Below are 44,490 nucleotides of genomic sequence, written 5' to 3' on the forward strand. Positions count from 1 at the left end.
AATTTTCTTCGTGTGGTCATCACAGTAAATTTAAGGGGTTAATCATAACTTAATTTACTGTCCCGTTTTTGGGGGAATGCTCAACAATCAATCCAGCAACATTTTCAATCTTAAATTATAATAATAAAATTTATAAGATATCCGTCAAATCTATTCAAAATTTAAAGCTCAAGTTTTCAAAAATCTAAAATCTATAAGTCTTTCAACCACAAAAACCCTACGCTTAAAGAATATCAATTTTGGGTAAAAATGTCATTTTAGCTTTTCTATCCAATATATTTAGCTTGAAAATCTTTGCCAACAACCGGTAATATGGAGGAAAAAAACCAACCAACCCTTTCGAATATTAGAGTTAGTAAAAGATCTTCTTTGCTTCTGGGATTTTTTTTTCTGATACATCTTTTCATTTATAACCAAGGATTTGGCCAAGAAGCTGACTCATTACCTATTCCTACGACCACTATGGATTCACTTGCAAAAGTGAATGCCCCTCCTCCGGTCAAGGTTGATTCAGTCAGTGTTTTTATAAAGCAAATCCAATCTATCGGGACGGATGAATATGCCAAAAGTGTCTCCAAGTTTGAAAGCAGAAAAATCTACTTGCGACAGCACGACTTAATCACGGCGTTTAAAGATGAAAATTTCAAAGTAAAAGCCTTTCTCAACAACGGATTAAACTATTCAGAGATTCGGAAAAAGATCAGCGATTTTGAAGAGTTGATACCGATGATCCTATTGGGTACCGACGAGCATACCTTAGAACTTCATACGGAAAGAAATCTCACGGTCTCCACCTCCATCTTCCGAGAAATCCTTGGAGAATTGAACCGAGAGAAATCAAAAGTAGATCAGTTTGCCAGCCAAATCCGAAGGTCTCAATACTTCCTGGATTCAATTTCGGCAGAAGAAGACCTATATCTCTTTCCCACCGATTCTCTCGAAACCAGAAAATATGTGTTTCTTTTGTCAGAAATCGCCAAAGAGTCCCAGCCTGTTCAAGACTCGTTGAAGTTTTACAACGGGAAATTTGACACCCTTCAGACTTCCTTGAATGAGATAATCTTTGACCTGAACACCCACATAGAAAACCTCGAATTCAAGAGAAAGAATCTCAATTCTACCATTTTCAAGTATGAAATTCCGAGCGATTCCAGCAGGCTGTTCTATACCAGAAATTTCAAAGAGACGATCATTAACTCGTTTGCCAAAGAAAGGTTAAATCTACTTTTTTATCTGAATCTGTATTCAACACGGATAGTAGTATTCAATGTGTTGATTCTGGTTTCGTGGTACTTTCTATTTAGGCTTAAAAGACGTGCCAACAAAACGCAAGAACTGAACACCACCGATGATGCTAAAATTGTCCTCAAATTCCCATTCCTTTCGGCCATCGTCATTATCACCGGATTTTTTCAGTTCTTTTTCCCAAATCCCCCTTTCATCTTCCACTGGATTACCTGGTTTGCAGCATCCATTTCTTTGACCCTGATTTTCATCGGCTTCCTCAATCGATTTTGGATGTACTTTTGGGTCTTTACCGTTCTCGTATTCCTCGCTTCTGGTCTAGAAAACATGCTTCTCTTTCCATCAGTGATCGAGCGATATATTATTGCATCCATGGCAGCCATCGGAATTCTGTTTTGGCTTTTTATCTCTTGGAAAGGCAAAACCGACGAATTGAAAGAAAATAGGATTGTCTATTTCATCTGGTTTATGGGGGTGTTTGAGCTCATCTCACTCCTGCTCAATATCCTCGGCCGGTTTAACCTTTCAAAATCCTTTTTGGTAGCCGGCTACATCGGTATAGTCGTGGGAATCTTGCTCCTCTGGACAGTACGCCTGATCAATCAGGGGCTGACCATCGCCACCAAAGTCTATCACAGCCAAGAAAAGGAACTGTTCTTCATCAACTTTGACAAGCTGGGAAATAAGGCTCCAGGCATTTTTTACACTTTTCTGACCTTTGGCTGGACGATCTTGGTCGGAAAAAACTTCTATTCATTCTCCCAAATCTCCCTTTCTGTAAGCGAGTTCTTAAGCAGTGAGAGGATGATCGGTTCCTACCAATTCTCGATCAACGGACTGTTTATTTTCTTTGTTATTCTGTTTGTTTCTGTCTTGATTTCCAAACTGCTGTCCATATTTTCAGCCGATCCTGATGCGGTCACTTCGAGCGACCAACGAAAACGCGTCAGCTTCGGAAGCTGGCTTCTCTTGGTCCAGATTTTTGTGATTTCAATGGGACTTTTCCTTGCCTTTGCTGCTTCAGGAATTCCTTTGGACAGGATCACCATCATCCTTGGTGCACTGGGTGTTGGTATTGGCTTAGGTCTTCAGAGTCTGGTCAACAATCTGGTCAGCGGTTTGATCCTTGCCTTTGAAAATACCGTGAAAGTAGGCGATCTGATCGAAGTGGAAGGCAAGTCTGGAATCATGAAGTCCATCGGATTTCGCAGCAGTGTGGTCAATATGTTTGAAGGATCCACCGCAATCATCCCCAACGGAGAACTGATCAGCAAGCAATTGATCAACTGGACTACAGGAAAGGGAAGAAAGTTGAGCGTAGTTATCGGTGTGGCCTACGGCTCTGATCTGGAAAAGGTCAATCATTTGCTCCACAAAATCCTCGCAGAAGATTCCAGAATCCGACTGTACCCAGCGCCACGAGTTGTGCCTGTCGAATTTTCCGATAGTTCTATAGATATAGAAGTGACCCTATGGGTAAATAATTACGGGGATTTTGCTTTTGTAAAAGGAGATTTACTGACAAGGACTAATGAATTATTCAACCAAAATGATATTGTCATTCCGTTTCCTCAGCGAGATCTTTACCTAAAAACGATTCCTGATGGAACGAATATAGCCACTACAGAAAAAGGAACTGATCCTCAGAATACAAACCAGGGATAATTGTCTTTCAAGAAATCCATCGCCCTCGGCAAACTCTCATCGGGATCATTGCCCAGTTTTGGCAAGGTGGAAGGATTGGAAGGATAAGATTTTCCATCGAATTTCACCACTCGATAGGCACCGCCACTATAGATAAAAAGGTCATTCCAGCCGTTTGATTTTTCATTGGCGATATAAACGGGATAATTCGAAACGGTAAAAGTGGTAACCACTTCGCCTTTTGAATCTAAAATCAGCTGGCTGCAACCCCCAGATCCACAAAAATAAGGCCCGGTAAGTCCTAAAAAAATCTCATTGCTGCCATCCCCATTGAGATCCTTTTCGAAGAAGATGAACTTTCTGCTCAAAGAATCTACAAACCCCGATTTCAGATCATCCGCATGAAGTGCTCTCAACCTTTCTCGAATCAAGGAAGCGGTTTCTTCTGAAACGGTATTTTTCAAATATTGATCCCCGGGAATTTGGTCGGTCAAATCAGGATCTGGGATTTCGGGAGTTACGGCTGGAGATTCAACCTTGATTTCTTCTGTGCCTACTTCTCTCTTCTCTTTACAGGCCCAAGTTAAAGCAAGAGAAAGAATCGAGATAAATGCAGTTTTTCGCATGGTCTCTTTGATTTAAAAATTGAAACACAAAATAAAACAATCCTATAGACGGATCAGGGAATCCAGTCAGGAATCTCTTGAGTTAGCTTAGTTCAGATTTTCTCCTTGCAAATCTTCCAGCAAGAACACTTCCCAAAATCAGCTGCTGGATGTGGTACAGCATCACCGGGAGAAGTACCAAACCTAAAACTGCCGCGTCGGGAAAGATAACCTTCCCGATAACCACCCCGTGGACCAGAGATTTTTTAGAACCACAGAAAAGCGCCGTAATCCTATCCTGAATCGAAAATCCCAAAAACCTGCTGATCAACTCAAGTAAAATCCATATCAAAACGAAAATTCCAAGCATGGTCACAGTTACCGACAATAGTGTCGATAGCTGATACCCGGAGAATATCTGCTGCGAAAAAGACTCCGCAAACGAGGTAAACACGATCATCATGATCACTGTCTGATCGACGTATTTCAGCTTGGGAAGACTGGACTTCAGTTTAGGGAAAAGCCAACCGTGAGCTAGGATCCCAAGGGTTACGGGAAGGATCACCTTGAGCGTGAGTTCACCGAGTGTTCCCAAAAAATCAATCTCGCCAGCCGCTCCGCCACCGAGGAATCCCATCCATGCCGGAGTCAGGATGACGCCCAACAAGCTCGAAATGCTGGCATTGAAAATCGCACCGGGGAGATTGCCACCCGCGATAGACACCATCACCACCGACGCACTCACAGTCGAAGGCAGTGCCGACAAATAGCTGATACCCAACTTAAAATCAGGATCTATCCAAGGGGTAATCTTGAGGAGAAAGAAAACCAAAATCGGGAAAACCAGAAAGGTCGAGAGCTGAATGAGCAGGTGGAGCCTCCAGTTGGATAGCCCCGACTTGAGTTGAACGGGATCTAACTTTACACCATAAAAGAAGAAAACAAAGGCAATCCCCAAGTTGATCATCGGCTTCCAGGGAATCCCCGACTCCGTCGCTCCGACCTCCGGGAAAATCGCCGCAAGACCGATTGCCAAAAAAAGCCCGAGCAAAAACCCATTGATCCCCACCCGCTGCAGTGTCTGAGCCAATCTCGTAATCATGAGCTCATCAGCCGGTTGAAGTTGTCACAGAGGATCGCCGTGGCAATGGCGACGTTCAGAGACTCCGCTTGTCCGAAGCCCGGAATCGTCACTTTTTGGGTTACCCTGGTTTCTAGGAGCGGAGAGATTCCTTTGGATTCATTACCCATCAGGAGAATTCCCCGATTAGGTTTTTGCAGGGTATGGATATTTTCTCCTCCCAAGAAAGCACCGTACACTGGAAGCTTCCATTGCTCAAATACTTGGGCCAAATCTTCGTAGAAAAACTGCACTCTGGTGAACGAACCCATCGTGGCCTGGATCACCTTGGGGTTATAGAACTCTGCGGTCTGGGGAGAAAACACCAACTTGGTGATCCCGTACCAATCTGCCACCCGGATGATCGTCCCAAGATTACCGGGATCTCTGACATCGTCGAGCGCGAGGATCAGCGGATCACTCTCCGGACTAAATCTCACATTAGATTTCATCTGCACAACGGCAAGCGCGGAGTCGTTGGACTGGAATTGCCCGAGGTCCTCCAACTGCTTCTGAGTGGCTCGGATCACCTCTCCCCCGAAGGATTTTATCATGCCGAAATTCCTGTCCTCAAAAGACTCGGTGACGACCAATTGATCAACCAAAAAATCTGATTGAAGCACCTCCAAAACACTTTTTTCGCCCTCTACAAAGAACTTTCCGCTCTCGCTTCGGTATTTTTTTTGATGTAAGGATTTAATAAACTTAACTGTATTTTTGCTCAGCATCCCTTCAGCTTATTCCGATTTGAACTCATCCAAATATATACTTTTTATCAGTCTCCTCGGGATATGCTTCAGCTGTTCACTCACCAAAGACCTACCGGAGGGACAGTACGCCGTGTACGACAATCAAATTACAGGGATCGAAAAATCTGAAAAAGAGGACCTTTATGGACTGATCGAGCAAGTACCTAATACCCGGTTTTTGGGTAGCTCGCTGGGAGTGACGATCTATCGGATTGGGTTAAATTTCTACGACAGCACCAAAGTAGCGACCAAGCTCAAGCTCTCTGAGGAAAAACTTGCCGTGATCAACGCCGCCCGCGACACCCTGCCGGAAGAAAAAAAGCTCCTGAAAAAAGCGGACAAGCTGAACTCCAAGATCGAGGGCCTGGAGAAAAAACTGGAATTCGGCAATGCGGTGATGCGCACCGGAAATCCGCTGGTCATATTGGACAGCGCTGAGGCCATCACTACCGTAAACAACCTCAAAGGCTACCTGGTAAATCACAGTTTCTTTGACGCCACGGTGACTTATGAAGTCAAGACGAAGAAGAAAAAAGCCTTTGTCACCTACCCGATCACGGAGGGAAAACCCTATGTTCTGGACTCGGTGTACACCCGATCAGAAAACCCGGAAATATTGAAGCTGCTTCAGCTGAACTCAGAAAAATCCCACCTCGACGAGGGCAGCCGCTACAATCAGGAGGACATCATTCAGGAGCGAGATCGCCTCGAAGAGCTATTGAAAAACAGTGGCTTTTACATGTTTTCGAAGTCCTACATCAATTACATCGCCTATCAGGATACCGCGGCCAAGACCATAAGTCTGGAGCAAGTTATCCAGAAGCCAACCTTCACGGACATCCACGAGGTCTATACAATCGACTCGATTACCTTCCGAATCAATCCACCGAGTAATGAATTTGCCGACCGTAGGATACAAGAAAAATTTCGAAACATTGACTTTTCCTTCTACCGTGACCACTATTCCGCAAAAGTACTGGCCTCCAGAATCTTCCTACAAACCGGACAACCCTACAGCCGTACCGCCGCAATAGAGACCCAGCGTCAGCTCAGTAACCTGGATCTGTTCCGCTTTGTCAACATCACCTTTGATACACTCGGCACTTCACTGACCGCCAATATTTTCACCCAACCCAATCAGAAGTACCAGCTGACTAACCAGCTAGGCCTGACTGTCACCGAGCAGCTGCCAGGGCCGTTTTTCAGCACCTCCCTTCGAAACAGAAACTTTTTTCGCGCCGGCGAAATCCTGGAGTTCAACTTTCGGGCAGGACTTGAAGGGGTCGCTTCCGCTACCGGCCAAGGCGTCTACCAAAGCTCGGAAGTCAGCACCGGCGTCACGGTCATCTTTCCCAGATTCCTCATTCCGTTTGCTCCCGCGACACTTCAGAAATTTGGGCGCTACAACCCAAACACCCGGACACGGCTGAGCTATATCTATACGAATCGGCCAGAATACACCAGAAACTCGGTCAACGGGTTGTTTTCCTATTCCTGGGCAACCGCCAAAAACAGGGTGCTGTACACGCTGAATGCGGCAGACATGAGCTACATCCGCACCCCAAAACTTCAGGATGAATTCAGGGATATTCTGGAGGATCTGCAGGATGACGGTAACAACCTGATCTGGTCCTTTCTCCCCTCCTTCATCAGCAGCATCTCCGGGCAGTCCATCATCAACTTCAACAAATACGGCGACTTCAACTCCAGCAAAGCCTCGCTCCTCCGACTCTTTGCCGAAAGTGGAGGTACAACGCTCAACTTATTTGACGTCAGAAGCAACGCTGAACCCGGCATTGAATACGCAAACTTCCAATGGGTGAAAGCGCAGGTCGACTTCAGGAGGTATTATCCTCTGGACAAAGACCAGAAGTTTGCCTACCGCCTCAACTTCGGCTGGGCAGCGCCCTATGGCGTCAGTGCGGGTATCCTTCCGTATGAAAAGTATTTCTTTGCCGGAGGCGGTACGAGTATTCGGGCATGGCAAGCCCGACGACTGGGCCCGGGTAGCTCCGTTCCCGAGACCGGCGAGGGAGGAGAATACGACTACACCAACGAGCAACCTGCCGAGATGATCCTGGAGAGTATGCTCGAATATCGCCGCAAAATCTTCGGGTATTTTGACATGGCGCTGTTTGTGGACATTGGAAACTCCTGGGTGATTGGCTACGATGCGGCGAGACCGGGAGCAGACTTTCGATACGACCGCTTCTACAAGGAGCTGGCTGTCGGCACCGGCATCGGTGTGCGGATGGATTTCGATTTTCTGGTGCTAAGGCTTGACTTGGCTACCAAAGCAGTGGATCCGGCCAAACCTGAAGGAGACCGTTGGGTGCTGGACAACATCAATTTCAAACAGCCTTTTGGTGTCAGAGGTCAAACAGTACTTAATTTTGGGATCGGGTACCCTTTTTAATAAGCACATGAGCAGAAAAACCAAATCAGAAATCGCCGAGATCTACCGACAAATGCAAGATCATATCTGCTCCGGATTGGAACAGGGAGACGGTCAGGGCAAATTTCTAGAGGACCAATGGACACGGGCTGATGGCGGAGGTGGACGTACCCGGATTTTTCAGCAAGGGAAAATAATAGAAAAAGGCGGGGTGGCTTTTTCCGAAGTACACGGGCCAACTCCCGATAAAATCCTCAAAAAACTGGGACTGGAAAAGGCGGACTTCTTCGCTACCGGAGTGTCGATTGTGCTGCACCCCTTCAGCCCCATGGTGCCAATTATCCATATGAATATCAGGTATTTTGAAATGGACAATGGAACCCACTGGTTTGGCGGAGGGATAGACCTTACGCCTCATTATGTCGATCCTGCGGATGCGAAGCACTTTCACAGTGAGTTGAAGCAGGTCTGCGATCAATTTGATTTGGACTATTATCCCAAGTTTAAAGCCTGGGCCGACGACTACTTTTTTATAAAGCATCGAAAGGAAACCCGAGGAATCGGCGGAATATTCTACGATCGCCTGAGCGCCAACACCGACGAACAGTTCCAGCAGATCCTCGACTTCAGCCTGGCCGTCGGACGGTTTTTTCCAAAAATCTACACGCATTTCATGCAGAAAAACTCCAAGATTGCCTTTGGAGCAAATGAGAAAGCCTGGCAAAATCTCCGAAGAGGACGCTATGTCGAATTCAACCTGGTGTGGGATGCCGGGACTAAGTTTGGACTGGATACCAATGGCCGGACTGAAAGCATCCTGATGAGTATGCCTCCGCAAGCGGAATGGACCTATATGCACGAGCCGGAGATGGGCAGTGCGGAGGAATTCACACTGAGCCATCTGAAGAAAGACATGGATTGGTTAACTTATCCCGAATGATCGATACACTGAAACAATGGGACGAAGAGCTCTTTATCTGGCTCAATTCTTTTCACGCCGACTGGCTGGATCCTATCATGTACCAGATCTCTGACACCGTCACGTGGTTACCGCTCTTTGCTTACTTGATCTACCTGATCTTCAAGCGAGACCGTGCCAATGCCTGGTGGGTGTTGGCGGGAGTTGCCCTGACGGTGTTGGCTGCAGATCAGTTCACTTCCGGTTTTTTGAAACCTTTTGTTGAGCGACTGAGACCCTGTCACGATCCGCGCTGGGAGGGGATCATGTATAATTACGAGCGGTGCGGAGGCCTGTATGGCTTTGTATCCTCCCACGCAGCAAACACCTTTGGTGTGACCGTATTTCTCAATCTCAAACTGAAGGGCAAAATCAAACACCTCCATTGGCTCTTTGTCTACGCGGTAATCGTGAGTTATTCCAGGATCTATCTCGGGGTCCACTATCCGTTCGACATTCTGATCGGTGCATTGATCGGCAGCGCTATCGCGTGGATAGTCTGGTTTTTCGTCGTCTTTGTCAGGAGAGCGTTGATCAAAAAAGCGTTGGAATAGACTTTTGAAGTCTATCTAGGGCTTCTATTCGTTGGAATTTGAAATTCCTTAATCGACAAAGTTCGATCCTACTGCCCCCGCTACCCCAGCTCCTTCTCCAGCTGCTCCAAAGTTTTCCCTTTGGTCTCCGGCAAAATCCACCAGATGAACACAAACCCAATTGCGCATATCAGCCCATACAGCCAAAAATTATTGGCCCAGCCTAGGTTCTCTTTGATCGCAGGAAACGAGTAGGTGAGCGTGAAGTTACCCACCCAATGAGCTAGGGCACCGATTGAAATCGCCGCGCCTCGGATCCGGGTCGGGAAAATCTCCGACAGCACAACCCAAAGCAGCGGTGCCAGGGAGATAGAGTAGAACATCACGTTCAGCAGGACAAGTACAACAACCGAAGTTCCGCCCAAGTCCGCGTAAAACGAATAGCCCAAGGCTGCATAGATCAGCGTCATCGCCGCCAGACAAACCAGCAGGATTGACTTTCGCCCATGTTTGTCTACCAAAGCAAATGTGACAAATATTGAAAGCACCATCACACCACCTATCACGACAATATTGAGCATCATCTGCTTCAGCGTAAATCCTGCCGCCTGAAAAATATCCGCCGCATAATAAATAACCACGTTGATGCCACTCCACTGCTGGAGAAAGGCCAAGAATATCCCGATACACAGAAGCTTGAGCACATTTTTGCGAAGCAGCTCCCTGAGGTCAACCTTGCCGAGGTCACCTTCCTTCAGCATAGATAGCGTTTCTTTCAGCGAATCATATGCATAGTTATCCCCGCCGATTTTCTTGAGCACGCCGATAGCTTTTTCCCGCTGATTGTTTTTGATCAGCCACCGCGTACTCTCCGGGACAAAAAACATCAGCACGAAAAACAGGGCCGCTGGGATAACTTCCGCCCCAAACATCCATCGCCATCCCTCCTGTCCGCTCCAACTTGTAGCAATTGCGGCAAAATCGGCATTGTCCGCTAAGCCATCATCCAGGAGGGAAATCTGCCAGTTGACGATCTGAGCTAGCAAGACTCCAAGCATCACCAAAAATTGATTGATGGTCACCAAGCGGCCGCGTTTTTCCGGGGGAGCGAGCTCAGAAATGTAGAGCGGAGAAAGGTTGAGCGCGATCCCCATTCCGATCCCGCCCAGTATTCTGTAAAAATTGAAACCCCAAAACGTTACCGCCAGCGCGGTGCCAATGGCAGATAGTGAAAATAAAAATCCCGAAAAGATCAGCAGTTTTTTCCTCCCTAACCGATCACTCAAAAAGATACACAGGGTTGCCCCCACCATGCAGCCTATCAGCGCCGAACTAGTTCCCCAGCCCTGATCTGCTACAGAAGTGATGTTGAAAAAGGGTTCGTAAAAAGGCTTAGCTCCACCGATCACCACCCAGTCATAACCGAAGAGAAATCCACCCAGCGCAGCAGTCGTGCTGATCAGCCAAATGTAGGTTTGATTGTAGGTGTAGGTCGAGGTCATGGAAGGTTGGAGGTAAAAGTCAAATGAGCTTCAAAAAATACCGGATTTTCTCAGAGTTCCAATCCTGTACAGCCGAAATTGGAATCAATCGTCCCAACCTAACCCGCGTCAATACACGCTTGCCACCTGTAGCATCCTAATAGAATCACGTCTTTAAATGAGGAGAAATTAGGGCATACTTCGATCTAAACTGACTTTTATCATGAATTGGGGAAAAAGTCTGTTTCATATTTGTTTGAAAACAAGCGTAATTTTCAAAATCAACTCATTTTTTATCAAAAATCTTACAAACAAATAACCCCACTATGAAAAAAATTACCATGCTTTTTGTTTTGGCCTTAATTGCCGGAACAGCTTTCTCCCAAGAACTCCGCCTAAACACCTACGCAGGCTATGTGTTTGACGACAAGGTGGACAGCTATTATTCGAGTTCCTCTTACTATGAAGGCAAAATCAAGGGTGGTCTGAGATGGGGCGCCGGTTTGGAATATCTGCTTCCGGGAACTACCAAAGCCTTTGAGCTCCAGTACTTAAGACAAGATACCAACGCACCTGTCACCTACGTTGATTCAGGAATATTGGGAGGAAATCTTCAGAGTACAGATTTCGACCTTTCATCCAATTGGATAATGCTGAATGGCACAAACTACTTTCCTGTAAGTGAAGTCGCAGAACCATTCTTCGGTTTCGGTATAGGAATGGCCATTTTTGATACGTTCAACCCTGACAACGGTAACTCCAATGGCGCAACCAAGTTTGCTTGGGCTCTTAGGGGAGGATCCAATTTCTGGTTTTCTGAAAAAGTCGGACTACGAGTGCAAGCTTCCCTTATGTCAGCTGTACAGGGCGCAGGGGGCGGTCTGTACTTCGGAACCGGCGGAGCTGGAGCCGGCGTATCTACCTACTCTACGATGTATCAGTTTGGATTTGACGGAGGAATTGTCTTCAGATTTCCTCAATAAAAATTATGCGGGAGAAAGCTGACTTTCTCCCGCGCTTTTTACAAAATCCAAAAAATTTTTTACGGACTGGGGAAAATTCCGTCACAGAATCACACCTAAAGGTTAGATTGGCTTGAAATTCACCGCTTCCCCTTTCATGAAATCCTGCTATTTCCTCGGACTCTTTTTCTTGGTTACGCTAAAGCTTTCGGCCCAAGATACGGTCGTCTACCAACCAAATAAAATCAATCAGTTTAAGCTGGTTCCCCTGCCTGCCATCGGATCCAACCCCGCTAACGGCTGGTTATTTGGTTTGGCACCCTCTGCCACTTGGTACATGGGCCATCCGCAGACGACCAAGATGTCCAACTTTGTCGGGAACTTCCTTTATACGACCAAAAAGCAATGGATATTCAGCTCGCGAAGTAACATATTTCTCAATGAGAATAAAACGATCCTGATCGGTGACTGGAGGTACTTCATCACTTCCCAGCCTACCTATGGACTGGGCAGCAGTACTCCAAATGATCCGGCAGAAAATCCCAATCAGCCTGGTGTATGGTGGGGGGAGCAGCAGATGGATTTCCGTTTGGTTCGCTTCTACGAAGCTGTCTTGAAGCGGATCGGAGACTCCAAGTTTTACTTGGGCGCGGGATACCATCTGGACATCCACTCCAAGGTCAGTAGTTTCCAGGAGGAAGAAATCACTGAAGTACTGGAGTTCGCCCACGATCGATACAATACCGAGATGGGCTTCAATACCGATAAATACACGCTGTCAGGCATCAGCTTAAATATGGTCATGGAAAACCGGGACAACTCGGTGTCTCCGTACGAGAAAAACTTCGCCTGGGTGCAATATAAAGTCAACCCGCCCTTTCTGGGATCAGATCAGAGTTCCAGCCTCCTGCTGCTGGACTACCGACACTACATCAATCTCAGCGAAAGACGCAAGCGAAACCTGATCGCCCTGTGGGGATTTGGTAACTTTCTGGTATCCGGCAAGCTTCCCTACATGAATCTACCAGGTATGGGATGGGACATGTTTGGCCGATCAGGGCGAGCTTACGCCCAGGGAAGGTTTCGAGGAGAAAGCATGGTGTATTCCGAAGCGGAATGGCGTTTTCCCTTACAGCAAAACAAAGAAACATTCGGTGGAACGGTGTTTGTCAACGCAGCAAGCTTCAGCAGTAAAACTACTGACGAAAAGCTATTTGAGCAATTTAATCCCGGCTACGGTGTGGGGCTGAGAGTGATGATCAACAAGCAAAACCGGACGACGATTTCGGCGGATTATGGCTTTGGGCAAAAGGGAAACTCAGGCTTTTACCTGAACGTAAATGAGAGCTTTTAACAGGTTTTAGATATAAAATAAAGCCCAAAGCTGATTTTAATCATGAATTAATTTTTAACAATACACCAGCTTTACCTTCGAAATTTTAACCTTAATTCTTTTCAAACCTCCAATTTAAAGAAAATGAAAAAATTATTATTATCCACGCTAATTCTGTTTGCAGTGGGAATCGGCCACTCTTTTGCGCAGACTGTTGATGAAGAAATCAAATTGGTCCAAGAGGCCTTTGGTCAGGACAAAAAAACTCTGATAGAGTCGTACATGGAGCTTTCACCAGAAAAAGCCCCAGCATTCTGGGCAGTATATGACGAGTTTGAAGTTGCTCGCAAAGAGATTAGCAAAGAAAGAATCCTGATCATCAATGATTACATCGAGAAGTTCACCCACATCGGAGATGCTGAAGCCGATGCGCTGGCCACTCGTTCATTGAAGAACGACGCGGCACTTAATAAGCTGTATTCCTCTTACTATTCCAAGTTCAAAAAAGCAACTTCCGCTATTGATGCAGCGAAGTTTTTACAAGTGGAATTCTACATTACCAACACCATCCGAAACGTAATCCAGCAGGAATTGCCGTTTGTCGGAGACATCTAAAATACCTCATTACCCATTATGATTAAATTTGTTAAGCGAATTAGCTTCGGGCTCCTTTTGGTTTCAGGTTTGATAGCCTGCTCTCCGGAAGGAGCCACTTTCGTTGAAGAACAGGATGTGGTTTACACAAACTACAATCCAGCTTTTGACTTCAAATCCCAGAGCACCTACTCGCTACCCGACGAGGTCATCAGCATATCCAACGGAGGTATCGCAGGTGATTCCGAAGTGCCAGAGTTTCTGCCTCCACAATTTGCCAACCCTATCCTGGCAACCCTTCGAAGCAACATGAATGCGCTGGGATATCGGGAAGTGGATGAATCAGCCAGTCCGGATATAGTGCTTTTGCCATCGGCACTCCAGACTACGGAAGTATACTATTACTATGACTGGTGGTATTGGAACTGGTACTATCCGGGAGGCGGCGGAGGCTGGTACTATCCAGGCTACTACCCTCCTACCGTGACTGCCGTACGATCAGGAAGTGTATTTGTGCAGATGACCAATCCCAAGGATGTCAGTGGGTCAAATGAAGTAGCTGTCAACTGGATAGCTATCGTCAACGGACTTCTTGAGGGTGAAGGCAACGGCGCAGATCGTATAGACAGGACACTCGATCAGGCATTTACACAATCCCCCTACCTTCAGAAATAATCATGAAAAAATATCTGATTTTATTTTGCTTGCTAGTAGGACTCGGACTTACTGCCAATGCGCAGCGCTCACTCTACAGCTTTAACTATGTAGTGACGGCTCCAACTGGCAACACCGCTGATTTTATTGACGTTGTTTCGGGTAGAGGATTTGCCTTTGAGTATCAAAAATTCATCAGCGATCATATTGCCATCGGTGGAGAAGTAGGACACTCCACGATCTTCAAGCGAACCGAAAATGAACTGTATACCCGTGAGACAGCAACACTCTCTGGGATCCAGTATCGGTACCAGTATTCTTATCCGATCATGGCTACAGGTGCGTACTACCATTCCTTCACCGACCTGATTCGTCCCTACGTCTCTTTGGGAATAGGCACCATTGCCAACAAACGAACGATAGAAATGGGCATGTATCGCTCTGAAGATACACACTGGCAGTTTGGATTCAGACCCGAGATTGGGACGCTGATTCAGCCAAGCGACAATGTTGCCTTCCGGATCGGAGCGAAATACTATGGCACACTCGAAGGAGGCGGACTTGAAGGACAGTCGAACCTTAGTTTCAATATCGGACTCGTTATTTTGAATAATTAAGGTGCGGTCCCTTTCTTACTTGCCTGACAGCACAAACAACTTGTAAAAAACCCAAATACCTGTGAAAAAGAAACTGCTTATTCTGATTCTGGCCTTGGGGACCTTCTACTCTTGCGCACCTACCCGGGTGGTAGTAGAAAAGAACAAATACGAGGACTTTAAATTGAGCAACTATTCGAGTTTTGATTTCGCACAGATTGACCTCCCTTCTGACAGTCTCGTGCCCTATCAGGAAATTGTCGATCAGCTCAAAGCTTCCATTACCACAGCAATGGAAGCCAGGGGCCTGAGGCACAATGTAAGTGACCCTGCTATTAAGATTAATATAGGAGTAGTAGTGGAAGACAAAGTGCAGACGCGGGAGACGAATGTCACTTCTGATCCGTTTACGTATGCCGGACAGCGAAGCTACTATTGGGAAGTCCGGGAAATACCCGTAAACACCTATCGTGAAGGAAGCCTAACCATACATTTCGTCAACAACGCCGGAAACGTATTGGTTTGGGCCGGAACTATTTCGGAAGTTGTCCCCAAAAAACCGGTACAAACACCTACCGCAATTCAAGATGCGGTTGATCAAATTTTTGAATACCTTGATATCAACAACAAATAAACTATCCTTATGAAAAAACTATCTTTTCTCGCCAGCTTGGCTCTCGTGTTTGCTCTGGCGTCTTGTTCTCCAAGCACCAAAATCATTGGCTCTTGGGCGAGCCCGGAAAAACCTGCCAAGCCCTACGAAAACCTGCTAGTCACTGCACTCAGCAGCAACTTGGTCAACCGACAAGCATTCGAAGAAGAAATGACTGCTACGCTCAATGAAGATGGAATAAAAGCTGCCAGCAGCCTAACCATCATTCCACTTGGCACCGCTGCGGACAAAGAAGGGGGAATGGCCAAAGCCGTTAAAATGGTTCAGGATGCAGGCTACGACGGAATTCTTACTGTCGCACTTTTGGATCAAACTTCCGAAACTCGCTACGTACAGGGCACGTCCAACTATGCTCCGATGGGATATGGTGGATACTACGGTAGATTTGGCGGATACTATGGTTACTACGGTGCTATGACCTATGATCCGGGCTACTACACGACGGATAAGCTCTACTACATCGAGGTCAACATGTACGACGCAAAAACCGAAGGCCTGGTCTGGTCTTCACAGTCAGAGACCACCAACCCAAGTAATCTTGAGGCTTTTTCGCACACCTTTGCCGGGGTAGTCGTAGATCAGATGATCAAAGACGGTGTCATCGCATTGCCTGTGAAACCATCCAAGAAGTAAGCAGATTCGACGATTCAAAAAAGGCTAGCGGGGAAACCTGCTAGCCTTTTTGTTTTTTAGTAGAATAGCTCGAATAATGCAATTTCGTATACTCTTATAGCCAAACTTAACGTGAATAAACAGCATGTCGACAAAAATTCAATTTGCATCCGATCTACACTTAGAGTTTCCACAAAACAAGGAATTTTTAAAAAAGCATCCTTTGATACCAGTGGCTGAAGTATTGGTTTTGTCCGGGGATGTTGTCCCTTTTGCCGAAATGGAAAAATACGTGGATTTCTTTAGCTATTTGTCAGAACATTTTGAAACTACCTATTGGCTACCAGGCAACCATGAGTATTACCATTTTGATATTGCTGAAAAAAGCGGCAGGCTTAATGAGAGGATCCGAAGCAATATTTTTCTGATTAATAATGCTTCGGTAGTTCATAGTAACGCCAAACTGATTTTTTCTACCCTATGGAGCAAAATCAGTGCTGGATGTCAGTGGCAGATTGAAAGACAGCTGAACGATTTTCATCTAATCAAACACAAAGGCGTTCGATTTTCAGGTGAGCAATACAATTTGTTGCATGAGCAAAGTTTAGCCTTTATTCAAGACGAATTAAAAACGGTGAATGAGCAAAAAGTAGCCGTTTTCACCCACCACTGCCCTACTTTTTTGAACTACCCTTCCCAATACAAAGGCAATATACTAAGTGAAGCCTTTGCAGTCGAGTTGTTCGACTTTATTGAATCTTCAAATATAGACTACTGGGTGTATGGACATCATCACAACAATACAGATGAGTTTTCCATCGGCCACACAAAACTGATTACCAATCAGTTGGGCTATGTGCAACTGAATGAGCATCAACTATTTCAAACCGATAGATGTATCCTGATATAAACCTCAGGAGGAAAGAAAGCTAAAGTACTTCGATCAATAAATACTAAGTCTTCCTTATTCTGATTATAGTATGCATAAAATCTCCAAGGTATCCCCTGAAGATTTTAAATTTTAGGACGCTTTTGAGCAACTCGCAAATTTAAAGAAACCTAGGCCGCATTTCGCGTCGCATTGATAATTCCAAACATGGTTCTTAGAATCAACCGGTCTAGAATCTCTGTAGCGGCTCCATTTTCTAGACCAATCTGAATCGCATATTGCTGAATGGTGATCAGCGGCAACACGATACGCTCCCGAATTTCAATGGATGATTTGGAAACGGGATTGTCTTCCAGCAACTCCTCCATTTCGGCAACTTCTTTTAGCTTCTCTACCGAACACTCGAATTCTTTGAAGAGCATTTGCCAAAACTCGCTATACTCCGGATTGTCCTTTAGATAGGCCGTCGCAGGATAGTAGCACTTGTTTAACGACTGCATCGAGTTGCTCAGCAGGGTTCTGAAAAAGAGGCTATCCTGATAAAGCTTTTTCAAGTCGCCCATTTTTCCTTCTTTTTCCAAAGCAGAAATCGCCGAGCCGACTCCATAAAATCCCGGAATATTCTGCTTCATCTGCGCCCATGAACCCACGAAAGGAATGGCCCGCAAGTCTTCAAATTTCAATCCAGCTCCACCTCCACGTTTCATAGGGCGAGAACCTATGTTGGTCATTCCAAAAAACTTCAACGGAGCCACATGCTCCAAATAAGGAACAAATTTCGGATGGCTCTTCAAGTTCTTGTAAGCATCGTATCCTGAATCTGCAAGTTGCTCTATCAATTCTCTTTGAGCCTCATTGAGATTTTTCTCGGCGTCAGGATAAAGATGATTTTCGAGACCAGCGCTTAGCAGCTGCTCAAAGTTGTAAGTACAAGACACCTGCTTTCCATAATTAGAGGAGATCGTCTGGCCTTGGATCGTCACCTGAATCTCAGAGTTCTCCACCTTTTCGCCCAAAGAGGCATAGAAATTATGCAGGTTCCCTCCCCCTCTTGCGACAGGCCCACCTCGCCCGTCAAAGAAAACGACCTCTACGCCATTCTCTCTGGAGACGCGGGTGAGTTCCTCTTTGGCCACCAAGATCGACCAGTTTGCCTTTAGGTAACCGCCGTCTTTAGTGCCGTCTGAAAAGCCCAGCATGATGCTTTGCTTCTTGCCACGACTTTTTAGGTGCGTACCGTATTCTGGCATTTGATATAGGCGAGTCATGATCTCGGGCGCCATCTTGAGGTCGTCGATTGTTTCGAAAAGCGGAACAATATCCAAAGGAAGGTTTCCTGCTTTCACACCCAAGGTCAACTTAGCCATCTGATATACCTCCAATATGTGGAGGACTGATTGGCAGTTGGAGATGATGTATCGGTGGAGACCATCTTCCCCATTATTTTTCTGCACGTATTTCACCGTCCCCATGGAGCGGAGCATTTCTTGATGAAAAGGCTCCTCGAAGTGCTCCACTGAAGGAAGTGCTTTGGTTTTCATTACCTTATCAATCAACTCCTCCTCTGTCCCTACATACTCTTTGCCCTGAATGCTAAAGACCTCTTCCCACAAACCGTCATGCTTTCGGCTGTCTTGACGCAAATCCATGTGGGCAAAATGGAACCCAAATATCCTAACCTTGAGTATAAATCGGTCCAACAAATCGAGAAACAGCCCATCATGGTACTTGACCAAGGCTTCCCGGGCTTCCAGTAAAATGGCCAACAGGTCTTCTTTAGAGGCGTATACCTCTTTCTTTTCAAATAGAGAATAGTAAATTCCCCGCTCGGCCTTCACTATATGCTCCTCTACATGCTTGAAAGTCAGTCGTTTTTTTAGCGCACGAAGATCTCGGTAATAGCATCGCATGAGCCATGTTTTCAAGCGACTGGCTACCTGAATGGTGGTCTCGTGGGTGACAAAAGGATTACCGTCACGGTCTCCGCCCGGCCAAAATCCGACTTTGAGAATCGCTGGATTTTCCCAGGTATGAAGTGGTTGACCGAGACCATTGAGGAGACGGATAATGATATCGGGAATGCTATGGTAAAACACATTTTCCAGATACCAGATCAAGCTAACTGCTTCGTTAAAAGGAGTTGGTTGTTCTCGGTTAATAAACCCGGTCTTGCCGAGCTGCTGGAGTAGCAAGTTGATGTTTTCGAGATCGTCGGTCCGTATGGCATTTTCCAAATCTGTGATGATCCCTAGTACATTGCCCGGATAGAATTGTGTTGGGTGAGCGGTCAGCGTGAGGCGGACGGAAAATGTCTTCAACTTCTCGATAAGCGCCTCCTTTTTACGGTCTGTTTCCACACGGTTGATCAGCGCTTTGACGGAGCCTTTCCCCGAGATGTCGTTGATTTTCTCATACGCAGCATCCTCGATCGAGTCAAACAGTACTACCTGCCGCTCGACATACTGGATCATTTCGAAGAGAAAGTCAAATCGCTTCTTTTCGTCTTCTCCTGGCATCATTTCCTCAAAAAAACCGTCGATTATCTCACGCGGAGATTTTCCAGAGGCGTATCCCCGCTCACAGGCTTTGCCCAAAAAGGGCAATAACGTCCCTGTGACGTAGATATCATCAAACGGCAGGTCTAAGAAAAGGCTGTTGTAAATGGTAAATCGCTTGGCGACTTGAGTGTCATAAACTTGAAACATTCAGGGTCAGATTTAGTAGGATAGGCAAATTAGTAAATTTTCTATTTTATGGAATAAAAATTAAATATTCTATAAACAATTGTCTTTCTTTTTTTGATTTTGACAGATTTCATTCCGGTTTTTGATGAAAAAGGAAAAGAAAATCCGATTCCGCTAACTGTTGGCAATGGTGAGGCCTTCGTGAAAAATCTCTACATACTCCACAGCAACTTCATTGCTATTAGACACGAGATCAGCAACAATGATTTTGGTCGGACTGGCGTTAGCAAGCGTCCAAGTCATGGTCGATGCGCCTGATTCGTCGAGCAGCTTGACAACTACAGTTTGCCGATCAATGGTGTTCATCTTGATTCTATTGTACCAATCCCGGAATACATCGTCATTCACAAAAACCCCCTTCTTCATCGTCACATGGTTACTTTTGACTATTCCCGGCATTTTCACCGCCGAAAAAACTGGACTGTTACCATGTCGGTATTCAGGCGTTTGTCCCTCGATCTCCAATCCACTTATCTCTTGAAAAGGAATATTTTTCATGGTACCCCAGTCCACCGAGAAATAAAACTTAGGTAATGGCCAATTGCCGTCTTGTGCTTCACCTGCCATAATTTCCAGATTTTTTAATAGTTGTCGCTATGCTATTCAAAATACACCTTTTTAAGGTTTTTGCATTTGTTGCTCGAAGGTGATCACGATAAATTCAGCAGGTCTTGAGATCGCGAGTTTCACTGACATCAACATCTTGCCCTCAAGGATATCCACCGAAGTCATCGTGGTGCCGAGTCCGACCTGCACGTCAAATGCATCGGCTGGAGACGATCCTGCAAGCGCTCCCTGCTTCCATTTGTTCATCAAAAAATTTGAAACCAAGCTCTTCACAGTCGACCAGGTGTTTGCATCATTGGGTTCGAAAACATAGGCTTTGAGTGCCAAGTTGATGGATTGCTCCAGCATGATCATGGTTCGGCGTACGTTGATATATCTCCAGTCCAGACTGTTACCATCCAGGGTACTTGCTCCCCAAACCAGTGTTCCTACACCAGGGAAAGTTCGAATGGAGTTGATTGATTTACCCGAACGTGTATCCACGTTAAAATCTTCCTGCTGATTATGAGTGATGTTGATCGCTGGCTTTATGACCGAGCTCAACCCGACGTTGGACGGAGCTTTCCAGACACCGCGGCTGTTGTCCACCATTGAATAGATACCAGCCATCGCAGCTGATGCCGGAAGCAAGTTCATTACCGATCGGATTTCGTCCATCAAAACAACATAGGTTGGACTTATTGCCGAGAGTCTCAAGTGGAAGTCGCTTTCAGATTTTTCGATATAATCGGCCGACAGCACATCTGCGGCTTTGTCAGAAAGTTCCGGTCGATCAGACTTCAGCTTGGTCTTAAATTCTTCCAGAGACTTTGGGAATTCCTGTACCAAAACAACTGCCTGTGTCTCGGGAAGGATTGCTTCCAAGGAAACCGACTCGTCTAGATTCTTGAAAGTGACTTCCTCTTTTTTAACTAAATTGGTTTCCAGCCAAGGATAATAGGCGGCCGCATAGCTCAAATATTCCGTCCCGATTTTCTCCCGAAAGACATTGATACTATCCCCGGTGCCACTATCCGTACTGTCAAACCCATCACAGATATCTATAATCGCCACCCGATTTTTCATCTTGGCGCATTGCTCGATAACTTTGCGGTACACGTCATAGCCATCTACTCCTAAAGCGACGGCATCTGGAACCACAATCATCGTAGGTTCTTTCTCTAGAAGTAGACTTTGCAAGCCCCCCACATTCCCGCTTCCGAGAAGGTCCTTTTTGTTGATGTCAAGAAAGTCTTTGTCGGCGTAAGTTCCCACCGAAACAATGTAACAGAGCCCTCCACCATTTGCATAAAACAGCCGAATGCTGTGATACAAAAATGCTCTGCTGTTGTTCTTGCGTCGGATCGTCATTTTCCTCCCACCCAGTGCAACCAGGTTGATGTCTCCTTTGCCGGCATCTTTCAGGATAAATTTGGGAGAAAAAGCCCCCCCAAAAAGCTTTTCATAATCAGCTAAGGACGTGATCCGTGTTGGTCTATTGACCAAGGACTCCCCATTCATTGAAGCCTGCTCGGTATAGCCTACAAAGGCTGGAATTGCGGTGGCTACTTCAGCTATGGAATTCGGCAAAGTATTTTTTTCTTCGATGTAAACTCCAGGCGTCTTGAGGTTTTTTGCCATATCTGTAAGTTAGTCAGCGGATGAAAAAGATCAAATAGAAATCCAACTGGATATCTCCAACATGTAGTCCTGCCAATAGGCCGGAACTTCCGCCGAACGAAAAAAAAGCGGGCATGATTCTTTGACTTGTAAAGTTCCCCGATGGAAAACTCTCATTTCAGTTGATCTAGGTCATTTATACTGAATCAGCTTCGCGCTTAAGCATATTTGTTTGGTGTGGATAGCTATTTTCTGCTAGAAATTTCATTCCTCTAGAATCAAAATTCAAAAACTTCATTTACTTTGCATCTCAAAGTACTTTTAGATATGAGAAAACCGGAACAAGAATTAGCCGAAATCAAATCCATGATGGAACGGAGTACGCGCTTCCTATCGCTCAGCGGACTTGCCGGAGTTTTGGCGGGAATATTTGCAATGCTCGCCGCTGCATTTGCCTATTATTGGATTTACTTTCCCGGAGTACCTTATGGCCTACATTCCGCTGCGATTGAGGATTTAAACGCCCTTTACAACCTGCTGATACTCGCGTTTCTCACCTTGATCATGTCGGTGGGAACTACCCTGATTTTAAGTCAGAGGAAAAGCAAACGAAAGGCTCAAACCCTCTGGACTCCTGCAAGCAGACGATTTGTAGAGGCGCTTTTTCTACCGGTGCTGGTCGGAGGTATTTTCTGTCTGGCGATCATGATCAAAGGCCATGTGCTGTATATTGCCCCGGTCACCTTGATTTTCTACGGATTGGGATTGATCAATGCAGCACATTTCACACTCGGTGACATCAAATACCTGGGATTTTGCCAGCTCGGCTTGGGGATTATTGCAGCCTTTTTTCCGGAATTCGGACTGCTTATCTGGACCTTGGGATTTGGCGTAATGCATATCGTCTACGGTACTTTGATGCACCTCAAATACGATCGATAAGGTGAAAGGTACTTACGACAAAGCTTTTGAAAATGTAGTCCGGCTGCGAGTCATGTCCATCCTGATGGTCAATGAGCAGTTTGATTTCAATTCGTTCAAAGAGCTTCTGGAGGTGACCGACGGCAACTTAGCCTCTCACCTTCGGAATCTTGAAAACGCAGGGTACCTCTTGGTCTCCAAGTCTTTTGTAGGGAGGAAACCGATGACTAATTATTCGGCAACCATCGAGGGCAAAAAGGCCTTTGAAGCGCACTTGGCTTTCCTTGAAATTCTGATCAACGAAAACAAAACCTAAAAAAATTTAAAAACTCACTTTGAAAAACAAAGTACTTTAACTCAATCCTAAGGCATATGAAAACTCAAATCAGCACTCTCCTCGGAGCCGAACCCGCCAGACTTCTTAAAGCAGCATTTCTTGGATCTCTCTTGCCCCTAGGCTGGTTGTTGTTCCTTATCCTTTCTGATTTAAAATCTTTCGAATCTTGGATGTTTATTCCCCTTGTGATCATCCCAAGCGGTGGTGCAGCTGGAGGAGTTTTGTTTTGTGTGGTGGGATTTGAATGGCTTTCCAAAGGAAATAAAAAAATTGGTCCAATCATTTTAAGCACGATAGCCTATTTCATTGTCCTCTGGATGAGTGCGGTGATTGCTTTCAATTTTACTGGACACTGGGATTAAAGTAAGAATCAGAGTCAAATAAGTCTAAGAATCAGAATTCCTCTTTCTATGGAGCAGTCCGAGTCACTATCTGAACAAACCAACCCATTGGAATCCTACTATTTCCAAATCAAGGAAAACAAATGGTACTGGATTTTCTCGATCTTTTGTCGGGTCACTTTGGCCTATGCCTTTATCGTGGCAGGCATGGTGAAAATCGTCGGTGAACGCTTTGCCAGTGGCCTATCCCCACTTCACCCGATGGGTGCCTATCTGGAAGCGCTGCATCACACCGGATACTATTACACCTTCATCGGAGTAGCACAAGTCTTGGCTGCTATACTCCTGCTCTTCCCCCGGACTGTTCTCCTGGGAGCCTTGCTTTACCTTCCGATTATTGTCAATATCTGGATCCTTTCTTATGCGGTTCGTTTTGACGGGTCTTATTTCACAAGTCCACTGATGGTTTTGGCCAATCTGTATCTTCTAGCCTGGAATTATGACCAACTTCGGTACATCTTGCCATTCAACAGGCACTCCAAAGAAGCCACATACAAGAAGAAGGGGAAATTCAGTAACAAGGTCCCGGTTATGTTTTTCTCAGGGGTGATCGCAGTGGTAATTTTAGTCGCATGGCAAGGCTCCTCAGGGATCTTGGTTATGCCTCGAAACTCTCTGAAAGATTGCAAATCTCAGTTTGTAAATACCCCGGATGAGCTTGCCGGTTTCGCGTTTTGCGAATGTGTTCACACCAATGGAAATCCCCTGGATGACTGTCTGGAAGCATTTGAAAAATGAAAATCTCTTAGAAAATCCGCCAAAAAAAGACCCTCTTAACAACCTACCCATGAACACCGAAATACAAAAACACCTCAAGGATCCGAGCTATCTCGAAAAGTTATACCGGTCCAACAAATCTGGGTTTAAAAAAGCCTTTTGCGAAATCTATCCCCAGATCAAAGGCTCAGAAATTGCCGAATTCTGGCACGAGCGCCTCACTTATGAATCAGACCAAATCACTTGGGGAAGCCGTCTGGAATGGAGGTTTGTCCTCATTGCATCCCTCATCGCGGGTGTTTTGGCCAAATTCCCAGTAATTTTCAGCATTGATGAGGACTATTTCTATACTAGAAATATGGCCTTTTTGGTCTTCCCATTTGTCACTGCTTATTTTGTCTGGAAAAACAAAATCTCCCAAAAAACTGTGGGAATCCTAGCTGCCATCCTGGCGCTTGCAGTGCTTTATGTCAATCTCCTTCCCGACAACAGCTCAAGTGATACGTTGATTTTGGTCTCCATCCACCTCCCACTGATGCTTTGGGCCATCCTTGGGGTATCTTTTGTCGGAGGCAAACTAAGTGATCTCCCCAATCGCCTTGAATTCCTACGATTCAATGGTGATACGGTAATCATGGGAGCCATCCTTTTACTTTCAGGACTCCTGATGTCTGGACTTACAGTTGGTCTGTTTGGATTGATTGGAATCAATATCGAGCGATTTTACTTTGACTACATTGCGATTTTTGGGCTGGCAGCTGCTCCTTTGGTGGCCACTCACCTGACACAAACGAACCCTCAACTCGTCAATAAGGTCCCTCCAATTGTTGCCAAAATTTTCAGCCCCTTGATTTTGATAATGCTCGTGATCTATTTGGGGGCAATTATTTATTCCGGAAAAGATCCCTACAACGACCGGGAGTTTCTCCTATTGTTCAACATGCTGCTGATCGGAGTGATGGGCTTGATCTTCTTTTCAGTGGCTGAAACCTCAAAAGACGAGAAAAACACAGTAGGCATTTGGGTTATTTTCCTGCTTTCGATCGCCACAGTCTTGGTCAATGGAATCGCACTATCTGCCATTACCTATCGGATTTCAGAATGGGGAATCACACCAAATCGAATGGCTGTTTTGGGAAGCAATGTGTTGATGCTTTTTCACCTGCTGATGGTCACTTGGAATCTTTACCGATCCGCCCTCAAAAAAGCTCCTTTGGAAGGGGTAGGAAATACGATTGTGCTATACATCCCAATTTATTTTGCCTGGACTTTGGTGGTGGTTTTCTTATTTCCCCTATTGTTTGGATTTAAATAAAATTCCGACTCTCCATATCAGATAGATGCGAACCAAAAAAAATCCTTCCCCACCGGGGAAGGACTTAACCAATTAAACTACCCATTAACTAATCTATACTTATTTCTCTATCGGCGCGGAGATCACTCCCAGATACCTTCCCATCCAATAAGGAAGCAAGTAAGTATCACCTGCACTCAGTTCCGCCCTGCGGTCGCCGGCATCCAGATTGAACAGGCTGCGGTTGTGCTTCAACTCGGGACGCTCATCGGGAGGAAGAACTTCTGCTGTCGTCTGCCCCCAAAAGCCCGGCTGAATCAGCTCAATATCCTTGCGGTGGCTGTTCTCGGTTTTGAATTCAATCATATCCAGCGGAAATTCCTTCAGGTGCCAAACGGATTCCTCCAGGTCAAAATCCTGGGCACCGGTCATCGCATAGGTAAAGTTCCACAACGAATTCTTCTCCGGCCGCTCAAACTCCCAGTGATCCTTGATCGCTTCCTGGTAAACTCCCTTCAGCGAATCGTTCAGCGCATAGGGATACAGTCCCCAATAAGCCAGGAAATACATCTCGTCGTCGCTGTGGTTCCACTCCTGCGACAGCATCTTCGTCCATTCGTCTGCATCAGCAGGTGCGGGGCCGATTTCGCTGAATGGACGAGCCAGGTTTTCGAGATACCCGTGATTTTTCATCAGATCCAAGGCCTTTTCCTTATATATTTCCTTACCGGTAAACTTGTAAGCTGCCTGCAAAAAGGCAATCAAATTGGAGGAATAAACCTTTCTGTCACCGATCATCGTCGGAAACCGGTTAATGAACTCGGGATTCCAGCGACCCCAAAGTGAGGGCTTGCCATCCACATCCACCAAGGTGTAGTTGTTGGTCACCAGGTAGCCGACCATATCATCGAGAAGCTTTACCGCGCGCTGCTTCAAATCCGGATCGTCCATGTATTCGGCCATCAAGACCAAGGCAAAAAACTGCCCCGCGGTCTGATCGCTGCTGGCAGACGCTCGCCAATCCCACTCCGGATCTTCGGAATGATTCCAGCTAGTATTGTTGTTATATCCCTCATACCAGTAGTTTTCAACGTAGTCTCGGTATTCTTTTCTGAATTCGTGGTAGCCGCTCCGCTCGTAGGTTCTACCAAAAAGCCCTTGAATGCGCGTGATATGATGAAGTCTTTCCATCGCTTCAAAGGACTCGATGCAGTTTTGCTTTGCGTCTTCTGACTTGGTGACGAGGTACCTGAAAAGCTGACTGCCCATGTACATTCCTGTCCACAGGTTATCGCTGTCAGCGATGCCATTTTGCGCGCTGGCAAGGTTATGATCCGTAAGGCGAGTCACGTTGCTATTGATTCCATAGCGGATATGGCGCTGTCTGACTTGCTTTTCAAAAACCATTGCTTTGTCTTCCAATGTCATCTTTTCGAAGACAATTTGTCCCAAACCTTTGTCAGTGAGGATCAAAACCGAGTGCTCTGGGCCTTCAGCGATGTGCACAACCGCATTTCCCGGAAGCCATCGTTCGCCATGATAGTAGTTAAACTTCCCGTCGTCTTTGAGCATAAAAGCTCCCTTGGTCGAGCCAAACCAGAGCTTCCCGTCGATCTCTTCAACCGTCGTAATTTCCGTCCAAGGCAATTTCGCATTCAGCGGCTGTGTGATTTTTCCGCTCGAATCAATCATCAAAAAGCCTTCTGAAGTTCCTATTGCGATTTTTCCTGAAGCCAGTAGATCGAAGGCTGTAAGTCCTGTTCCTGCGAAAACCTGCTTTTTCTCCCCTCCTTCTTCCTTGATCTGCGAAAGCGAAGTTGCGGTTAACACATAAAACTGAGCGCCTTTCTCGTCGTACTTGCTGTCCAAAATCGCTGATTCAACTTGACCGTTAAAAACCGACTTCGAATCTTGAATCAAGGAATAACGGCCTCCGGTACTGACCAAAAAGGAAAATTCCTTGCCTGACGCAATTCCATCCGCTTGTGCGATTTGGTGTCGGGAGAAAAGCTTTCCCGCCCAGGCATTGCTGAAGACAGCCTCCTCATCCAAATAGACAAACTGATTTTGGTACAAAACCATATCCGCTACCGCCTTGTCTGCCATTGGTTGGTATCTGCTGTCTTGATGAAGCTTTCCCGGATACTGGAAATGCCCATTGTCTGGATTCACCAAACCCGTAGAAGTCAGAACTTGGATGACCCCATTTCGGTCAGAATAGACTTTCTTAAACTCAAGATTCTCGTCCCCGGAATAATACTTCACAGCATAATCCTGCAAGTAGGCAGAGTCCTGATAGACCGGTTGGCTTACTTGATCCTGTTGTCCTTTTTCTTGACAGGAATAAGACAGAACCGCTGCAAATGGAAGGAGATACGCTATTTTTTTCATTATAATTTTCACGGGTTGCGCAGGCATTTTCAGAGCCTTTTGTACTAAAATGGGTTTTAAGAAAGGCCGAGATCTATCGCTTAATGAGCCAGACGTCCGAAATCCTCGAATAATTTCTCCAGCGCAGATGTGACTCTTCAGGTCGGTCAAAGCTCACAGAGATCTTGCCGTCCCCAACCAAGTCCCTTGGCACAATGAATTCTTTAAATCCTCCCAGTTCCTTGTCATACACCAATGGCTCCAAACGTCGCCCGTCGATTCGAATCAACGCATCGCCATATCCAGTCACGCGGATCAGGTAGCGGGCGGTAGGATCGAGATCTTCATATTTTAGTTCGGGATTATTTTGATAGACTTGGGAGGACAGTCTCCAGCGACTGTACCCGCTGTCCCACCAGCCAAAATCTACCGCATCATATACTGTCGTTGTCACATGCGGACTGTTGGCGATATTCGAAACATCGTCGTAGAAGCCCCCTTTTCCAGGGTTTTCCCAGTTGGCGATGAGATTGAGATGGGCAATCTTTTTCTCCTCCGAACCCATGCTTCGTACAGAGTCAAATTGATCAGCCAGCCACCAACGGTTGTTGAGCGGATAGTCCACAAAGTCAAGTATACAGCCTCGTTGGGAGTTGCTGGCCTGATATTTTTCCACGCTGGTTTGCAGCCCGATGGTTTCGAAGAGCGCCTGCGCATAGTCTACGATCTTCTTTTTTGAGTCCTGTTGGATCGGCTGAGTATCTGCCTGATTGACTAAGGCCAAAGCTTGAGTCATGGCCGCTTCCGTCCCCATTTCCTCAGCATTCAGCATCACCAGATTCGCTTGTCTTTCGAGCGCAGTTTCGTTGATTTTGCGATGACGAACATAGGAATCATAATAGGCTCGAATCACCAACATCTGCCATCTCCAATTGCCGGAAAGCTGGGGATTGGCCGCTTCCAAACTTTTCCAATAAGCCAAAGTCGGCTCAATTCCGCCATTGTCGATGATCGATCCGGCCCAGTTACGCTCCAATCCAAGAATGCCCTCGGCGGCCTTTTCTTCCAGTTTGGAATCGAAGAAAAAGTTGGAATATTCCCTCAAAATATCCCGAACAGGTTTGTTCGGATTCCAACCTCTTTGGCTCCAGATGATCTTGTTCACATCGTCATGGCAACCGTCGGAATAAGACACAAAACCGTCGGTGAAGGGCGCGTATTTATTATGCACGTTGGCATAAAATACCGGCATCGGGTTGATCCCCTCCCGACCGATTGTCAGCGCAAAAGCCTGATCGAAATTTGGAACCGGATAATCGCTGCGCACATTGTGCGTCACGTCGGGATAATTTCTGTGCTTGTATTGCTTGGGAAGGCGGAAACGAGTCTCTGAAATCGGCGGACTGCTCGGGCCAGATACGACACCACGCAACCAAGTCGGCTTGTTTTCTTCCAAATACTGGTAGAAGTAATCGACTTGCTCTTGGCTGAAACCTTGCAAAGAAATCCAGATTCCGGCATTCGGATGATACTTGATCAGTCGGGTATGAAGCTCTTTCAGGAAAGGCAAAACCTCGCTCGGATGATTGTGACCAGGATCTCCTCCCGGAAAAAAGATATTATCTAACCGTGGTACTTTCTTGTAGTTCGCCTCGTGAAGATCGAGTTCTTTGGCCCGGATTTCCAGATCGGAAAGGTCGACCGTGGCCGGAGTCCAAACCCAATATTCAAGGTCATATTTATCGCAAAGCTCGCTCATCCTCACATTCATCTCCTCCCGGGAAATCTTGAAATGTGGACTCGCTCCGTCTTCGTCGGTTGGCGGGATATTTTCGATGGCATTGGTGCCAAAAAGCATCAATTCACGGATGTACTGCTCGTATTGATCCACAGACCATGCATCGTAGGAATTGGCCAGATTTCGATATCCGATCTGATGTCCGCGCAGGGAATATTGCGGTGCAGAAGCTACATCGAGTTGATCGTCGATGATAAATTCTCCTTTTGCAAACGACGCAGTTCGCAACAATTCCCCTATGCCAAACAGTACCGCGCGGGAATCAGCCCCGATGATCCACAGCACATTCTCTGTCCAAACCACTCTAAATCCCTCAGCCTGAAATTCCGGTGAATCTTTACCGGTGGATTTTGGGGGAGTTTTCCCGTCCAAACTCGCCGTAGAAGAAAGCGTCAACGCAATGGTAAACTTCCCGGCTTCTTTCCAGTTTTGGATAGGGCTGACATTGATCTTGCTACGCTTGCCGATTTCATCCTGCAAAACTTCCAAAGCAGCCGCGCTAACCTGAGGTTTGATGTCCTCCGAGATCAGTACGGTTAACTTATTGAGATTGACTGGCGTAGCCAAAGCCGCAGTGATAGAAATAAAAAGACAGAAAAAAAGAAGCGTGATTTTTAATCGCATGGGAAAACTGAGATTCGGATGAGCAGAACTCCGGCTGGGGATTCCCGGATTTCTCAAAGACAATACTTTACATTCCTGATTTTGGGCTATCGCATAGCCTATTTTTATCCCGACCCAGTATTTCATTTATGAAAAGTCTGCTCAAAGCCCTGTTGCTCTCCTTCATCTTTTTTAACCTCGCCCAAAACCCAATAAGAGCGGAAAAGCCGACATTACCGGGATATTCTCAAGTGCATATAATCCTAGGCGATGAAGCCGGACGCGTAGAAAAACTCGTAGCAGGTTTGCTCAAGGAGCGGATTTTGGAAAAATCGAAGCTTAAAATTTCGATCTCCAAAGAGTCAGCCACTGACAATGCAGGAGGATTGGTCATCTATCTCGGAATACCGGAAAACCACGCATTGCTCCAGCAGCAATTTGAAAAACGCAGGATTCAAGCGTTGACTGCGTTGGCTCCTGGAATTGAAGGATTTTTGCTTCAGCAGGTCGATCTAAACTTGGTTTTGGCGGCAGGCATCGATGATAGAGGATGTCTCTATGCTGCGGGAGAACTTTTGCGACAGCTTACTTTCGGAGAAAATCAAATACAGCTTCCACAAAACCTAATCATCCGAACTGCTCCTGCATTTGGGATCCGAGGAACCCAGTTTGGGCAAAGTGGCGTCGCTAAAAGCCTGGCGAAGGTCAGAGACTGGACAGACGCCGAAACCCAAAGAGTCATCTTGGATTATGCCCTAGCTGGCGCAAACATCTTCAGCGTCGACAATGGGCCAATGTATGAGTTCATCAAATCCTACGGCCTGATGACTCAGGGCGGATTCGGTGCCAATACCGCCCCGGAGAACAAAAACCCGGAATGGCGCGCCTCTGAGTCTATAGGACGCGAAAACTATGTCTGCCCTTCGGTTCCGGCAGCAAGAGCTTTCATGCTCCAAAAGTTCGAGGAGTTTGCCAAAACTGCTCCGAGCTATGACCTGCTCAAGTTTCACGGTGGTGATGGCGGCGGCTGTGAATGTGATCTCTGCAAGCCTTACGGACTGACTTTTATTGAACTTGTGGCCGATATGGCAGCTATTTTTCATCGATACCATCCGGCGACCAAGGTCTATTTTACCAATCAGAAGTTTGACAATGCGGACGATGAAGCCATTTTTGCCTATCTCAACGAAAAACCTCGAGACTGGCTCTGGGCTTGGGGTTATGGCCCTGGTTCGGATGCGACAACATGGCAACCCGGTCACCGACAAACCCATCGCATGGATCTATTCCGCTATCCCGGTTTCGGGCCCTACGGACTGTATCCCCAGGAGATCCTCCGACAAATGCCAGCAAGGCACAAACTGGTTTATTTCAATGAAATCACCCACTGGAGATACGCCCAGCACGCTTATATCCAGATGTATCCCCGCGCAGACAAAAATGGCGATCTACCGCCGCATTGGGGACATGACATCTACGAGCGGAAGCCCGATCAGTACTTGACGCAGGTGTACAATCGCCTGACTTTCTTCGCTTGGCCAAGGCAATACCATCGCATCTTCAACGACCTGATGCGCTACGGCGTCGGCGACATCACGCATTCCTCCGGCAATCACGACCACTTCAACCAATGGATGTGGCAACGCCTGCTTTGGGCACCACGCACTTCGGTGGAAGACGTGGTGGACGAGTATGCCAGGGCTTGGTTTGGACCAGAAGCTGCTTCGCTGATGGCAAAGGCTATTTTTCAATTGGAAGAAAATCTGGAGGAAATCCCAGGAACTCCCCTGACGGAAAAAGGGGGCATTGACTCCTATTATAGGATGGTGACTGAAGCAGGAAAGCTCATGCCTGAAAACTGGAAGTCAAACAACTGGCTTTGGAGAATGTTCCTTCAAAAAGGTGCCCTCGACCGCTATACCCAATTGGCGGTGGGGCAGCAAATCCAAATTCAAACCGAGATTGAAAACTTGATCACAGCCAATCCTGAAAAAGACATTACTGATCAAATCCTCCTATCTGCGCTAGAAAAGCTAAAAACCTCAGCTGATGAAACTTCTGAGATGGTTTCACTCAAAGCTGAAGCGACACAACTCGGCGAAGAAAGCAACGCCTTGTTTGGCACTCGAAATGAAGGCCTCTTCAACCTGAACCATGACTTTATCGGTTTGGGCTGGCTGGAGCGCCAACTCAATCGGGCATTGGCAGCAAAAGAGGTCGAAAGAAACACACTCCTTGCAATGATCACCGACTACGATAATCCGGGAGAAGGAGGGCAATACGACAACCTCGGCACCGCCAATCCAGCTCCGAATGTCGTCTTTGGCTATCCCTACGATCATGGTCAGCCCTTCGTGCAGGAGATGCTTTCCGAAGGAAACCGCCCAAGTCAGCGGTCCATGCATTTCACTCAGGATGAAGCGCAAGGCGTAACGCTACACTACCAAGACCTAGACCCCAAAGCCACTTACAAAATACGGTTGACGCTCGTCCGACCGTGGTTTCAGGAAAGATATGCCATGCGAATGAACCAAAAATCTGAGACGATCTATGCCGACAACGAGGTCTTGGCTCAAGATATCGAGCTACCCCTGCAGATGAGTGATCAGTTCACCTTTGAGGTTCCTGTCAGATTGACAAAGGACGGTGAGTTAACGATACGTTTCCAGAAAGCTGCGGATGTAGCCACTGGAGATCGGGTGACGGTGGAGCAGTGGAGAAATTCCGGTGGATGGGGGACATTGGTTTCAGAGGTTTGGCTGATCAAGAACTGACGACTTTCAGACATTTCTGGCTACGTGAAGTTTATGTAAAATTACTGGAGCCATTCCCGCAAGTGCTGCGGATTCTATACTTTAGAACTCTATTCTCTTTTTCAAAACACCAATCCAAAATGTTACGATTTCTACTTTGCATTCTGGCTATGACTTTGTCTTTCAGCCCTTCTTTTTCCCAGGAAATGTTCCACTCAAATATCGTAATCGCACACCGGGGCGCTTGGAAAACCAATACTCTGCCTCAAAATTCCATCGCCTCTCTGGATCAAGCAATCGCGTTGAACTGCGTAGGTTCTGAATTTGACGTGTGGATGACGTTGGATGGCAAACTGGTGGTAAACCACGATGCGGATTTTCTCGAAATGCCCATCGAAACCTCCACTTTAAAGCAATTGAGAAAGAAAAAACTTCCCAACGGTGAGAAGATCCCGACAGTGAAAGAGTACCTGAAACATGGAATGAAACAAACCGGCACCAAGCTGATCCTGGAAATGAAGCCCTCCAAAAGCGGTGCCGAACGCAGTAAAGAACTGGCTGCGAAATCTGTGGCTTTGGTTAAAGAAATGAAGGCTGAAAAGTGGGTCGACTACATCACCTTCAGCTACGACGCCGGATTGAAGGTCATCGAGATCGACCCTACTGCGAATGTCGCCTACTTGACGGGAGAAAAATCCCCTGCCCAGCTCAAGGCTGATGGTTTTTTCGGTTTTGACTACAATATCAAAGTCCTCAAAGATAAACCACATTGGATCAAAGAAGCGCAAGAGCTCGGACTCACGGTCAACGCATGGACGGTCAATAATGTGGAAGATATGAAGTGGCTTTTGGAACAGAAAGTGGATTTTATCACGACAGATGAGCCGGAGAAGTTATTTGAGCTCGTCAAATCAAAGTAAGGCAAAAGACTCTAGCAGGCACCAAGGAATATATCAAATCCCGCCCCGGAAATACTCGGGACTCTGGCCTATTTAGCCGACCTTCTCTATTTTCTCATCAGAGAGACAATACATCAATAACCCACCTTTCATTGGAGAATTTTGGATATATTTCGAAATCCAAAATTTTAAACCTAATGAAATCGAGCATGACTAGTCAGCACACTAGAAATGACTATATACCACGCGAGATTCCATGTGACCATTAAAAACCAATTGTAAACACATGAAACGACCCATTACTTTATTGCTTGCTCTCACGCTTGGATTCATGGCTTTCAGCCCAAAGACCAACACCGGAGAGCCTGGTAGAACAACCGAAATTACTACAGCAAAACCAAAGCAATTTGGTGGATTGGCACTCTACACGGTGCGCGACGCCATGGGCAAAGACCCCAAAGGAACGCTGAAAGCAGTGGCTGACGCCGGATACGCTTATGTGGAAGCAGCTAACTATGCCGATGGCAAGTTTTACGGGATGACCCCAGCCGAATTCAAATCCTATCTCGGCACCCTCGGCCTCACCGCCAAAAGTGCGCACATGGGCATGGTGAACATGGAAAATGCGGATCAGTTGATCGCTGATGTGAAAGCTGCCGGAATCTCCTATTTCGTGATTCCTGTGCCGCCGATGGGCATGTTCACCTTTGACCAAGCCACCAAATCCATGGCAATGAAAGGTACTGCCGATGACCTCGTGAAGATCATGGATACCTTGGGCGAAAAATGCCACAAAGCAGGAATCAAATTGCTGTACCACAACCATGACTTTGAATTTAAGCCACTTGCTGATGGCACGGTGATCGAGGATGTTCTTTTGGAAAAGTGTAATCCAGAATACGTCAATTTCCAGATGGATCTTTTCTGGGTAACGAAGGCAGAAGTCGACCCCTTGACCTACTTCGAAAAGTATCCGGGCAGATTCAAAGCTTGGCACGTCAAAGACATGAGTACTGAGGGAGTATTTGCTCCTGTTGGTACTGGAACAATTGATTTCAAGCGGATTTTGGCTGAGAAAAAAAAATCTGGAATGGAGTTCTACCTCGTAGAGCAGGACAACACCTTTGGCTTGGATCCCTTGGAGGCTATCAAAATCAGTCATGATGGATTGAAAAAAATAGGCTTCAAGTAAGTCTTGGCACCTAACTCATTTCCATCCGAAAGAGGAGCTTGTTTGCTCCTCTTTTTTTTCGTGCCGCCACAAGGACGATAAATATTTTTAGAATTAGGCAGAGACAATCTCCGCAAACCAATAGTGTTTCTTTCCTTTTTTACCGTTCGTAAGAAGGATGTCATAGGAGTGCTGCACGATTTTTTCGACGACGATTGAAATGGGTGTTTTGAAGGTCGGACCGTCGTAGCAGAAGCTGTGAAACTCTCCATTTTCCCCACAAGGATCGACCGTTTCAGGCAGGCTTTCTAGAAAATCCCGATCAAAATCTTTCCCTACAAAATCTCTGGCAATCAGATCTGCATCAGCTGCACAAAGCTTGGTTTTGAATCCTGCTGTTATAAAAGCTTTTGCAGCGGCGTCGGTTGGCATTTTCCAAAGTGGAAATACCGCAGAAAACCCTCTGCTGGCAAGATTATCCTCTCTATACTTTCGCAGATCCTCCAGGAAAATATCTCCATATCCCAAGTGCTTGATCCCCTCCAATTCCAATTGATCCAAATAGGAATTGATAGCCGTTTCGTAGGCCCGGTTGTCGCCGCTGGATGGATAGTAAATCTTGTCTAACCGCAACCCCAGCGACTCGGCCTGCCTTTCGATGAGCGCTTCGGAGATCCCATGCATTCCAACACGTCTTGTGGATTCCCCAAAAGTGGTGTGTAGGCTTTTTACTTCGAACCGGGGATCTTGCTGGAGGTGGTGAAGCGCAAACGCACTGTCTTTGCCGCCTGACCAACTCATTGAAACGGGTATTTTTTGCTCAATATTCATCGGGAGAAAATAAAAATCACCTAAAAACTACGCGCGTGAAAGCCTCGAGATACACGAATGCAATCAGCAACGGAACAGAATAATCTCACTGAAAATCCGCTATGAACTCGGAGTTTGCTAAAAATTCTCTTAGCACTGCTGCCAATTGTCAGTCATGCTTATATCTAAAAATCAAAAGAATGCAAGGCATGAACTATGAGCTCTTGAATTGATCTTTGCACTTTCTGTATCTCTTCGGTAGGACTCTAAAGTGTCTTCGCCGGCAGGATCTGACCACTCACCTCTCCAAATCCTACTCTGATGCCATCTTTCTCCGCATATCCTTTCATAATGACTTTATCCCCGTCTTCAACAAAAGTTCTCTCGCCCCCTTCTGCCAATTCAACAGCTCGGCTGCCGTTCCAGCTGAGTTCGATCATGGATCCAAAGGAATCCTCGGTCGTCCCGGAGATTGTGCCGGATGCCATGATGTCGCCGACGTTGATGTTACAACCATTGACGGTATGGTGAGCAAGCTGCTGGGCAACATTCCAGTACATAGCTTTGTAGTTGGCAGAACTGATCTTGGTAGCCTTTTTTTCATCCGGCTGTAGATACACTTCCAAATTGATATCGAAACTATGGTCAGATGCGCACTTGAGGTATTCCAAGACTTCAGGTTCCTGAACTGGACTTGCTGTCCTAAATGGCTCCAAGGCCTCTAGCGTTACCACCCAAGGAGAAATCGACGAACCAAAGCTTTTGCCTAAAAACGGGCCCAAAGGCACATATTCCCAAGCTTGAATGTCCCGCGCTGACCAGTCGTTGAATAGCACAAATCCGAAGATATAATCCTCGGCGTCGGCGGTGGAGACGGAGTCACCAAGCTTGGTCTGCTTGCCGGTGATGAAGGCCATCTCCAGTTCAAAGTCCAATTTTCGGGTTGTACCAAAGGTGGGAATGTCCGAATTTGGATCTTTGATTTGTCCTTTTGGACGATGGATAGGTGTGCCGGACACGACGATGGAAGACGCTCTGCCATGGTACCCTACCGGAAGATGTTTCCAATTTGGCAAGAGGGCATTTTCAGGATCGCGAAACATTTTGCCTAAATTGGAGGCATGCTCCATACTGCTGTAAAAGTCCGTGTAATCACCGATTTTCACCGGCATCAACATTTCGGCTTCCTTGCGGGTAACCATCACTTTACCGCGGGCAGAGTGGTCGCGAAGCTCTCCATTGTCAGCCAAAAGCAGTGCTTGAACACGATCTCTAATTTTCTTGGTTTGGATTTTTCCCAAAGCAATCAACTCATTCAGAGAGTCTTTGAGAAAAATACCCTCAGGCAAAAACAAGTTTGCAAAAAAACCCTCCTGATCTAGGACACTTAGGTCAACAATTTTATCTCCAATAGCAATGCCGATTCTCGGACTCAGCTTCTTATTCCTGAAAATGCCAAAGGGAAGATTGTAAATGGTAAAGTCTGAAGCTTTTGGTATTTCCACCCAGGAAATCAGGGTGTTGGTCGGGCTGTCGCTCATGAGTAAAAATCAAAGTGATCGCAAATTTAGCTTTTATGAATGAAATGAAAAGGGTAAAGTCCCAAGGTTTTAAATTTCATTTCAACATGCCGCACATAAGTCTTTGGCTACTTGAACATTGCCACTCACGATCTAAATTTCAATTATTTCCTACATACTAATTTAACCAGTCATCATTTTCTCTTCTCGCAATTCTCGCACTTTGCTAACTTCAATCTGTACTGAAATTTTACACATATGAAAAATCTTTGCACCAGTTTCCTGACGGTTATGTTTGTCATGGTGTTTTCTGTGTCTTTTTCGCAGGAAAAAAGCATCATCGATCAGCTAAACGAGGTCGCTATCGTGGATCAGAAAGTCATGATGCCGATGCGAGATGGCGTTCGGCTTGCCACAGACATCTATCGACCCAAAGGGGAAGGGAAATATCCGATCGTCTTTTCCAGGACACCCTACAACTTCAACACCTGGGGTAATGGCGAATTGAACACCCGTACAATGCAGTCTGCGATGGAGTGGGTAAAGAAAGGGTATGCATTTGTCGTTCAAAACGAGCGGGGACGTTATTTTTCCGAAGGAGATTGGGATATCCTCGGCGTCCCACTTACTGATGGATATGACGCTTTTGACTGGATGGCCAAGCAGACTTGGAGCAATGGCAAAGTCGGCCTGCTCGGCTGCTCCTCTACTGCCGAATGGCAAATGGCGGTCGCATCGCTCGATCATCCGGCTTTGGGGGCTTTGGTTCCACAGGGCTATGGAGCCGGAGTCGGCAAAGTCGGAGACTTTTGGGAGCAGGGAAACTGGTACCGTGGTGGAGCTGGACAGATGCTTTTCACGAATTGGCTCTATAGCGTACAGCATGACCCAATGGCACCTAAGCTGCCTGCTGGAATCGAACAAAAAGACCTGCTGAGATTACAGCGCTTCTACGATATGTCTCCCGAATATCCGAGAATCGACTCCAAAGCGGCTTTGAGCCACCTCCCTATCCAGGATATCATCCGAAATCAAAACGGCCCGATGGGGATCTACGAGGAGATGATCACCCGCAAACCTAACGATCCGAAATGGTTTAACGGTGGCTTGTATCACGATGAGATGCCTTTCGACAAGCCAAGCTTTTGGTTTGTCAGCTGGTTTGACGTGTCGGCTGGACCAAACATTGCACTCTTCAACCATGCGAGACAAAATGCAGTTTCCCAAGTGGCCAGAGACAACCAGTACCTGGTGATCGCTCCGGTGATGCACTGCTCCTATACCCGAGCTACGGAAAACACCATGATCGGCGACTTAAACGTGGGCGACGCGAGACTAAATTATGACGAGATCATCACAGCATGGTTTGACCTGTGGCTGAAAGGTGAAAAGTCTGAAGTGATGGAGAAAATGCCGCGAGTCCAGTATTACACCATGGGATCTAACAAATGGCAGACTTCCGAAGTTTGGCCTCCTGCCAATGCGGTCATGACCGACATGTATTTAAGCTCAGAGGGCAAGGCAAACACGCTAAACGGCGATGGAAAACTGACTGCCAAAAAGCCTAAAAAAGACCTGCCTGACACCTTCCAATACGACCCCATGGATCCCGTAATGTCCCACGGCGGGAATGTTTGCTGTACCGGAAATGCAGTCGTAGGCGGTTCGTTTGACCAATCCGAGATGGAGCTTAGAGACGACATTCTCGTCTACACCTCCGATGTATTGGAGGAAGGCATCGAGGTTTCGGGATTTATTGACGCTTATCTCTATCTCTCTTCCGATGTCAAAGACACAGATGTGACAATTAAACTGATCGATGTCTATCCTGACGGAAAAGCCTATAATCTGGACGAAACCATTCAGCGCGTTCGATACCGAGAAGGCTATGAAAAAGAAGTTTGGATGGAAGAAGGCAATATCTATGAAATCAAAATGACTCCGATGAGTACCTCCAACTACTTTGCAAAAGGCCATAAAATCCGCATCGAAGTCAGCAGCTCCAACTTCCCCCGTTTTGACAGAAACCTGAATACCGGAGGAAATATCTACGATGAAACAGAAAGCATCGTAGCTACCAATTCCATACACCATGGTGGAAAGAACCTGAGTAGGATTGTGCTGCCGATTGTCAAAAAATAATGTTAAAATAAAGTGTACAGGATTCAAAAAGGGGGACGGTTGTCTCCCTTTTTCATTTATCCAGCCTGCTAAACTTGGAGATACAGAATTTCAACATCACAAAACGCAGCATCGGTTTTCGGTCAACGGCCTTCCAACCCAAGGGCAAATGAGTATATTCATATTATTATTTTTTAAATTGTTAAAAGACAATTAGTCAGCTATTTACTCCTTTTATAAATTTTTGAACGACTTTCTCTTACAATTTCGATTTGGTTGATTTTTTTTTAAGAAATTAGTCTACAACCAAATATTTTCAACCCTATGTTCAAACTTTACAAAACAATCCTCTCCCTGGCTTTCCTGTGGGGATCTGTTGGTTGGGCTTTTGCTCAATATACAGTCACAGGAACAGTTGCAGACGAGCGGACTGGCGAAACCATAATCGGCGCCAGCATTCTGCTCAAAGGAACGACCACAGGTACGATAACTGACCTAGATGGTAATTTCTCAATCACGTTGCAGTCGAATAATCCTGCGACTCTGGTATTTTCCTCCATTGGATACCTCAGTGAAAATGTCGAAGTGGCACCGGGCGTGACCATTTTAAACATTCAACTGAAACAAGACGCCACCAATCTGGAGGAAGTTGTCGTGACTGGCCTTGCCACCTCTGTCAAAAGAAGTAACCTCGCCAATGCTGTTTCTTCGGTTTCTGCCCGAGATTTAACCGGAACAACGACCATTCAGACCACGGACGGCGCGTTGTACGGCAAAGTCCCCGGGGCAACTATCCGCTCAAACGGGGGAGCTCCAGGAGGTGGTATATCAATCCAGCTCAGAGGTATCTCCAGCTTGACCGGAGCATCTCAGCCACTGATCATCGTAGATGGGGTGTACATAAGCAACTCCTCCCAGCGGACAGGTAGAGCTACCGTATCAGGTGCAGGCGCCAGTAATCAAGATGACGGATCCAATCGCCTCGCAGATATTAACCCCGCCGACATCGAAACGATAGAAATCCTCAAAGGACCGTCTGCCGCCGCAATTTATGGGACTCGAGCTAATGCCGGGGTAATCATCATCACCACCAAAAGAGGACAAGAAGGCAAAACTACCGTGTCGCTCTCACAGGACATTGGATTTGCCCAACCTCTCAGACTGCTCGGAACGGATGACTGGAGCGAGGAGAAAATCAATTTCTTCTTCCCAGAATCCAGAAGACCAATCGAACTCGAACGTTTCAGAGCTGCAGAGGCCAGCGGAACTTTCATCGACTACGAGGACTATTTCTACAACAACCAAGCGACCCTGCTCAACACAAGGATTAACGTAAGCGGTGGTACAGACAAAACAAAATTCTTTGTTTCCGGAAATATCACCGATGAGGAGGGAACTGTGAAAAATACAGGTTTCAATCGCTATTCTATCCGGGCAAATATTGATCAGAAAATTACCAACGGAATCAAGCTCGGTGTATCATCCAACTACATCCGCTCAGATACTGATCGGGGATTTACCGGAAATCAAAACAACTCAGGCGCTTCCATCGGGTATGCAATCGCCTACGTGCCAAACTATTTTGACCTAAGAAAAAATGAAGACGGAACCTATCCGACTAATCCCTACTTCTCAGAAAATCCTGTGGCGGTCACTGACAATGGAACCAATAGTTCCTTGGTGAACAGATTTATCCAGGCATTTACGCTGGATATAGACCTTTTAAAAACCGAGAAAAGCTTCCTCAAAGCGCAATTCTCCGGTGGCCTGGACTATCTTCAAAATACGACGATGATATATCTACCGGAATTCTTGCAATATCAGAGTGCCCAAGCAAATCCCGGGGATGTTCTGAAAGGAAAGCAGGAAAGCTTCAATACCAACTTCCAAGCAGCGTTGGTTTACAATTGGAATCTGGGAACCGTCAACATGAATACCTCCGCAGGTTTGGTTAGGCTTGATTTCCAAGACAACGCCTTGTTTAACAGAGGAAGAGGATTGGTACCCGGTCAGACCAATCTGCAACAAGCTGCGATTCAGGAAATCAACCAGGAATTCAACAGCAAAATCCAGGATGCGGGAGTTTTCCTCCAGCAGGAAGTCAACTGGGAGGACAAAATCATCGGTACGCTGGGAGTACGGTGGGACAAGTCAACACTCAATGGAGACCCTAACGAATACTATGCATTTCCGAGAGCTTCTGTGGCATTCAACGTCGCCAACTTCGACTTCTGGAATGTAGGATTCCTAAATCAGCTGAAGCCTCGAATTGCCTATGGTGAGACGGCAGGCCCGGTGAATTTCGGAGCTACTTTCACACCACTGGGAGGAACAAATATTGGCGGACTACTTGGCTCTACCGTTAGCACACAAATCGGAAACACCGTGATACTGCCAGAGACAGCCAGAGAACTGGAGTTTGGCGTAGATGCAGGTTTTTTCAATAGCCGATTATCAATAGAGGCAACGTATTATATCAAATCCACTCAAAACAACATTCAAAACCTGAACCTGGCTCCCTCAACCGGGGTGAACACCACACCGAGTAACGAAGCTGAGCTGGAAAATAAAGGGATAGAGTTGTCGATATCTGGCACTCCGATTGAAACCGCCAATTTCCGCTGGTTTAGCCGTGTGATGTTTTGGAAAAATGATCTCCTGATGACTAGACTCGGAATTCCGACCTACATCTCCGGAGCATTTGGATCAGGATTGGGCACCTTTCTCTATGCGGAGGGCTATTCGCCGACCACTATCGTAGGTACCCCGGCAAATGCAGACAATCCTGGCGGATTTACCTTTTGGGGTGACGCACAGCCTGATTTCAACATGTCATTCTTCAATACCGTCAGCCTCTTTAAAGGTCTCGAACTTTCCTTCTTGATCGATTGGAAAAAAGGCGGTGACAACATCAATCTCACGTCTTTCCTCAACGACGGTGGCGGAACAACCAACGGATGGTTTGACGACGACAACGGAGACGGAATTCCGAATGGGCGCCAAAGACCACCTGCACCCTACAACAATGCAGGGAGATGGGTTCAGAATGCAAGTTTTGTGAAAATCCGTGAAATCGGGCTTTATTATACCCTTTCAAAAACCACCATCTCGCAGTGGTTTGGCTCTGCAGTTTCCAATATCAAAATTGGAAGTTCGGTGAACAATGCCTTCCTATTCACGGACTATGAAGGATATGATCCGGAAACCTCTTCTTTTGGTCCCCAAGCGGTCGCCAACAACGTCGATATCGCTCCTTATCCGACGCCGAGACGTGTGTTTTTCCACTTGACTGTTGACTTCTAAACCGGCCTAATCATGAAAAATATAAGAAACTATTTTGCTTCAGCGTTGATTGCCGCCGCAGTATTTTCCAGCTGTAATCCGCTTCAACTTGACGAAATACAGGATCCCAACAACCCGTCCGTTGGATCTGTATCCAACAATGCTACTCCTCAACAAATACAGTTTCTGATCACAGGATTGGAATCAAGACACCGAGGATACGTAACCAATATCTCGCAAGCATGGAATACCTTCGGACGAGAGATTTGGTATTTGAACGCCTCAGACCCGCGATTCCAGACCGATTGGTTGGGACAAAATGGACGCGTACCCGACCGAGCCTATTTTGGATTTGGCACTACGGGTGGGGGCTCTTGGGCTACTCCTTATCAAGCTATCAAGCAGGCAGACGTGCTGATCACCGCAGCTGCCAATACTGACTTGATTCCGGAAACATCTAAGAGTGCTGTCAGGGGTTTCGCCAAAACGATCCAAGGCTATCAATTTATGATTCCGGCAAATTTCGTCTATGGAAACGGAATTCGAGTAGACGTGAAAGACCCACTCAATCCCGGGGAATTTGTGCCCTATGCTCAGGCTTTGGACGCCATCAAAGTAATTTTGGACGAAGGAGACGCAGATCTAGTCGCTGCTGGCACGGGCGAGTTCCCGTTTAAATTAACCCGAGGATTTGCTGGATTCAATACCTACACGGGCTTGCGCCAGGTGAACAGAGCAATCACCGCCAGATTAAATGCCTATCGAAAAGATTGGCAAGGCGTATTGACTGCCTTGGACGCTTCATTTATGAATTTGGAAGGAAACCTTATCGTCGGCCCATCCCATCCGTACGGTGCCGCTCCTGACATATTTAATCCCTTGTATTATTTACCCAACGCAGCTGTGAACACGATCATCGTCGTCCATCCTTCCGTATTGAAGGATACGACAGCTGGAGATTTCAGAGTCAAAAACAAATTTCTGAAGAGAAATACTCCAGTCACCGTAACCACTGATGCAGGAGCGTTGGTAGGTACCCATCAGGACGCAAGATGGCCTTCAAATACGACCTCAATTCCGTTCATCCGAAATGAGGAATTAATTCTGCTGAAAGCCGAAGCCCATGCGCAATTGGATCAAAGCTCCAGCGCAGTGGCAGCGATCAACATTATCCGGAATGCCGCAGGTATCGGCAACTATACCGGCGGTACCGACAAAGATGCACTTATCAACGAAATCCTCTACCAAAGAAGGTACTCGCTTTGGGCCGAGCCTTGGGGACACCGCTGGATAGATGCAAGACGCTATGGGAAACTGGGTGAAATCGACACGTCCTTTGACTCAGGCACGATCTTCACCGAATTCCCTCATCCACAAGCTGAACTCAGCTGGGATGAATACAAGGGGAATTAATATTTTCCAGACTAGTATGAAAAAAGACCGGCAGTAACGTCGGTCTTTTTTTTTCTGAAAGTCTGGTTAGCGTATCCCATAGTTGTTCCGTGATATCAGTTTTTGCTAAGGTGTTTCTTTGGAGAAA

At 46.4% G+C, this 44,490-nt stretch carries 34 protein-coding genes; 23 read left to right on the plus strand and 11 right to left on the minus strand.

Annotation, left to right across the window (positions count from 1 at the left end):
• The first annotated feature begins 462 nt into the window (after positions 1 to 462).
• Complete coding sequence (locus ABD031_RS11915; protein ID WP_343851701.1) at positions 463 to 2,910, plus strand: mechanosensitive ion channel family protein; 2,448 nt, start codon at positions 463 to 465, stop codon at positions 2,908 to 2,910.
• On the opposite strand, the gene ABD031_RS11920 is transcribed toward ABD031_RS11915, so the two are convergent.
• The 3 genes from ABD031_RS11920 to ABD031_RS11930 all read right to left on the minus strand — a co-directional run bounded on the left by ABD031_RS11920 (position 2,889) and on the right by ABD031_RS11930 (position 5,342).
• Complete coding sequence (locus ABD031_RS11920; protein WP_343851703.1) at positions 2,889 to 3,515, minus strand: hypothetical protein; 627 nt, start codon at positions 3,513 to 3,515, stop codon at positions 2,889 to 2,891. The two genes, ABD031_RS11915 and ABD031_RS11920, sit on opposite strands and share 22 nt — an antisense overlap.
• A gap of 82 nt (positions 3,516 to 3,597) precedes the next feature.
• Complete coding sequence (locus tag ABD031_RS11925) at positions 3,598 to 4,596, minus strand: bile acid:sodium symporter family protein (RefSeq protein WP_343851705.1); 999 nt, start codon at positions 4,594 to 4,596, stop codon at positions 3,598 to 3,600.
• Positions 4,593 to 5,342 carry a TrmH family RNA methyltransferase gene (locus tag ABD031_RS11930; protein WP_343851707.1) on the minus strand — a complete coding sequence of 250 codons (750 nt, stop codon included), beginning with the start codon at positions 5,340 to 5,342 and terminating at the stop codon, positions 4,593 to 4,595. The genes ABD031_RS11925 and ABD031_RS11930 overlap by 4 nt, the downstream gene beginning before the upstream one ends.
• A 19-nt stretch (positions 5,343 to 5,361) precedes the next feature.
• Between ABD031_RS11930 and tamL the strand changes: the two genes are divergently transcribed.
• The 3 genes from tamL to ABD031_RS11945 are packed head-to-tail and all read left to right on the plus strand — an operon-like array spanning position 5,362 to position 9,270.
• The gene (tamL, locus tag ABD031_RS11935) at positions 5,362 to 7,779 is read left to right on the plus strand and encodes a translocation and assembly module lipoprotein TamL (protein ID WP_343851709.1); all 2,418 of its coding nucleotides are present in this window, start codon (positions 5,362 to 5,364) and stop codon (positions 7,777 to 7,779) included.
• Between the two features lie 7 nt (positions 7,780 to 7,786).
• Positions 7,787 to 8,698, plus strand: a complete 912-nt coding sequence (gene hemF / locus ABD031_RS11940) for an oxygen-dependent coproporphyrinogen oxidase (RefSeq protein WP_343851711.1) — start codon at positions 7,787 to 7,789, stop codon at positions 8,696 to 8,698.
• On the plus strand, positions 8,695 to 9,270 hold the full coding sequence (locus tag ABD031_RS11945; protein WP_343851713.1) for a phosphatase PAP2 family protein: 576 nt from the start codon (positions 8,695 to 8,697) through the stop codon (positions 9,268 to 9,270). Before hemF ends, ABD031_RS11945 begins: the two co-directional genes overlap by 4 nt.
• Before the next feature lie 80 nt (positions 9,271 to 9,350).
• On the opposite strand, the gene ABD031_RS11950 is transcribed toward ABD031_RS11945, so the two are convergent.
• Positions 9,351 to 10,751, minus strand: a complete 1,401-nt coding sequence (locus tag ABD031_RS11950; protein ID WP_343851715.1) for a sugar porter family MFS transporter — start codon at positions 10,749 to 10,751, stop codon at positions 9,351 to 9,353.
• Between the two features lie 305 nt (positions 10,752 to 11,056).
• On the opposite strand from ABD031_RS11950, the gene ABD031_RS11955 reads away from it, so the two are divergent.
• From ABD031_RS11955 to ABD031_RS11990, 8 genes are all read left to right on the plus strand, one after another.
• On the plus strand, positions 11,057 to 11,713 hold the full coding sequence (locus ABD031_RS11955; protein WP_343851717.1) for a porin family protein: 657 nt from the start codon (positions 11,057 to 11,059) through the stop codon (positions 11,711 to 11,713).
• Positions 11,714 to 11,849: 136 nt separating this feature from the next.
• Positions 11,850 to 13,046, plus strand: a complete 1,197-nt coding sequence (locus tag ABD031_RS11960; protein ID WP_343851719.1) for a BamA/TamA family outer membrane protein — start codon at positions 11,850 to 11,852, stop codon at positions 13,044 to 13,046.
• A gap of 123 nt (positions 13,047 to 13,169) precedes the next feature.
• Complete coding sequence (locus ABD031_RS11965) at positions 13,170 to 13,640, plus strand: hypothetical protein (RefSeq protein WP_343851721.1); 471 nt, start codon at positions 13,170 to 13,172, stop codon at positions 13,638 to 13,640.
• A gap of 18 nt (positions 13,641 to 13,658) precedes the next feature.
• Complete coding sequence (locus ABD031_RS11970; protein ID WP_343851723.1) at positions 13,659 to 14,294, plus strand: DUF4136 domain-containing protein; 636 nt, start codon at positions 13,659 to 13,661, stop codon at positions 14,292 to 14,294.
• A gap of 2 nt (positions 14,295 to 14,296) precedes the next feature.
• Positions 14,297 to 14,890: an outer membrane beta-barrel protein gene (locus ABD031_RS11975; protein ID WP_343851725.1), complete on the plus strand. Its 594-nt coding sequence runs from the start codon at positions 14,297 to 14,299 to the stop codon at positions 14,888 to 14,890.
• A gap of 61 nt (positions 14,891 to 14,951) precedes the next feature.
• Positions 14,952 to 15,503 (plus strand): DUF4136 domain-containing protein, encoded by a 552-nt coding sequence (locus ABD031_RS11980; RefSeq protein ID WP_343851727.1) that lies wholly within the window; start codon positions 14,952 to 14,954, stop codon positions 15,501 to 15,503.
• Between the two features lie 9 nt (positions 15,504 to 15,512).
• Positions 15,513 to 16,175: a hypothetical protein gene (locus tag ABD031_RS11985; RefSeq protein ID WP_343851729.1), complete on the plus strand. Its 663-nt coding sequence runs from the start codon at positions 15,513 to 15,515 to the stop codon at positions 16,173 to 16,175.
• Between the two features lie 124 nt (positions 16,176 to 16,299).
• Positions 16,300 to 17,064 carry a metallophosphoesterase gene (locus tag ABD031_RS11990; protein WP_343851731.1) on the plus strand — a complete coding sequence of 255 codons (765 nt, stop codon included), beginning with the start codon at positions 16,300 to 16,302 and terminating at the stop codon, positions 17,062 to 17,064.
• A gap of 149 nt (positions 17,065 to 17,213) precedes the next feature.
• Here the strand turns inward: ABD031_RS11990 and ABD031_RS11995 are convergent, their stop codons facing one another.
• The 3 genes from ABD031_RS11995 to ABD031_RS12005 all read right to left on the minus strand — a co-directional run bounded on the left by ABD031_RS11995 (position 17,214) and on the right by ABD031_RS12005 (position 21,974).
• Positions 17,214 to 19,748 (minus strand): phosphoenolpyruvate carboxylase, encoded by a 2,535-nt coding sequence (locus ABD031_RS11995; RefSeq protein ID WP_343851733.1) that lies wholly within the window; start codon positions 19,746 to 19,748, stop codon positions 17,214 to 17,216.
• A 153-nt stretch (positions 19,749 to 19,901) separates the two neighbouring features.
• Positions 19,902 to 20,354: a phage tail protein gene (locus ABD031_RS12000; RefSeq protein ID WP_343851735.1), complete on the minus strand. Its 453-nt coding sequence runs from the start codon at positions 20,352 to 20,354 to the stop codon at positions 19,902 to 19,904.
• Positions 20,355 to 20,405: 51 nt separating this feature from the next.
• The gene (locus ABD031_RS12005; protein WP_343851737.1) at positions 20,406 to 21,974 is read right to left on the minus strand and encodes a phage tail sheath family protein; all 1,569 of its coding nucleotides are present in this window, start codon (positions 21,972 to 21,974) and stop codon (positions 20,406 to 20,408) included.
• A gap of 306 nt (positions 21,975 to 22,280) precedes the next feature.
• Between ABD031_RS12005 and ABD031_RS12010 the strand changes: the two genes are divergently transcribed.
• The 5 genes from ABD031_RS12010 to ABD031_RS12030 are packed head-to-tail and all read left to right on the plus strand — an operon-like array spanning position 22,281 to position 25,644.
• On the plus strand, positions 22,281 to 22,895 hold the full coding sequence (locus ABD031_RS12010; RefSeq protein WP_343851739.1) for a hypothetical protein: 615 nt from the start codon (positions 22,281 to 22,283) through the stop codon (positions 22,893 to 22,895).
• 1 nt (position 22,896) lies between these two features.
• Positions 22,897 to 23,190 (plus strand): winged helix-turn-helix domain-containing protein, encoded by a 294-nt coding sequence (locus ABD031_RS12015; RefSeq protein ID WP_343851741.1) that lies wholly within the window; start codon positions 22,897 to 22,899, stop codon positions 23,188 to 23,190.
• 56 nt (positions 23,191 to 23,246) lie between these two features.
• A complete protein-coding gene (locus tag ABD031_RS12020) occupies positions 23,247 to 23,573 on the plus strand; it encodes a hypothetical protein (RefSeq protein ID WP_343851743.1) in 327 nt (108 codons plus the stop codon).
• 48 nt (positions 23,574 to 23,621) lie between these two features.
• Positions 23,622 to 24,350 (plus strand): DoxX family protein, encoded by a 729-nt coding sequence (locus ABD031_RS12025; RefSeq protein ID WP_343851745.1) that lies wholly within the window; start codon positions 23,622 to 23,624, stop codon positions 24,348 to 24,350.
• A gap of 49 nt (positions 24,351 to 24,399) precedes the next feature.
• Complete coding sequence (locus ABD031_RS12030) at positions 24,400 to 25,644, plus strand: hypothetical protein (protein WP_343851747.1); 1,245 nt, start codon at positions 24,400 to 24,402, stop codon at positions 25,642 to 25,644.
• Positions 25,645 to 25,743: 99 nt separating this feature from the next.
• On the opposite strand, the gene ABD031_RS12035 is transcribed toward ABD031_RS12030, so the two are convergent.
• Both ABD031_RS12035 and ABD031_RS12040 read right to left on the minus strand, forming a co-directional pair.
• A complete protein-coding gene (locus ABD031_RS12035) occupies positions 25,744 to 28,014 on the minus strand; it encodes a ligand-binding sensor domain-containing protein (protein WP_343851749.1) in 2,271 nt (756 codons plus the stop codon).
• A 73-nt stretch (positions 28,015 to 28,087) separates the two neighbouring features.
• Positions 28,088 to 30,541: a beta-N-acetylhexosaminidase family protein gene (locus ABD031_RS12040; RefSeq protein ID WP_343851751.1), complete on the minus strand. Its 2,454-nt coding sequence runs from the start codon at positions 30,539 to 30,541 to the stop codon at positions 28,088 to 28,090.
• 2 nt (positions 30,542 to 30,543) lie between these two features.
• Between ABD031_RS12040 and ABD031_RS12045 the strand changes: the two genes are divergently transcribed.
• The 3 genes from ABD031_RS12045 to ABD031_RS12055 all read left to right on the plus strand — a co-directional run bounded on the left by ABD031_RS12045 (position 30,544) and on the right by ABD031_RS12055 (position 35,238).
• Positions 30,544 to 33,168 carry a hypothetical protein gene (locus ABD031_RS12045; protein WP_343851753.1) on the plus strand — a complete coding sequence of 875 codons (2,625 nt, stop codon included), beginning with the start codon at positions 30,544 to 30,546 and terminating at the stop codon, positions 33,166 to 33,168.
• A 119-nt stretch (positions 33,169 to 33,287) separates the two neighbouring features.
• Entirely contained in the window at positions 33,288 to 34,067 is a 780-nt protein-coding gene (locus ABD031_RS12050; RefSeq protein ID WP_343851755.1) for a glycerophosphodiester phosphodiesterase family protein, read from the plus strand.
• A 265-nt stretch (positions 34,068 to 34,332) separates the two neighbouring features.
• Positions 34,333 to 35,238, plus strand: coding sequence for a sugar phosphate isomerase/epimerase family protein (locus ABD031_RS12055; protein ID WP_343851757.1), 906 nt, complete (start codon positions 34,333 to 34,335; stop codon positions 35,236 to 35,238).
• A gap of 93 nt (positions 35,239 to 35,331) precedes the next feature.
• On the opposite strand, the gene ABD031_RS12060 is transcribed toward ABD031_RS12055, so the two are convergent.
• Entirely contained in the window at positions 35,332 to 36,018 is a 687-nt protein-coding gene (locus tag ABD031_RS12060; RefSeq protein ID WP_343851759.1) for a Dph6-related ATP pyrophosphatase, read from the minus strand.
• Between the two features lie 275 nt (positions 36,019 to 36,293).
• Entirely contained in the window at positions 36,294 to 37,568 is a 1,275-nt protein-coding gene (gene fahA, locus ABD031_RS12065; protein WP_343851761.1) for a fumarylacetoacetase, read from the minus strand.
• A gap of 237 nt (positions 37,569 to 37,805) precedes the next feature.
• Between fahA and ABD031_RS12070 the strand changes: the two genes are divergently transcribed.
• The 3 genes from ABD031_RS12070 to ABD031_RS12080 all read left to right on the plus strand — a co-directional run bounded on the left by ABD031_RS12070 (position 37,806) and on the right by ABD031_RS12080 (position 44,363).
• Entirely contained in the window at positions 37,806 to 39,689 is a 1,884-nt protein-coding gene (locus tag ABD031_RS12070; RefSeq protein ID WP_343851763.1) for a CocE/NonD family hydrolase, read from the plus strand.
• A 303-nt stretch (positions 39,690 to 39,992) separates the two neighbouring features.
• Positions 39,993 to 42,971, plus strand: a complete 2,979-nt coding sequence (locus ABD031_RS12075; RefSeq protein WP_343851765.1) for a SusC/RagA family TonB-linked outer membrane protein — start codon at positions 39,993 to 39,995, stop codon at positions 42,969 to 42,971.
• Between the two features lie 12 nt (positions 42,972 to 42,983).
• Positions 42,984 to 44,363 carry a RagB/SusD family nutrient uptake outer membrane protein gene (locus tag ABD031_RS12080; RefSeq protein WP_343851767.1) on the plus strand — a complete coding sequence of 460 codons (1,380 nt, stop codon included), beginning with the start codon at positions 42,984 to 42,986 and terminating at the stop codon, positions 44,361 to 44,363.
• Positions 44,364 to 44,490 lie beyond the last annotated feature (127 nt).

This window comes from Algoriphagus jejuensis (assembly GCF_039523455.1).
GTDB lineage: Bacteria > Bacteroidota > Bacteroidia > Cytophagales > Cyclobacteriaceae > Algoriphagus > Algoriphagus jejuensis.

What these genes read in the sequence shown, in the direction of transcription:
- ABD031_RS11965 (WP_343851721.1), top strand. Translation starts at nt 13,170, where the DNA reads ATGAAAAAATTATTATTATCCACGCTAATTCTGTTTGCAGTGGGAATC.
- ABD031_RS11990 (WP_343851731.1), top strand. Translation starts at nt 16,300, where the DNA reads ATGTCGACAAAAATTCAATTTGCATCCGATCTACACTTAGAGTTTCCA.
- ABD031_RS12080 (WP_343851767.1), top strand. Translation starts at nt 42,984, where the DNA reads ATGAAAAATATAAGAAACTATTTTGCTTCAGCGTTGATTGCCGCCGCA.
- ABD031_RS12030 (WP_343851747.1), top strand. Translation starts at nt 24,400, where the DNA reads ATGAACACCGAAATACAAAAACACCTCAAGGATCCGAGCTATCTCGAA.
- ABD031_RS12010 (WP_343851739.1), top strand. Translation starts at nt 22,281, where the DNA reads ATGAGAAAACCGGAACAAGAATTAGCCGAAATCAAATCCATGATGGAA.
- ABD031_RS12000 (WP_343851735.1), bottom strand. Translation starts at nt 20,354, where the DNA reads ATGGCAGGTGAAGCACAAGACGGCAATTGGCCATTACCTAAGTTTTAT.
- ABD031_RS12050 (WP_343851755.1), top strand. Translation starts at nt 33,288, where the DNA reads ATGTTACGATTTCTACTTTGCATTCTGGCTATGACTTTGTCTTTCAGC.
- ABD031_RS12060 (WP_343851759.1), bottom strand. Translation starts at nt 36,018, where the DNA reads ATGAGTTGGTCAGGCGGCAAAGACAGTGCGTTTGCGCTTCACCACCTC.
- ABD031_RS11920 (WP_343851703.1), bottom strand. Translation starts at nt 3,515, where the DNA reads ATGCGAAAAACTGCATTTATCTCGATTCTTTCTCTTGCTTTAACTTGG.
- ABD031_RS12040 (WP_343851751.1), bottom strand. Translation starts at nt 30,541, where the DNA reads ATGAAATACTGGGTCGGGATAAAAATAGGCTATGCGATAGCCCAAAAT.
- ABD031_RS11960 (WP_343851719.1), top strand. Translation starts at nt 11,850, where the DNA reads ATGAAATCCTGCTATTTCCTCGGACTCTTTTTCTTGGTTACGCTAAAG.
- ABD031_RS11950 (WP_343851715.1), bottom strand. Translation starts at nt 10,751, where the DNA reads ATGACCTCGACCTACACCTACAATCAAACCTACATTTGGCTGATCAGC.
- ABD031_RS12020 (WP_343851743.1), top strand. Translation starts at nt 23,247, where the DNA reads ATGAAAACTCAAATCAGCACTCTCCTCGGAGCCGAACCCGCCAGACTT.
- ABD031_RS12055 (WP_343851757.1), top strand. Translation starts at nt 34,333, where the DNA reads ATGAAACGACCCATTACTTTATTGCTTGCTCTCACGCTTGGATTCATG.
- ABD031_RS12075 (WP_343851765.1), top strand. Translation starts at nt 39,993, where the DNA reads ATGTTCAAACTTTACAAAACAATCCTCTCCCTGGCTTTCCTGTGGGGA.
- ABD031_RS12070 (WP_343851763.1), top strand. Translation starts at nt 37,806, where the DNA reads ATGAAAAATCTTTGCACCAGTTTCCTGACGGTTATGTTTGTCATGGTG.
- ABD031_RS12045 (WP_343851753.1), top strand. Translation starts at nt 30,544, where the DNA reads ATGAAAAGTCTGCTCAAAGCCCTGTTGCTCTCCTTCATCTTTTTTAAC.
- ABD031_RS11915 (WP_343851701.1), top strand. Translation starts at nt 463, where the DNA reads ATGGATTCACTTGCAAAAGTGAATGCCCCTCCTCCGGTCAAGGTTGAT.
- ABD031_RS11930 (WP_343851707.1), bottom strand. Translation starts at nt 5,342, where the DNA reads ATGCTGAGCAAAAATACAGTTAAGTTTATTAAATCCTTACATCAAAAA.
- ABD031_RS11985 (WP_343851729.1), top strand. Translation starts at nt 15,513, where the DNA reads ATGAAAAAACTATCTTTTCTCGCCAGCTTGGCTCTCGTGTTTGCTCTG.
- ABD031_RS11970 (WP_343851723.1), top strand. Translation starts at nt 13,659, where the DNA reads ATGATTAAATTTGTTAAGCGAATTAGCTTCGGGCTCCTTTTGGTTTCA.
- ABD031_RS11975 (WP_343851725.1), top strand. Translation starts at nt 14,297, where the DNA reads ATGAAAAAATATCTGATTTTATTTTGCTTGCTAGTAGGACTCGGACTT.
- ABD031_RS12035 (WP_343851749.1), bottom strand. Translation starts at nt 28,014, where the DNA reads ATGAAAAAAATAGCGTATCTCCTTCCATTTGCAGCGGTTCTGTCTTAT.
- ABD031_RS11955 (WP_343851717.1), top strand. Translation starts at nt 11,057, where the DNA reads ATGAAAAAAATTACCATGCTTTTTGTTTTGGCCTTAATTGCCGGAACA.
- ABD031_RS11925 (WP_343851705.1), bottom strand. Translation starts at nt 4,596, where the DNA reads ATGATTACGAGATTGGCTCAGACACTGCAGCGGGTGGGGATCAATGGG.
- ABD031_RS11995 (WP_343851733.1), bottom strand. Translation starts at nt 19,748, where the DNA reads ATGTTTCAAGTTTATGACACTCAAGTCGCCAAGCGATTTACCATTTAC.
- ABD031_RS12025 (WP_343851745.1), top strand. Translation starts at nt 23,622, where the DNA reads ATGGAGCAGTCCGAGTCACTATCTGAACAAACCAACCCATTGGAATCC.
- hemF (WP_343851711.1), top strand. Translation starts at nt 7,787, where the DNA reads ATGAGCAGAAAAACCAAATCAGAAATCGCCGAGATCTACCGACAAATG.
- ABD031_RS11945 (WP_343851713.1), top strand. Translation starts at nt 8,695, where the DNA reads ATGATCGATACACTGAAACAATGGGACGAAGAGCTCTTTATCTGGCTC.
- fahA (WP_343851761.1), bottom strand. Translation starts at nt 37,568, where the DNA reads ATGAGCGACAGCCCGACCAACACCCTGATTTCCTGGGTGGAAATACCA.
- ABD031_RS12005 (WP_343851737.1), bottom strand. Translation starts at nt 21,974, where the DNA reads ATGGCAAAAAACCTCAAGACGCCTGGAGTTTACATCGAAGAAAAAAAT.